Source organism: Vibrio sp. 10N.261.51.F11 (assembly GCF_041471665.1).
GTDB lineage: Bacteria > Pseudomonadota > Gammaproteobacteria > Enterobacterales > Vibrionaceae > Vibrio > Vibrio crassostreae_C.
This window is the reverse complement of sequence record NZ_JBFROW010000046.1, coordinates 1-57671: the sequence shown is the minus strand read 5'-3', so window position 1 is coordinate 57671 and position 57671 is coordinate 1. Positions and strand designations below refer to the sequence as shown.

The following is a 57671-nucleotide window of genomic DNA, read 5'->3' as shown; positions in this document are numbered from 1 at the left end:
GAAGATAACGAACGTGTTCACAACACCCTGCATTAGAGTCATTGTCACCATATCACCATTCGCAATGTGGCTAACTTCGTGAGCTAATACCGCTTCAGCTTCGTCACGCGTCATGTTGTGTAGCAGGCCCGTTGATACTGCGACCAATGAATCGTCACGCTTAGCACCTGTAGCAAATGCGTTGATATCTGGCGAGTCGTAGATCGCCACTGTTGGCATACCAATACCAACTTGTTGAGATTGACGGCTTACCGTCTCCATCAACCAATGTTCTGTTTCGTTACGTGGGCTTTCAATGACCATGCCGCCTACAGAGCGTAGCGCCATTTTCTTCGACATCATTAATGAAATGAATGAGCCGCCAAAACCAAATACCGCAGCCATCACCAATAAGCCTGATAGGCTACCGGGTTGCATACCTGTGACTGCGTATACAATATTAAGAACAACACTTAGTACCAATACAACCGCTAGGTTGGTTGCAAGGAACAACATTACTCGCTTCATTACTTATCTCCGCATGAAAGCTGTTTTTATAAAACTTATTGTTATAGACAAGGCAGACAGCAATAGATTCCAACCTTGAAGACTTATACTTACTTATACATATAGTCTTAGATTAAGAAAACAAGGTTAAGCATTAAATTGCAACATTTGATTACGAGATTATAGCTGAGTTAATCACGGTCTATTAGACCTAAGTCGTATGGTGTCGATATAACAATCCGTTTACAGTGACTTCAGATGATTTATTGGCTAGTCCATGTACAAAAAGGGAACGATCATGGTTGAAGGTACTAACACTCAAATGGCTATCGATTTACTGTGCTGTCACCTAGGGATTACTGAAGAAGAAGCGAAAAAGCAGATCGGTATTCTTACGCCAGAAGCAGCGCAAGCAAACATCACAGAAACTCAGCAAGCTTTAATGGGACTGACTAAAGAACATTAGTTCTAAGCTTGTTTATTAAAAGACCGGTTGTTTATCAACTCAAGGTCTAAAGGCTTAAAATAGCAAAAGGGCTGCAATCGCAGCCCTTTTCTTATTTAGTACATAACGTGGTAATTAAAGCGCAAGCAAAGGCTGCACATCAATGTACTTACCAATGTTTTTAGACTTCGCTTTTGGGACGTAAGGGATTTCACCTAACTTAGGTGCACCTAACTTATCTTCAAGCATCGCAATAATATCTGCGTAGTGCTCAGTACCTGGATTGATACGGTTTGCGACCCAACCTACTAGGTTTAGGCCATCAGCACGAATCGCTTCTGCCGTTAATAGAGCGTGGCTCAAACAACCAAGTTTAATACCCACAGTCAGTACCACTGGCAGTTGCTCTTTTTTAACCCAGCTAGAAAGATATTCATCGTCTGAAACCGGGACTCGCCAACCACCAGCACCTTCAACTAACACGATGTCAGAGTTTTTCTTATGCTCTTCTAGCTTCGCTGATAATACCGCCTCATCAATTACAACACCATCATGCTTAGCAGCGATGTGAGGCGATGATGGTAGCAACAACGCGTATGGATTGACGTCTTCGTAAGCAATGTCTTGCGTCGCCGCTTCTTGAAGATGCAGTGCATCACTATTACGTAGTCCTTCAGGGGATTTTTCACTCCCTGCAGCAACTGGCTTGTAACCAATTGTTGATAAATCTTGTGCGGCCAAAGCTTGAAGAATCGCTTTTGAAACCACAGTTTTTCCCACTTCGGTATCCGTACCTGCAATGAATAATGCATCAATCATAATTGAATAACCCCTAAACAAACTTGATATGTTGCTGGTAAGAAACCTTGATGGTTCTTAAACTCTCGATATTCCCGATCAACAAGCTGCAACATGCGACGACTTGTTAAACCTTGTGAGCGACCACTTACGTGATTAGCGCCGATACCTTTAAGGTCGCGCATCAGTTCAAACGCAGTGTCGTACCAAACGGTGATGGTGGGCAAGTCTAGTTGATGAACGGTACAGCTAGATTGCGCTAACGCAATTTTTACCTTATTGATTGTAATAAAATGGTTAACGTGTTGATGTGCGTCAATTTTGGACCACGACTTTTTCAGTTCAAACAGCGACCCATCAAGCAAAGTTGAGAAAATAACACGCCCACCAGCCGCTGTAACACGCTTCATCTCTCTCAAAGGCGACGACAAATCGTCACACCATTGCAACGCAAGGCTAGAGAAAACGATGTCAAAGCACCCATCTTCAAACGGCAATTGTTCGGCATCGGCTTGTTGATATAAAGATACAGATGCACCACACCGCTTCTCTGCTGTTGCTAGCATTCCAACAGAAAGATCAGCGCAAACCACTTCGGCGCCTCGTTTTACAAGTTGCTCGGAGAAATAGCCAGTACCACAACCTAGATCCAGCACCTTAAAGCCTGACAGATCGCTGGGTAATTTATCCAGTAATCGGTGGCCAACATCGCGTTGAAATTCAGCGTGTTTGTCATAGGTTGTTGCCGCTTTACCAAAGGCTTCGGCAATCGCACTCTTATCTTGGCCAACGTAATTATGCACTACTGCTTCTTGTGACATTTACTGAGCCTCATTGTTTATTTCGATGTGAGTTTCGCTATTCGATTCAAAGCTTGATTCACTTGATTGAACATTTCTTTCGACTGCTTGACGTAACGAACGGGTTAACTGAAGAATCTGCTTTTGAGTGTGATTGGCGGTTAATGTAATACGCAGACGAGCCGTCCCGGTCGGAACCGTGGGTGGCCTAATTGCAGTGACCCAAACTTGGTTGCGCTTTAATTCTTCTGCAACGGAGAGCGCAGCCTGAGCCTCACCGATCACAAATGGCTTAATCGGAGTCTGAGTATCCACAAAGCCTTTCAAGCCGCTCACCTGCTCTGCATAGAGAGACCCTAACTCAGTCAGCTTTTCTCGGCGCCACTCTTGAGTTTGAGTCATCTTACAGGCATGAGATAAAGCCACCGCTTGTGAAGGTGGCATCGCCGTCGAGTACACATGATGACGAGCAAACTGAGTTAAGTAATCACCCACTTCTGACGAACAAAGAATCGCAGCACCAGAAACGCCAAATGCTTTGCCAAAGGTCACCACCAAAATATCGGGGGAGATTTGTGCTGCACTGCAACTCCCAGCTCCTTTATCACCTAATACGCCGATACCGTGGGCATCATCAACCGCCAACCAACTGTCGTATTGATGAGTCAGGTTAGATATCTGGCTGAGAGGCGCTTGATCGCCGTCCATGCTGAATACGCCCTCAGTGACGACCAAGGATTGTAGAGATCGGCTTAATAGAGACTCTAGATGCTGCGTGTCGTTGTGTTTAAAGCGTTTCATGGTTGCATGAGAAAGCATCCCCGCTTCCATCAAAGAGGCGTGATTAAGCTTGTCTTGCAGCAGAGAGTCGTCTTTTTCGAGTAGAGAAAACAACAAGGCTTGGTTCGCACTGAAACCAGAACTAAAGAGAATCGCACGTTCAAAGCCCAACCATTCACACAGCTGAGCTTCTAAATTTCTATGAGCAGGACTAAAACCCGTGACCAATGGCGATGCCGCACTGCCAGCACCATAAAGGGAAAGCCCCGCTTGCCACGCCTCTACCAATTCAGGGTCGTTCGCCAAGCCTAGGTAATCATTACTCGAAAAATTAATAAAGCGAGAACCTTCGCAATTAAGCAAAGGACCATTACTGTTTTCGAGCACTTTAAGTTGACGAGTTAGCCCCTGCTCACGGCGTTGAACAAGGGCATCTTTGATACGGGATTTAAACAGTGGCATCGTAGAACATGTCATCTTTCGTTGGACGAGCAGCAACGCGCTCCACTACTTGATCTAACAGTTCGTTTTCTTGAATTTCATCAGGCTTCTGAGCCACTTGTTGGCTGTTGATGCCTAACTTCTTAAACAGCTGCATGTCCGTGTCTTCATCTGGGTTTGGCGTAGTCAGTAGCTTACAACCGTAGAAGATAGAGTTCGCGCCAGCCATGAAGCACATCGCCTGCATCTGTTCATTCATATTCTCGCGACCTGCAGATAGACGAACCGCTGACATTGGCATCATGATACGAGCAATCGCAATCAACTTAATGAAGTCAAAAGATTCAACATCATCGACGTTTTCCATCGGTGTGCCTTTCACTTTCACGAGCATGTTGATTGGCACACTCTCAGGGTGTACCGGAAGGTTCGCTAGCTCTACCAGCAGGCCTGCACGGTCATTGGTACTTTCGCCCATACCAATAATGCCACCAGAACAGATCTTCATACCGGCATCACGTACGTGAGATAGCGTATCTAAACGATCTTGGTAAGTACGAGTGGTGATGATGCTGCCGTAAAACTCGGGAGACGTATCAAGGTTATGGTTGTAGTAATCCAAGCCTGCATCCGCTAACTCGCCAGCTTGATCAGGGGTTAACATGCCTAGTGTCATACAGGTTTCTAGACCCATACCTTTCACACCTTTGATCATATCAGTCAAGTGAGGCATATCGCGTTCTTTCGGGTTTTTCCACGCCGCGCCCATACAGAAACGAGTCGAGCCCGCGTTCTTGGCTTTTTGCGCCGCATCCAAAACACGCTCTACTTCCATTAGGCGTTCTTTGTCGACATCCGTTCGGTAGTGAGCACTTTGAGGACAATACTTACAGTCTTCAGGACAAGCACCAGTCTTAATCGATAGAAGCGTACTCACCTGCACGTGGTTGTGCTCTTGGTACTGTCTATGAACCACTTGAGCTTCAAACATTAAATCCATAAACGGTTTTTCAAGCAGTGCTGTTACTTCAGCAACTGTCCAGTCATGACGAACTTCCACGTGTCGATCCTTTTTTATTATTTGATGTTTCATCTCTATCAATAGAGATTGCATTTATGCTTGGCTAGTCTACCGACAAGCTTTAGACTGTCAACACATTGATAATATCAAAAGTTTACATCTGGTTATTTTTTAATCACACCAAGAATGGAAGTTACTATGGATCTCGCCTTTGATCGCCAGCATATCTGGCATCCCTACACATCAACGTTAACACCTCTGACCTGCTACCCAGTCACCAACGCAGACGGTGTTTACCTAGAATTAGAAGGCGGAAAACGAATTATTGATGGTATGTCATCTTGGTGGTCAACCATCCACGGCTACAATCATCCAGAGCTAAACGCTGCAGCTCATAGTCAAATCGATAAGGTTTCACACGTTATGTTTGGTGGCATCACCCACCAGCCCGCTATCGATCTATGTAAGAAGCTTTTGAATCTCGCGCCAAGTAATCTTGAGCATGTATTTTTGGCCGATTCAGGTTCAGTTGCCGTAGAGGTTAGCCTCAAGATGGCATTGCAATATTGGCACGCTAAAGGACAACCTCGTTCAAAGTTCCTCACACTAAGAGATGGCTACCACGGTGATACCTTTGCGGCGATGTCAGTGACCGACCCTGACAATTCGATGCACAGCCTCTACAAAGGCTTTTTGCCGGAACATATTTTCGCTGATTCGCCAAAAACAGGCTTTTGGGATGAGTGGAACTCAAGTGACATCGATAGTTTTCGAGAAAAGCTGGCAGCACACCATCAAGAAGTCGCAGCGGTGATCTTAGAGCCAATCGTTCAAGGGGCTGGTGGCATGCGCATCTACCACCCTGAGTTCCTAAAACAAGTTCGCTTACTGTGTGATGAATTCAACGTATTGCTGATCTTGGATGAGATTGCGACCGGGTTTGGCCGTACAGGGAAACTATTCGCTTGTGAGCATGCCGATGTTCAACCGGACATCTTATGCGTAGGCAAGGCTTTAACTGGTGGTTATATGACATTGTCAGCGACGCTGGCGAGTAAAGAAGTTGCTGACACGGTATGTGGCGGTGAAGCGGGCTGCTTTATGCACGGGCCAACATTCATGGGTAACCCATTAGCTTGCGCAGTCGGTGCGGCAAGTTTATCCATCATCGAGCAAGGTCATTGGAAAAATCAAACTCAACAGATCGAACAGCTTTTCTCTGAGTTGCTACCACCGTTGCGAGAGCATGATCTTGTCAAAGACGTTCGCTGGTTGGGCGCGATTGGCGTCGTTGAAACCCACACACCTGTCGATATGGAAACCATCCAAGCTCACTTTGTAGAGCAAGGCGTTTGGGTCCGTCCGTTTGGTAAGCTAATTTATATGATGCCTCCGTTTATTATCAAACCACAACATATTGAGCAATTGGTCGCTGCTATCGACACTGCATTACAAAATACTCATTGCTTTAAATAAGGCGTTTATTGCTCTAAACAAGAGCGACGATTATTTCTATATATCTTCATTAATAAATCATTTAATTAAACTAAAAGGCCTTACATAAAAGTAAGGCCTTAACTGCTTGAAGGTAACCGTCAGTTTAACGTAATTGGCTATCTTTACTTGCTCGACGGTTAAACAATGAATGTCGATGTGCGTCATGCTCTAATATTGACTGACATTCTATACACAAACGAACGCCTTTGATCGCGCGTCGTCTTTGTTCCGGAATCTCATCACCACACTCATCACAATAACGCAAACCCTCACCACCTCGAAGGTTTCCTCTTACACGAGAGATCTCATCATCAATGGTATTTTGTATTTGCTGGCTGACACTATCGTCACCTGCCCATCCTACGGCCATAAGCCCTCCTCAGTATTTGAACGAGAAAATCTATACCTACCGCGGTAAGAGCATATTATAGCCACATTTAAGGATTGTAATAATTATCAAAATCAATAAAACACTATTACACATAGGTAACAAAAATTATTTATTTCTCGCCACTGCACTATTCTATAGGCAATAAAAAACCCAGCCTGTTGGCTGGGTTTTATAAGTAACCTAATGCTTAATCAATCTAATTAACCGATGTGCGTTACGCCGCCCATGTATGGTTGAAGTACTTCTGGGATAGCAATACGGCCATCTGCTTCTTGGTTGTTCTCAAGGATAGCAACCATAGTACGACCAACAGCAAGACCAGAACCGTTTAGTGTGTGTACAAGTTCAGGTTTTTTCTCGCCTTTACGACGGAAACGAGCTTGCATACGACGCGCTTGGAAATCCCACATGTTTGAACAAGAAGAAATCTCACGGTAAGTCTCTTGTGCTGGAACCCATACTTCTAAGTCGTAAGTTTTCGCAGAACCGAAGCCCATGTCACCTGTACATAGAATCACTTTACGGTAAGGAAGCTCTAGAAGTTGAAGTACTTTCTCAGCGTGGCCAGTTAGCTCTTCAAGCGCTGCCATTGAGTCTTCTGGCTTAGTGATTTGTACTAATTCAACTTTATCGAATTGGTGCATACGGATAAGACCACGAGTGTCACGACCATAAGAACCCGCTTCAGAACGGAAACACGGCGTGTGAGCTGTCATCTTAAGTGGCAGTTCAGCTTCATCAGTGATCGTGTCACGAACCATGTTCGTTACCGGTACTTCCGCAGTAGGGATAAGCGATAGAGTCTTAAGAGGTACGTCACTTACTTGCTCAGTTAGCGGGCTTGTGTGGAACAAGTCTTCGCCGAACTTAGGAAGTTGACCAGTACCGTAAAGGCTATCGTGGTTCACTAGATACGGTACGTACATTTCTGTGTAGCCGTGCTCATCAGTGTGAAGGTCCAGCATGAACTGAGCAATAGCACGGTGTAGACGTGCAAATTTGCCTTTCATCACGATGAAACGAGAACCCGAGATTTTAACTGCGCTAGCAAAATCAAGACCGCCAGACATTTCGCCAAGATCGACGTGATCTTTCACTTCAAAGTCGTAAGTCTTAGGTTGACCCCAACGAGAAACTTCTACGTTATCGTCTTCATCTTTACCATCTGGCACTTCTGCATCAGGTAGGTTAGGAATAGACATTGTGATCGTTTCTAGCTCAGATTGAAGATCAGCCAATGCTACTTTAGCTTGGTCTAGTTCTGCGCCTAAGTTGCCTACTTCTGCAAGGATACGCTCAGCTTCTTCATGGTCGCCTTTTGCTTTCGCTTGACCAATGGACTTCGATCGAGAGTTACGTAACGCTTGTAGCTCTTCAGTTTTCATCTGAAGGGACTTACGTTTTTCTTCAAGTTCACGAATTGTCTCTACATCAAGGGTGAAGCCTCGACGTGCTAATTTTGCCGCTGTTTCATCCAGCTCAGCTCGAAGTAATTTAGAATCCAGCATTGCTAATCCTATGCTTTAGTTATTTGAATATTCAGTAGCTTGCTACTGAATCACTGCTAAACCCCTAAAACTGGTGTTATTTCGACCAATTTATAACGATTTAATTGAAATTTTATGACTAGGTAACGATATCCAAAAAAGACTACTTTTCATAGCGTTTTTGTGGGCTTTTTGCGTCCAAATCCGCCAGATAATCTAGCTTCTCGCCAATTTTGGTCTCTAAGCCTCGTTTTGTTGGGAAATAGTATTGCTTCTCTTCCATTTCAGGAGGCAGATATTTTTCACCCGCCGCGTAGGCTCCTGGTTCGTCATGAGCATAACGGTATTCTTGCCCGTAGCCCATGTCCTTCATCAAAGTTGTCGGTGCATTTCGCAAATGATGCGGGACTTCATATTCAGGAAGATTGTGAGCATCTGTTAACGCTTGCTTCCAAGCGGTGTAAACGGCGTTACTCTTTGGTGCACATGCAAGATAAACAACCGCCTGCGCAATCGCACGCTCCCCTTCGGCTGGGCCAATGCGAGTGAAGCAATCCCACGCCGACATCGCAACCTGCATGGCACGAGGGTCAGCGTTGCCAATATCTTCAGAAGCAATCGCCAGCAAGCGTCTAACGATATACAAAGGATCACAACCCGCCGCAATCATTCGTGCTGACCAGTACAAGGCCGCATCAGGGTTTGAGCCACGAATTGACTTATGAACCGCGGAGATTAGGTCGTACCAAATATCACCCTTGTTATCGAAACGAGCGACTTTCTCACCAGCCACTTCAGCCAACAACTGCAAGGTTATCGCTTTCTCGCCTTTATCGTTGTCTTCTGCCATGTCATACAGCAGTTCAAGGTAGTTAAGCGACATACGCGCGTCGCCGTTAACCAGTTCTGCAAGGCGATCTAAAACATTATCAGCAAAATCAACAGGCACATCACCTAACCCACGTTGCTTATCTTCAATCGCTTGGCGAATGACAAGAGAAATATCATCTGTGTTCAGGGACGTCAGTTTGTAGACACGCGCACGTGACAACAAAGCGTTGTTCAGTTCAAAAGATGGGTTTTCTGTCGTCGCACCAATAAAGGTCACGGTGCCATCTTCGATATGAGGCAGAAAAGCATCTTGCTGACTTTTGTTAAAGCGATGGACTTCGTCCACAAACAGGATGGTTCTGCGCCCTGCTTGCTTGTTCTCGCGCGCTTTTTCAATTGCAATACGAATGTCTTTTACGCCCGAGGTTACCGCCGATACACGTTCCACTTCAGCATTCGCATAGTTTGCTGCAACTTCGGCTAACGTCGTTTTACCGGTGCCCGGAGGCCCCCACAAAATCATCGAGTGGATATGGCCCGCTTCCAACGCTCTGCGAAGTGGTTTACCTGGGCCTAATATATGCTGCTGACCGATGTACTGTTCGACAGTTTCCGGTCTCATACGAGCAGCAAGGGGACGAAAATCTTCGTCCCCCGCAAAATCTAAGCTGTAATTACTCAATTGCAATCTCTTGATTCGTTGATGGCATTAATGCCTATCGACGTACTACCAAACGATCTGCTTGTTTAGATCAGTTTCTTTGGTCGTCGACCTCGACACCTTCCGGTGCCACAAAAGTAAAGCGGTCTGCTGCAGGTTTACCCAAATCAACATTGCTAAAGGTAAACTCACCTTTTTGACCGTCTTGTTCAATCACATTAAAGCCCTGAACAATGCCCTTTTCGGTGATATTAATCTGGAAGTCACCCTGATTAGAATCGACAGCAGTTGGCGTTAGCGTGAATTGGTTACCCGTTTGCGCCACATTATAATTATCCCAATCACTTTCTTGGTTACGTGTAAGCAGGACAAAAGGTGTCTGTGATGTCGCTTGCTCTTGCCAATAAATGCTCACTTGCTCAATGAACGGGCTGTAGTACCACAAGCTTTGGCCATCAGATACCAACAAGTTTTCATCAGGGAACGTGGTCTCCCAGCGGAACAGGCTTGGGCGTGCAATCTCTACCGTGCCCTCACCTTCCATAACAACATCACCATCAGGGCTGGTCACGACTTGTTTAAAGTCAGCGCTGAAGCCTGCGTTTAATGCCAAGCGGCTACTCAACTCTTCTTTCGGAGAAGCAAACACTGAGAAGCTCATAAATAAAAGTGCGAATACTTTTTTCATCAATAATCCTGTTAGAACATAAGTCGGTCATATTTTCGATTTGACCGACTGAATAGTTATGAGTTCCTACCGGAACTAATCTTTTGGTGGCGCTGGTGCTAAGACTTCTCGGTTACCGTTATGACCTGGAGCACTTACGATACCTTGAGCTTCAAGTTGCTCGACAATACGTGCAGCACGGTTGTAGCCAATCTTGAATCGACGCTGTACACCTGAAACTGAGCCACGACGTGAATGAACAACGTGTTCTACCACCTGATCAAACAGAGGATCGACCTCTTCATCACCTTCCATCTTCTCACCCGGAAGCAAGGTTTCTGGAGTTTGTTCGCCGTTGGTGATTTCATCAATATAGTTTGGCTTACCACGCGCTTTCCAGTTATTCACGACTGCGTGTACATCGTCATCAGATGCAAAGGCACCGTGAACACGAGTTGTATGGCTAGAACCAGGAGGCAAGTAAAGCATATCACCCATACCCAATAGTGATTCCGCACCACCTTGATCAAGGATAGTTCGTGAATCCGTTTTGGTTGATACCGTAAAGGCAACACGGGTTGGAATGTTCGCTTTGATAAGACCAGTAATAACATCCACTGATGGACGTTGCGTCGCTAGGATCAAGTGAACACCCGCCGCACGTGCTTTTTGTGCCAAACGTGCAATCAGTTCTTCAACCTTCTTACCAACCACCATGATTAGGTCGGCAAATTCATCAACGATAACCACAATGTAAGGCAGCTTCTCAAGCAATGGCGCTTCTGGGTCCATGCTGTCGCCCGGCTTCCACAGTGGATCGTGAATTGGGTGACCCGCTTCCGCTGCCATCTTAAGCTTATCGTTGTAACCTTTAATGTTACGAACGCCTAATGCTGACATCAGCTTATAACGTCGTTCCATCTCGCCAACACACCAACGAAGGGCGTTCGACGCATCTTTCATGTCGGTTACCACTTCAGACAATAGATGAGGAATACCCTCATAAACCGATAGCTCAAGCATTTTCGGGTCGATCATGATGAATCGAACATCTTCCGGTGATGCTTTGTAAAGCATACTCAGAATCATTACGTTCACACCTACCGACTTACCAGAACCGGTTGTACCCGCAACCAGAACGTGAGGCATTTTCGATAGGTCAGCAATAACGGCTTCACCTGCGATATCTTGTCCTAGGACCACTGTTGTTGGCGATTTTGCTTCTTGGAACTGAGGGCTAGCAACCACATCTGAGAAGAATACCGTTTGGCGGCTCATGTTAGGCAGTTCTAAGCCAACATAAGGCTTACCCGGAATCACTTCTACGACACGTACTGCCAATGCAGAGAGTGAACGCGCTAAGTCCATAGAAAGACCAGAAATACGGCTTACTTTCACACCTGGAGCCAGATCAAGTTCGAATCGAGTGATTACTGGACCTGGGAAAATGTCGACAACGTCTGCTTTGATCTTGTAGTCCGCTAGCTTAGATTCAACAAGACGAGCAATTGCCTCTAGCGCATCACGGTCAATAAAGGTTTCACGCTTTTCAGGGTGGAATAACAATTCAAGCGTGGGTAATGGCTCAGCAGGCTTAGGTAAATTAACATCTTGTTGAACCAAGAACGGATTCTGCGCCGCTGCCATATTCGCTTGGGCTTCAGAAACAATGCTTTGGAATGCGGCGACATCTTGATCTTGATGCGCAGGTTCTTCTTCCGTTACTTCTTCCCAAGGAAGATCAACAGTTGGCTCTAGGTTTTGTGCTGTTGGCTGTTCTGATTCAAGCTCTGAGCCCTGTTGGTAGCTTTGCTCTTCCGTAACATCAAACGGTGAAGGTTGTGCAGAGAAATCGTCTTCCACGGTTGCTTCTGGCTCGCCCATAGGTGAAGCGTATAAAGATTCAGGTTGAACATCTTCAGAACCAAATTCGCCATTTACTTGTGGTGAGCTATCTAATTCTGGTTCAGCACTTCTAAGATCAGCATGAGCAGGGCCAACTTCTGGTTGTTCGTTCTGCATGTATTGTTGGTAAGCAACCTGAGAATCATGCGCGTCAACCTGATCTTGTTCTGCTAGGTCATCTTCATACATGGCCGCATTTTCTAGCTGCTCTATCGTTGCATTCAACTGTTTAGAGCGCTCAATACCTTCTTCTAGCGGTTCTTCTGGCGCTTGGTAAACAGCTGCTGCAGGGATCGTTTGCTCTGACTCAATTACCGCTTGAGGCTGAACCTGAGGTTCTTCATGAACAGGAGCTTCTTGTTTCGCAGGAGCATCGACAGGCATATGAATATTGTAATGACGCTTCGGCGATGCAGCATTGTCTCGCGCATTTGTCGCCACGTCTGCCGACTCATTGGTCGCAGAAAAACTCATCGCAGGATCTAGCGGATCATGCTCTGTTGATTCTTTGTTGCCTTCTATAGCAGGAACATCGCGGTAAGTTGGCGCTTGATACTGCTGATGACGTTCTTCGATTAAATCGCGGTCTGCTGATTCTCTTAATTGAGGCTCAAGCAGCTCTTGGTCTTGGCCACGAGCCTTATTAACAGTAGACGTGAAAAATTTGATGGCACATTCACCCAACCATTCCACAATGCTTAGCCAAGAGATACCGGTTAATAGAGTGAAACCAGCACCCCATAAGAAAAGAAGAACCAGCGTACTACCAAGAACATTCAACGTTGGAAGTGCAAGGCTTGTTAAAACGTCACCTACCACGCCACCGGATGAAAAGTACCAGATGTCGTCAAAGTTGATATCCGCTAAACCACAACTCGTAAGAATTAGGATAGTCAGGCCAAGTAAGCGAGTGCCCCACAGCATGAAGTCGATCTGCTCGTCTTCATTACGTTTGCGGAATAAAACCCACGCAGCAACCGTCACTAAGATAGGCAGAGGGTAAGCCAAAGAGCCAAATACGAAGAAAAGCGTATCCGCCAACCAAGCACCTAGGTAGCCACCCGCATTTTGAATGTCACCACCCCACGCCGTTTGCGACCATGATGGGTCTGCAGGACTAAAAGTTAATAACGCAACGGCAAGTAGAATAGAGAAGAGAACACCGAGAATCAGACTGCACTCTTTGAGACGTTGAGAACCACTCAAACGAGGAGACTGAGGCTCTTCACTCGTTTTAATGATTGTTTCTACTTTATTACTGCTCTGCTTGAACATAAACCAACTTAATAATTAAACGGGATAAAAACATCTCGAGCGGCCAAAGCCGCTCGTTTCAATGAAACTACTGTTGATTTAACCATATCAAACAGAAAAACCCAATTCCAGAAAGCAAGAAAGCGGAACAAATGTCCGCTTTCTTTCATTTCACCAATTGTGACTAACGAGTTTTAATCACAAGTTGATTGGTTTGTTTCACTTCTTCCATTACTACGTAAGTTCGAGTGTCGTTTACGCCCGGTAGACGAAGTAACGTATCACCCAGTAGCTTACGGTAAGCACCCATATCAGATACACGTGTTTTTAGAAGATAGTCAAAATCACCCGACACTAAATGACACTCTTGGATGTCATCCAGTTTCTGCACAGCTGTGTTGAATTGTTCGAACACATCTGGCGCACCACGGTTCAACGTAATTTCAACAAACACTAAAAGTGAAGCATCAAGGTACTGTGGGTTCAGCAACGCTGTGTACCCAGTAATGTAACCTTGACGTTCTAAACGACGAACACGTTCAAGACATGGAGTTGGAGAAAGTCCTACTCGTTTTGAGAGTTCAACGTTTGAGATACGACCGTCTTTTTGCAACTCATTAAGAATGTTGCGGTCAATACGATCTAGTTCCTTGGACGGCTTCTTATAATTGTCTGCCATTTTTTATTCCACCTTATTACTTCCTTGCAAAAAAATATACTACAACTTTTTAATATTCAGTATCAAATTTTATCTAAACCTATCTATACTAGATATTAATTCGACAGAATTACCCTACACATAGATAAAACAACCAAAATAAAATGAGGAGTCAGGATGATCATTGGCGTACCTAAGGAAATCAAGAACCACGAATACCGCGTTGGTATGACCCCAGCTAGCGTGAGAGAACTAATCTCACACGGCCACCAAGTTTTTGTAGAAACCAATGCCGGTACTGGTATCGGTTTTTCAGACGATGATTACATCGCTGTAGGCGCATCCATTCTTCCTACTGCTGCTGACGTTTTCGCGAAAGCAGAGATGATTGTAAAGGTTAAAGAACCTCAAGCTGTCGAGCGAGCTATGCTTCGCGAAGGGCAAATATTATTTACCTATTTACACCTTGCACCAGATTTTCCACAAACTGAAGAGCTTATCAAGAGCAAAGCTGTCTGCGTAGCCTATGAGACTGTAACAGATAATATGGGTCGCTTGCCACTATTAGCACCAATGTCTGAAGTAGCTGGTCGTATGTCTATTCAAGCAGGTGCACAAACATTAGAGAAATCTAACGGTGGTTGTGGTCTTCTTCTTGGTGGCGTTCCAGGTGTTGAACCAGCAAAAGTTGTTGTTGTTGGTGGCGGTGTTGTAGGTGCTAACGCAGCACGTATGGCTGTAGGCCTTCGCGCTGATGTTACAATTCTTGACCGTAACGTAGATACACTGCGTCGACTTGATGAAGAATTCCAAGGTCGCGCAAAAGTGGTTTATTCTACTGAAGACGCCATTGAGAAGCATGTTCTAGAAGCAGACCTAGTAATTGGTGCAGTACTAATTCCTGGCGCAGCAGCTCCAAAATTGGTTACAAAAGAGCACATCGCTAAGATGAAGCCAGGTTCAGCAGTTGTTGATGTTGCAATCGACCAAGGCGGTTGTTTCGAGACTTCTCACGCAACCACTCACGCAGACCCAACTTACATTGTTGATGACGTAGTTCACTACTGTGTTGCAAACATGCCTGGCGCTGTTGCTCGTACTTCAACTTACGCACTAAACAATGCAACACTTCCTTACATTGTTAAGCTAGCGAACAAAGGCTACCGCGAAGCACTTCTATCTGATGAAGGCTTCCTAGAAGGTCTAAACGTTATTCACGGTAAAGTAACTTGTAAAGAAGTTGCAGAAAGCTTTGACCTTGAATACGTAGACCCAGCAGAAGCAATCGCAATGTTTAACTAATGATGTAATGACTAACTGAACGCAATAATCTTCTCGTTGAAGCGTTCAGTTAACTCATACACATTAAACAAAAAGCCAGTACGACATTATGTCGCGCTGGCTTTTTTGCATTAATGGATTTAGTTCGTAAAAACACGTAACAGTACGGTTTACCACTAGCGCTCGATTTTAACCCCATGAATCAATAGATTTCTTGGCGTAATACTGCGTTCACAGAACTCTTCAATCGTAGCTTCATAACCTTGCTCTTGCAGATAGATAGCGCGATCTAAAGCCAGCCATATCTCTAATGGTCGTCTAAAGACTTGTTGAACCAAACTCAGCTTTTCCATTTCCCAGAAAAGCGCTTCGCCTTGAATCAAATAAGAGTCAAAATCAATATCTGAGCCCAGCGATAGCTCTTTCACTTCAGATGCCCAACGGCAGAAAGATTCAAAACCCTCAGCTAACTCTGATTTTTTGATGCTCGGTACAGGAATGTATTCGTCAATGTTAAGTTCAGCCTTAAGCAACTGGCTGAAGCCTAGACGATAGCTCATCTCTAGTTGACGATGTCTTTTTACTCTTTCACCACCAGTAACGGTTTCTTGAAGCGGGATTCTCAAGTCGCTCTTACTTAACGTTAATGCAGAGCTTTTCGCGATAGAAGACATCGCTTGATAGTTTTCGTCTCGAATAAGATGATAACAACAAGGAGAAATAGTGACCGCTGGTAGCCCATGTGACACTGACTTTTTAACTAGCTCAACATGAAGATCACCACAAGCATGAAGGGCCACGGCATGTTGGTACGAATTAAACACGTCATCGGCCTTGTCTGAAAACGCATCTCCTTGAACAAAATCCATCGCTAACTTCTGGTCATCCGCAATCTTTTGTCCGCTTTCGCATAACGATTGCTGCCATTCAAAGCTAGTGACTTTTTGATCCGATTGCTGAGATAGGATTCGACCAAGAAAGCCTTTACCAGAACACCACTCGAGCCACTCTTTGCCATGGTGATGGCATAATGCAGCCTCGCCCATTGCGACAATTTGATGTAGCTTTCGGCCAGGAATACCATCAGCAGTACCACGTGGGAGGTCTAAACCAACCAAAGCAGTGTTATCGAACTGGATGTTTTGGGTAGCAGTTTCTAATTCAGGTAGGAAACGAGTCAGTTCCTCAATCAAAAGCTGAGGCTGCTCTTTTAAGGTTTGAATGCTTTCATTATCTAAGCTTTCTAACCAATCAACGAGTGGACGATTGACCTCTTTCCACGGCTGCTGTTGAGTTTGGCATAGGTGAAAAGGCTCTGAACGCCAGTAAATCTGGTGCTCTAGCAAAAATGAATCGAGTATTTTAAATCGTGAATGCATGCTTCCCCCTATGATGCGTGGATTGTAGGGGTAAGAGGTCGAAATGGAAAGGCCCGATAAAGAAAACGAAAACTAAAAGCCCAAAAGAAAAACGGCCTGTAAATACAGGCCGAATAAGAATCAAAATTTACACGATGAGATTAACGAACTGGCAGTTCGATATCTTTAAACATCTCTTCGATCTCTTCGTTCGATTTCAAAGAAATAGCTTGCTCAACCACAGGGCGAGTTAAGTGCGGTGCAAAACGCTCCATGAAATCAAACATGTAAGAACGCAAGAAGGTGCCTTTTCTAAAACCAATGCTGGTTGTGCTCGCACCAAATAGATGGCTCGCATCAATCGCAACCAAATCAGTATCTTGCTCGTGGTCAATAGCCATACTTGCAATTACACCAACACCAATGCCCATACGAACGTAGGTTTTGATTACGTCTGCATCGGTCGCAGTAAACACAACACGCGGTGTTAAACCTACTTTGTTAAACGCGGTATCAAGCTCAGAACGGCCAGTGAAACCAAATACATAAGTCACGAGAGAGTAAGCCGCAAGATCTTCGATCGTGATATTACGCTTCTGTGCCAGGGGATGATCTTTGGTCACGACGATCGAACGATTCCAGTGGTAACAAGGCAGCATAATCGCATCTTGGTAAAGGTGTAGCGCTTCCGTTGCAATCGCAAAATTCGCTGTACCTTTAGCGACGGCTTCTGACATTTGGCTTGGCGTACCTTGGTGCATGTGAAGCGATACTTTAGGGTAACGCGCCGTGAAACCTTTAATCACATCAGGCAGTGCATAACGAGCTTGAGTATGAGTCGTTGAAATATTCAATGTACCCATCTCTGGATGAGTGTGCTCACCCGCTACCGCTTTAATACTTTCAACGCGTGCCAAAATCTCTTGAGAGATACGAATGATATCCTCACCCGCTTGGGTAACCTGCGTTAGATGCTTGCCGCTACGCTCAAAAATCTGAATACCTAGTTCGTCTTCAAGTAATCTAACTTGCTTACTAATGCCAGGCTGAGATGTGTACAAACTCTCTGCTGTAGCTGAAACATTTAGGTTATGGTTTACAACCTCAACAATGTACTTCAGTTGCTGTAACTTCATATCTAACCTCGTAATCCTTTACTCATTTCTGTGCTAACTTATTTGCAAAGAGAGCGTTATAGTCGCGTGTAATATAATTAATAGTTATAACGCTTCGAACACAAAAATGACAGAAAAATTGAGTTTTTCTAGCTTAACAAACAAAAATATCACTAACGCTTTGCAACCCAACCCTCATTCTCATACATTAGTTGGTAAGTTTTGATTGCCGATTTCGCTCAACAAGAGATAATCAGAAATTGCAATTTACGAGTGCCGATACACAATGGAATCGTGTATCCTCTCCAGTTAGCTATAGAAAATAATAAGCAGACTCAAATATATGAATATTGGTTTAATAATCGTCTTAGTAGCCGTTCTTTTGGTGTTAGTTTTAGGCTACAACATCATGCTTCAATATAAAGTTAAGGTAGAAACAGCGAAGAAACAGGAAGCTTCTCGTTATCTAACCATTATTGACGGTACAGAAGAACTGATTGGCAACGCTCATCACATGCCGTTTAGCCAAGATCTTCTTGTATGCTTAAACAATCGAATTCTTGATGCATTAGAAAACATGTATCAACTCGATCCAAAAAATAAGCAGCTTGCCCAACGCATTGAAAGCGTAAAACAACAAATCACTCAGCTAAAAGAGAACTACAAAGGTGGCGAGAGTACCGCTTTCCGCGTACCAAGTAGTGACAAGCAAGCGATCATGATGCTTAAGTTAGTTAAACGCCTGCGTGATACGGTGCGCAACGAGCACAATAAAGGCCGTTTCGAGACTCAAGCTTATGTGGTTGAAAATGCTCGCCTAGAAACAATTCAAATCCGTATTAACATTGAAAATGTTATCAAACGTGCAAACGATTCGATTTCTCGCGGACAACCGGGAACAGCGATTCAGCTATTACGCAAAGGTATTGATGCTTTGGCGACTAAGAACGACTCGTACTCTAATCAAGCCAAAGAAAAGCTTCAACAGATGCTTAACGAGCTTGACCAGAAACGCCAAGACAAAAACGCTCAAGATTTGCAGCAGATGGAATCTAAAGAACGAGAAGACGATATGGATGCCCTCTTCGGTCAGAAGAAGAAATGGTAACAGTCTAACTCAACACTTAAAGGCCGCCTTATTTACATTAAATAGGCGGCCTTTTTTGTAGCTGTTGAATTTCCTTTCTCTGTATAGGGAGATCTCTTGAGCTGTGATAAAATCCCCGCATTATCAACAAACTTTCCCTGACCATGTATCAAGAATTACTCGCTCCAATCCACTCTTTTCTTAAAGCCGAAACGCCAGATTCATGGATAGATGAAGCCAAAAAGCCAGAAAATCTTCACATCATTCTACGCGATCACATGCTGTGTGAACTTAAGGCGGCACAGAGTGCTTTATTCCTTATTCGCAAGTACGCCGTCGATAAAGAAAGCGCGAAGCAACTGAATGAATGGATTTTGCCATACGAGCAATTTGCTTACCGTCGTATCGGAGACTTAGAGTCTCTGCGTGGTAAAAGCAACGTATCCAAGCAAATCACAGCGAAAGAAGGCTGTAATTACGGTGCTGACCTAATCGATAAGATGGTTTTACTGATCAAAGAAGAGCTGCATCACTTCTACCAAGTCATGGAGTTGATGGAGAAGAAAGGCGTGACTTACCAGCCAATCGAGGCGGGTCGTTATGCTAAGGGCTTGATCAAACAAGTTAAGACTTACGAGCCTGATGCTCTGGTTGATAAGCTTATCATCGGTGCGTTTATTGAAGCTCGCTCTTGTGAGCGCTTCGCTAAATTGGCTCCTTTCTTGGAAGAAGACATGGAGAAGTTTTACGTGTCTCTACTTCGCTCAGAAGCTCGCCACTACCAAGACTACCTTGAGCTAGCAGAGCAGATCGCAGGGAAAGATATTTCAGAGCGTATTGCGCATTTTGCTCAAGTAGAAGCTGATCTTATCACTTCAGATGACAACGACTTCAAATTCCATAGTGGCGCTCCGGTTTAAGCTCCACACAGAACATTCAGTCCAGTTTAGACTAATCCAGACTAAAAAATTAAGGCCAGCAATTTGCTGGCCTTCTTTATTTATATCTCAATCCAAATATAGACTTAAGCAAGCGTACCGTTGATCTCTGCAAGTACAGCAGCAGGGTCTATCGCTTGCGTAATCGGACGACCAATAACAAGGTAGTCTGAACCTGATTCAATCGCTTTAGAAGGCGTCATGATGCGCTTCTGGTCACCCACATCTGCGCCGACAGGACGAATACCTGGAGTAACTAGCTTGAACTCTTGACCAAGTGCACCTTTAAGCAAAGAAGCCTCTTGTGCAGAACATACAACACCGTCTAAGCCAGAGTTTTTCGTTAGAGAAGCCAAGCGCATCACTTGTTGTTGTGGTTCAAGATCCAGACCGATACCCGCTAAGTCAGATTGCTCCATACTGGTGAGTACCGTTACACCGATTAACAGTGGACGATCTTTGCCATAAGGTTCTAAGATTTCGCGAGAAGCCGTCATCATACGCTCACCGCCACTTGCGTGTACGTTCACCATCCAAACACCCAGTTCAGCGGCAGCACGGACTGCTTTTGAACATGTGTTCGGGATGTCGTGAAATTTAAGGTCTAAAAATACTGAGAAACCACGCTTATGTAATTCACGAACAAATTCAGGGCCAAACAGGGTAAACATCTCTTTGCCCACTTTTAGGCGGCAAGATGCTGGGTCAATTCGATCGACAAAGGCTAACGCATCCGCTTGATTATCATAATCCAAGGCTACAATGATTTTTTGGTCGTTCATTTCATCTCCTAACGCAGTTAACTTTCTAAAAATTTCTAATCACCTAAGCAGGTGATAAATAACAGTCATAAAAATGCAGCCCGAAAGCTGCAATTAATAATTTGGTCTTAAAGTGACCACAAATCTATTCACCATCAAGTCCACGAATAGGCTTGATCGTCCCCCACCCTTTACATGAAGGGCAGTGCCAATACAAAGAGTGTGTCGAGAAACCACACTGACGACAACGGTAATGAGGCTTAACCTTAAGCTGTTCACCAACCATAGATTGAAGTGTGGTTAAGCTGTCTTTTGCTCGGCCTTCTTCTGCTTCCGCTAGGTGGTAATCGATTAATCGATAAAAACCTTTCATGGTTGGATTTTTAACAAGCTGCTTTGTCAGTAACTCTTGAGCAGAGCCTACATCTTCATGGTGAGCAACCAATTGCGCCAGCATCAGTTCGGCAGATACACCGGCTTTCTTCTGAATACACGCTTTGAGGAACTCGACCAATTGAGCTTCTTGTCCAAGCTTGTGGTAACACTCAGCAAGGGTTGGCAACACCTCACTGATAAAATCGATATCTTGTTCAAGTACCGATTCAAGACAATCAATTGTCTTTTGGTAATCTTCGTTCGCTAAGTGGAACTTCCCTAGTGCGATACTTGCGCGAACACATTTAGGGTCTTCAGAAAGCGCCTTCTTAAAATGCTGAAGCGCTTTAGAACGATTACCATCGGCTTGTTCTTGCATTGCAAGCTCACACCAGAAATGCGCGACTGTGGCACGCATCTTCATTTTTTTCTTGCCGAGCTTAACTAAGATATTTCCGTAATGGATAGCCTTGTTCCACTCACGGGTCTGCTGATAAATAGCCACCAACTGCTGTAAAGCGCCCTCTTTATGGTCAGGTTCTTCTACAAGTTGTTCAAAGATTTTTTCAGCGCGATCAAGGAAGCCAGAGACCATGTAGTCCTTAGCTAATTGTTGCAGTGCGAGATTTTTCTGATCGAGGGTAAGCCCCGAACGAGAGATGAGATTTTGGTGAATACGAATAGCGCGGTCGACTTCGCCTCTTGAGCGGAACAAGTTGCCCAAAGCCAAGTGAGTATCGATGGTTTCATTGTCTACTTGAAGCAGCTCAATGAAGTGATCAACCGCTTTGTCAGATTGGTCTGACAGTAATAGGTTCAAACCCGTCACGTATTGACGGGAGATCTGGTGTGATTGCTTTTGTTTTTCTTGCTGAGCATTACGATTACCCATATACCAGCCATAAGCGGCTGCGATGGGCAAAAGTAAGAACAGTAACTCTAACATCAAATATAGCCTTTAAGCTTTAGTATCAGCAGCGACCTGCTTTGATTGCTTATTGAGTTGCTTCTTCAAGCGATGAATTTTTAGCTGAGACCGCATGTGCATATTACCAAAGACTAACCAAGCAAGGGCGAAGCCTGAAACGAATACAACACCTAATAAACTTGATAGGTGGAAGTCACCTTGCGCTAGCAGATAGTTGAAATTCACAGTTGTTTGGTTTTGAGAGCCTAAAGCCAGTGCAATTAGGAAAAGTGCGATAACGGCGACTATTTTTATAATTTTCATAGTTCATCACTCATTGGTTGGTTAGCTGTACGATTATGCAGGAAAATTACTAATCAGACCACCATATTATGGTCATAAAAAAGCGGCATACATTATAGTATGCCGCTTTTCTTAATTCCGATAAGTAGGCTACATTCCTGAGTTTACTCGTTCACGCAGCTCTTTACCTGGTTTGAAGTGAGGAACGTATTTACCTTCTAACTCAACCTTGTCACCAGTCTTTGGGTTACGTCCAACACGAGGCTCACGATAATGCAGAGAAAAGCTGCCAAAACCGCGAATTTCGATTCGATCACCACTTTCTAGTGTTGAAGCCATATGCTCTAAAATGTCTTTTACAGCGTCTTCAATTTCTTTTGCAGAAAGATGCGTTTGCTCAGCGCACAGTCTCTCAATCAATTCAGACTTAGTCATAGTTACCCTCGTTGGTTTTCTTTTTAGAAATTATAGACCTATCGGAAAAATAAGCAAAAAAAAAGGAGCCTTACGGCTCCTTTCTTGGCTAGATAGCTATAATTCTCTTAATGAGAAGCTATTATTCGCCTTTAGCAGCTTTGAATGCGTCTGCCATTGCGTTACCGAACGCGCCTTCTTCAGACTTGTTCAGTGAAGCCATTGCTTCTTGCTCATCAGCTTCATCTTTAGCTTTGATAGATAGGTTGATTACGCGGTTCTTACGGTCTACACCAGTGAACTTCGCTTCAACGCTGTCGCCAACGCTTAGGATTAGAGATGCATCTTCGATACGGTCGCGAGAAACTTCAGAAGCGCGGATGTAACCTTCAACGCCTTCGATTAGCTCGATAGTAGCGCCTTTCGCGTCAACTGCAGTAACAGTACCGTTTACAAGAACACCTTTCTTGTTGTCAGCAACGTATGCGTTGAACGGGTCGTTTTCCATTTGCTTAACGCCAAGAGAAATACGCTCACGCTCTGCATCTACTGCTAGAACAACAGCAGAGATTTCGTCGCCTTTCTTGTATTCACGTACAGCTTCTTCGCCGGCAGCGTTCCAAGAAATGTCAGATAGGTGTACAAGACCGTCGATACCGCCTTCTAGACCGATGAAGATACCAAAGTCAGTGATAGACTTGATCTTACCAGTAACTTTGTCGCCCTTAGCTTGCATTTCTGCAAATGACTGCCATGGGTTAGCTTTACACTGTTTCAGACCTAGAGAGATACGACGACGTTCTTCGTCGATATCAAGAACCATAACCTCAACTTCGTCGCCAACATTAACAACTTTAGAAGGGTGGATGTTCTTGTTAGTCCAATCCATTTCAGAAACGTGTACTAGACCTTCAACGCCTTCTTCGATTTCAACGAAGCAGCCGTAGTCAGTTAGGTTTGTAACACGACCAGAAAGCTTGTGACCTTCTGGGTAACGCTTAGCGATTGCTACCCATGGATCTTCGCCTAGTTGCTTAAGACCTAGTGAAACACGAGTGCGCTCACGATCGAACTTAAGAACTTTAACTAGGATTTCGTCACCAACGTTAACGATCTCTGATGGGTGCTTAACGCGCTTCCAAGCCATATCTGTGATATGTAGAAGACCGTCAACACCGCCAAGGTCAACGAATGCACCGTAGTCAGTAAGGTTCTTAACGATACCTTTAACTTCAGTACCTTCTTGTAGAGTTTCAAGAAGTTCGTCACGCTCAACACTGTTTTCAGATTCGATAACAGCACGACGAGAAACAACAACGTTGTTACGCTTCTGGTCTAGCTTGATTACTTTGAACTCTAGCTCTTTGTTTTCTAGGTGAGCAGTGTCACGGATAGGACGTACGTCTACTAGAGAACCAGGAAGGAAAGCACGGATACCGTTAAGTTCAACAGTGAAACCGCCTTTAACTTTACCGTTGATGATACCAACAACAGTTTCAGCTTCTTCGCAAGCTTTCTCAAGTACGATCCAAGCTTCGTGACGCTTAGCTTTCTCACGAGAAAGTTGAGTTTCACCGAAACCATCTTCAACAGCGTCTAGAGCTACGTCTACTTCAGCACCAACTTCAACTTCAAGTTCGCCAGCAGCGTTCTTGAATTGTTCAGCAGGGATAGCAGATTCAGACTTAAGACCAGCGTCTACAAGAACGAAACCGTTCTCGATAGCTACTACAGTACCTTTAACGATGCTGCCTTGTTGGAATTCAGTTTCAGATAGAAACTCTTCAAAGAGTTGAGCAAAAGATTCAGTCATTATTTAATCTTCAATAATTAAACGTCCATGGGTATCCTACCGCATGGGGTTGATAAATTCGCCGGTCATCATCCTTGCGACCAACGTTCGTACTAGCTCGGCGAAATTACCCAGCCAGTTTCGATTCAATATAGTGTAGTGCTTTTTCTACTACCTGCTCAATATTCATTGAGGTGGAATCAAGCACTAGAGCATCCTCTGCAGGGCGAAGTGGCGCCACTGGGCGATTACGATCTCGGTCGTCTCGCTCTTGGATCTCGCTCAAAAGGTCGTCAAATTTAACATCTAACCCCTTCTGTTGCAACTGTTTAAGGCGGCGACTCGCACGCTCTTCAGCACTTGCATCTAAAAATATTTTCGCTTCAGCTTCAGGAAACACAACCGTTCCCATGTCACGGCCATCTGCTACCAAACCAGGTGCCGCGCTGAATGCGCGTTGACGACGAAGCAGTGCTTCGCGAACGCGAGGTAAAGCAGCAACTTTTGAAGCCGCCATGCCAGTCTCTTCTTTACGAAGTTCACCAGACACATCTTCACCTTCTAGGATAACCTTAACTAAGTCGCCTTCAGCAATAAACTGCACGTCTAAGTGTGTAGCAAGCGGTACTAAAGCATCCTCTGATTCAGTATCCACACCATGGTGAATTGCCGCTAAAGCCAATACGCGATAGATCGCGCCTGAGTCTAGAAGATGAAAGCCTAGCTTATCTGCTAGCAACATACACAGGGTACCTTTACCTGCACCACTTGGTCCATCAACCGTAATCACTGGGCTTTGAGAAGGCATCTTTTACTCCACGTTTTGTCGTAAGTTTTATTCTGTACTAGCGATTCGCCACTACTTTATAGGCGGCATATTATAGAGAAAAATTGGAACTCGAGCGAGGTAAATCTCAGATAATTCCGTGTTGATGATGCATAAACCAATGCAACTATCTCAATATCCGTTTGCTTAGGTTAATAAGACACGCACGCGCTTTTCGATAGCGCACTTTTCGATAGATAGAAAAAAACCTCGCAATAGGCAAGGCTCATGATTTTTCATTTTGTAGAGCAAACAAGAATTCGCTCAAAGAAGCTTAACCAATAATAGCTCGAACCGCTTCTAGGTCTTCAGGCGTATCAACACCAGCCGCAGGTGCTTCCGCCGCAACGTCTACGTGGATTTTTTCACCGTACCAAAGTACTCGTAATTGCTCTAGGCACTCAATACGTTCAAGAGTGCTTGGTTCCCAGTTAATGTAGGTATTGATAAAACCCGCTCGGTAAGCATAGATACCAATATGACGAAGCAAAGGAGATTCCGCTGCAGTACCGTTGTTCGCGTAAGCATCGCGATCCCAAGGGATGGTTGCTCGGCTAAAATACAAGGCATAACCGTCTTTATCGGTTACAACTTTAACGGCATTAGGGTTAAACACTTCATCAGCATGAGTGATTTCCACACCTAACGTTGCCATCGGAGCTGTACTGTTAGCAAGATTGTTGGCAACCTGATTAATGATCGAAGGTGGGATAAGTGGCTCATCACCTTGAACATTAACGATAATATGATCATCAGGAATATTCATAACTTCAATCACTTCAGCTAGGCGTTCAGTGCCCGATTCGTGATTCGGTGATGTCATACAAACGGTCGCGCCAAATGCTTTAGCCGCTTTTTCAACTCGAGCGTCGTCGGTAGCGATAATAACGTTATCGGCACCCGCTTTCATTGACTGTTCGTATACCCATTGAATCATCGGCTTTCCACCAATGTCAGCAAGTGGCTTCCCTGGTAAACGGCTCGATTGGTATCTTGCAGGTATAACAACCGTATAAGACATTACTTACCCTCATCCATAGAAACGGTGCGAGCTTCAGGTTCTAAAAGAACAGGAATACCCTCTTTAATTGGGTAAGCAAGGCGATCAATTTTACAAACAAGCTCTTGCTTATCCTTGTCAAAAGTTAGTTTACCTTTACATACAGGGCAAGCAACGATCTCAAGTAGACGGTGATCCATAGTATTCCATAACCTCTTTTATTCTTTTTAAAATTTGCTGTTGCGAATCTTCATCAAACTGCGCAGAAACTGGAAGATACCACCAGTTATCTTGCGCATATTCTTCGCATTTTACAGCGTCTTTTTCTGTCATAATCATATTCATACCTTTATTAGCTAAGGCATGAAGTTCATCTTTATCAAAATCTTGATGGTCGGAGAAGCCCTGTGTGAAAACCACATCACCATCAAGATCTTCCAATGTTTTAAAAAAGCGCGGTGGGTGGCCAATACCGGCAAAAGCCACCAGCTTGTGTAATTTTGCCACAGACCTTTTCTGACCAGTCTTTAGGTTAACTGCTTGGCTTGGAAGCAAAGACATCGAGAACTCTCGACCGTGCGCTTTACCGCCATTGTTTACCAAAAAGTCGACTTCATCTAAACGAGAAACCGGCTCTCGTAATGGACCTAAAGGAATCAAACTCTCACTACCAAAGCGTCTTGCGCCGTCGATAACTGCAAATTCAATGTCGCGTTCAAGCGCGTAATGCTGAAGGCCATCGTCAGTGATAATCACATCAACGCCTTTGCTCAGCAATGCTTTCACTGCGTTAGCTCGCACAGGGTCGACTGCGACTGGCGCACCAGTTCGCTTACGAATCAAGCGAGGTTCATCACCCGAATGCTCAGCTGGGGTATTTTCATCCAACACCAACGGATAGCTTGGTGCTTTTGCACCGTAGCCACGAGATACGACTCCGGGTTTAAAGCCGTGAGCCTGAAGCATCTCAACTAACCAAATCACAACCGGTGTTTTACCATTTCCACCAGCAGTAATATTGCCCACAACAATAACAGGTAAAGGCGGGCGGTAGGTCTCTTTATTCCCTGAGAGATAAGCGTCACGACGCCGACTACTGATCATTTTGAACAGCAGACTCAGTGGCCACAAAAGCGGCCAGAGAAGATATTTCAACGGGTGATTGTTAAACCAAATCTTTTCGATCACAACAAGACCTAATTTATCCGCTGAACTGAATTCGGTGTAATTGTGCATAAGCACCATCATGCGCGATTAGCTCAGCATGTGCGCCCCTTTCTACAATATGTCCATCATCAACCACTAGAATTTCATCAGCTTGCTCGATGGTAGAGAGTCTGTGTGCGATAACTAATACTGTTTTGTCTTTCTGCAGTTCTTCTAGTGCAGATTGAATAGCTCTCTCTGACTCTGTATCCAGTGCAGACGTTGCCTCATCAAGAATCAAAACCGGTGCATCTCTCAATAGCGCTCGTGCAATCGCAATACGCTGTCTTTGACCACCAGATAGACTCGCGCCATTCTCGCCCACAACCGTATCAATGCCATTTTCCATACCATCGATAAACTCACTTGCATGAGCAAGCTTAGCCGCGTATTCGATCTGTTCACGTGAATACTGTTCTTCTGCTGCGTAAGCGATGTTGTTAGCCACCGTATCGTTAAACAGATGTACATTTTGAGAAACGAGCGCAAAGTGCTCACGCAGATTTCTCAATTCGTAATCACGAATGTCGTGGCCATCAAGCTCAATTGAACCAGAGTCTACGTCATAAAAACGAGTAAATAGGTTGGCAATGGTACTCTTACCCGAACCCGATCGCCCAACAAGCGCAACCGTTTTACCTTTCGGTATATTAAAGCTGACCTTATCAAGTGCTGGTTTTTCTGCACCGTCATAAGTAAACGTGACATCTTTTACTGCAACTTCACCCGTTACAGTTTCAGGTTTCAACGTTCCTTTGTTTTGCTCGGTATCTAGATCCATCAAGCCAAATAGAGTCGTACTCGCAGCCATACCACGTTGGAATTCAGACGTTACGTTAGTTAACGCCTTTAGCGGACGTAATAGACCAAACATTGCAGAGAAGACAACGGTAAACGTACCAGGAGTAAGCTCGGCTTTAATAGAATCGACACTAGCAAGGAATAGAACAACAACAATCGCAACTGATGCGATCATTTGAATAATCGGGTTAGCGGCCGCTTGAGCAGTGATTAACTTCATGCTTTGTTGGCGCATTTGGTTACTAACTTTATCAAAGCGGTGTTTTTCTAGATCTTGACCACCGTAAGTTAGAACCACTTTATGCCCTTTCAGCATTTGTTCAGCTGAAGAAGCAACGTGACCCATGCTAGTTTGCATGTTCTTAGAGATCTTTCTGAATCGCTTCGATACGATACTGATCGCCCACGCAACCAAAGGCGCTACAGCAAATAACACCAAAGATAACTGCCAACTATTCCAGAACATCAGCGTCAACAAGCCAATAATACTTGCACCTTCACGGACAATACTGACTAACGCTTTACTGGTTGCTGCAGACACTTGCTCTGAATCGTAAGTAATTCGAGATAGCAATGCGCCTGTCTGTTCTTTATCGAAGAAAGAAACAGGCATGTGCATGAAATGGCTGAAAATCTTACGACGAATTTCCATCACCACATTGCCAGAGACCCAACTCAAGCAATAGGTTGAAACAAAGCCACTGACGCCACGAACGAACATCATGGCAAAGATAATAAGTGGAAGTGTACGTAAAAAGTCAGATTCAGCATTACCAAAGCCTTCATCAAGTAACGGCTTTAGTAAGGAAATCATATAGGTATCAGAAACGGCATTTATAATAAGCGCAATTACCGCAACACCTAGGCCGGCCTTATATAATCGAATATAAGTCCAAAGTCTTTTAAATGTGACCCAGGTAGTTTCATCTGTTTGTGTTGACATAGAATCGCTTAATTTTCTCACAATAATCTATCTATTCTACTCCCTTACGGAGCATCTGCCTATACCACTGCCCGCCTTGTTGTTCTCTAATCGCATGATATTGCCAACCTTCTTTGCTAAGAGTGATGGTTATTTGTCCGCTTTCTCCAGTATCTAGCCAAGTACTCCCCGCTTCCTGATAACGTTCAATAACAAACTCACTCGGCATTCCCCACTGGTTGCCTTTGGCAAGAGAAGCTATCGCCAGCTGAGGAGACACCGCCTCAATAAACGACTTAATCGATGACGAATCGCTGCCATGATGCGGAACCAACATAACATCACTCCTTAGCTGTTCTCCTTCACGAGCAAGTAACCACTCACTTACCAGTTCAATATCACCAGTGAGCAACATTGAGAAATCAGCACTATGATCTGAGATCTTGACCACACACGAATGTGGGTTATACGCCCTCTTTACTTGCTTAGGCGGCCACAACACCTCAAAAACAACATTTTGCCAGTTCCAAACCTCTCCAATAGTACATGTTTGAATATTAGACGGGGCTTGAGTGATAGATTGGCGTTCTTGAATAATGTTCTGACTGGTTCTTATCCACTTTGGCGTATAGTTCTCAAGTAATGCCGGATAACCACCAGCATGGTCAGAATCGAAATGACTCACAATCACGCCTTCTAATTCATAAATCCCCCGCTGATTCAAAGTAGGAATCAACAAAGACTCAACAACCGAGCCTCCTGGCCACGCATTGCCAAGATCATAAACAACAATCTGATTGTTCTTTTCCAAGACCAAAGACAACCCATGCCCAACATCCAAGATATCAATAGTTAGTTTGTCTTGCTGGGGTTTGCTGAACTCCCACCACAGCACAAACACTGCAGTTACCAATATCGATAATGTTCGCTTGAAATACCGACTAACAAAGCTCAAAAACAAGATAAGGAATACTGATAATGCAATCGTCTGATTATCGACTTGGATCCAAAATCGCTCAGAGAAAGGAAGACTAAATACGAGAGGCTCAAGCGATAAGTCGACTAACTTCCACAGCTGACTGACCAAATCATTGTCTAGCGCTGTTATACCAACCACGCCAGACACTGACTCCGATATTAAGCTTAGAAACATTGCCAGAAACAACAGCGGGATCGTCACCATCGATACCCAAGGCAAAAGGAACAAGTTGTAGAAAACAGAGACTAAACTGACTCCTTTGAAAAACAACATCGAGGAAGGCGCGATAAGGAATGTCAGCATCAGTTGAAGCTTAATAAGTTGGAGTGCGTAGTCGATAAATGTAAAGCTTGAAGCTGAGCGCTGAGTATTACAGGCGATATAGAAAACAGCGCCCAATGCACCAAAGGACAACCAAAAACTGCTCGACAAAGCTGAAAACGGCCAAATCAGCAGAACCACGCACACACTTAAAGTAACATACCGAAGCAAACTGATATTTTGCCCACGCCACAAGAAATAACTCGCGATAACGCACATCACCAAAGCTCTCAAAGTTGGCAGCGTGAATCCAGCAAACCAACTATAGAAATACGCCAAGCCGAGCCCGAATATTGTAGGTAACCAAAGAAATGAAGGGGAAAGTAACCTTAGTATCTTGCCAATCTGATAGCCGATACCAAAGGCAATCCCAATATGCAGCCCCGAAATAGCCATCAAGTGAATCAGGCCACTGCTTTTAAGCATATCCCACCGCTGAGGCGGAATAAGGTCTCGATATCCAAAACTCAAAGCGATAATGAGATCTTGATTTGCCAGCAGACTTAACCTTTCAAGGCTGGCTTCAAACCATTGGGCGCGTAAGTTGGTGCTAGAATGAATTCGGTACTTGGTATCTGCTCTGTAAGTTGCATTGGCAACCACGCCAGCACTAAACAAGTACTTTTCTCGGTCAAAGCCGGCTTCGTTGAGTTTGCCCCATATCGGCTTTATTGAGGCCGATAAATAGACATCATCTCCAAGCGTTAGCTTGAAAGGAGTAAACAAACGCAATTTTATCAATTGAGGAAAGATTAATTTTTCGCCGCCAATTGATCTGACTACTATTACGCTTTCAAAACCGTGGCTATTTTCACTAAAAAGGCTAACAACCGACGCATTTATGGTAGTATTCTGCCCTGATTGGAATAAGCGACTCGTTTGTATTTCAATCGCATTCCCTAGGCAGATAACTAGTATCAATGCTGTTACTGGACCTCTTGCACTCCGGAAAACGCTATACTTTGTTGGTGCTAGCTGTAACAACAGCATCAATGGTGCCCAAACCCAATGTGGCATCACAGGCCAGAAGCTGGCAGACACAACTGTCGCAGCAAATGAAATCAAGAACCAAGTGTTAAACAAGAGAGTAGCTTCCTCCTATGCCAAGAAAGTTTATCAAACGATTTATGCCTGACCATGATCTAATCAAGCGTCAGAAAGCATTGAAAGTTTTTGGCAATGTTTTGTACAACCCCAACTTATGGTGCCTTAATCGTCGCTCTGCGGCTGGCGCGTTTGCTGTTGGGTTATTCATGGCGTTTGTCCCTCTACCAAGTCAAATGATTATGTCTGCAGGCCTTGCTGTCGCATGTGGCGTTAACCTGCCTTTAGCTGTCGCACTTGTTTGGATCAGTAACCCGGTTACCATGCCTGTTCTCTTCTACTTTGCTTATAAAGTCGGGGCGTTTGTTATGCATGTGCCACCGCAAGCCTTCCATTTCGAATTGTCTTGGGACTTCATCTTGGCGCAAATGAGCACTATAGGGCCTCCGTTCTTATTGGGTTGTCTGATTTGTGGCGTGGTTTCAGCAATGATTGGCTACTTTGGTATTCGCGGTTTATGGCGCTACTCAGTAGTAAGAAGTTGGAAGAAGCGACAAGCAAGGCACTGAACGCCATTTCTTGTTATTCAATCTAACCTTGTATGCGCTTCACTTAAAACGTACACAAGTTAAAATCGGATGAGCTACTTACCTCTGCAAGATTGGCATGTAACGAAAGTCGTAAAGAACACGAATTGAATTCAATAAAAAAGGATCCCACTGGGATCCTTTTTTGTATCGACTGAAAACTGACGGCCTGTTATTTAGGCGAATGCTATTTAGAACTCAGCACTGAGGCTGGATTCAACTTCGCCGCGCGTGATGCTGGGTACCATGTCGCCAGTAAACTCAGCACAATCGCAGTGCCGGAAACCACAACAACATCCGTCATATCAAGTTGTGATGGCAAGAAGTCGACAAAATAGATATCACCGGACAAGAACTGGTGATCGACCAACTTTTCAAGTCCTTTGATTAGTGTCGTGAGATTAAGAGCGACTAGCACACCTATTGCACTGCCCACTAAACTGCCTAACACGCCTGAGAATACGCCCTGCCAAACAAAGATGCGCTTCACAAGGCCGTCTGATGCACCCATGGTTCTTAAAATCGCGATCTCTGATGCTCTGTCTTTTACTGCCATCATTAGCGTCGAGACAATATTGAAACAAGCCACACCAATAACCAGTACCATCACCAGATACATGATGGTACGAACGAGTTGGATATCTCGATACAAGAAACCAAACTTCTGCTGCCAGCTTCGTAGATACACATACACATCAAGCTGATTGCCCACTTCACGCACAATAGAGTTCGCGTTCAGCACATCGGTCACTTTCAAAGAAACCCCAGTTACCGCCTCACCTAAGTTTGCGTAGACCTGAGCATCACCAATCGGGATTAGCGCCAAACTGTGATCTATCTGACCATTAAGCGTCAGCAAGCCAACCACTTTCACTCGAACACGTTTTGGTGCCTGAACCTTCACAGAACCGTTTACCGTCGGAATCATCAAAGTCAGATAATCACCGACTTTCGCACCCAGCACATTCGCTACACCAGAACCCAAAATGATCTGTTGTTGCCCTGCCTTAAACTCGCTCCAAGCTTGCTTATCGATAAAACTCGATAGGCTTGATACCTGTTGTTCTAGCTGCGGATCAACGCCGCGAACTTCAATTGCTTTGAGTTCTTTGCCCTTTTCAGCAAGCGCAGTAATTTTCACATAAGGCGCAGCAGCAACGACTTTATCGTGCTTAACCGACTCCTCAATCACGTGCTCCCAACGAGTCACAGGCTCATTCACGCCTTCAAATTCACCATGAGGAATGACAGAAAGTACTCGTGATTGAAGCTCTCGCTCAAAGCCATTCATCGCAGATAAGCCGATAATGATCACCGCGACACCAACCGCAATACCAATCGTCGAAGACAATGAGATGAACGACACCATCTTGTCTCGTTGTTTCGCACGGCTAAATCGGCCGCCTATCAATAGAGATAAAGAGGAAAACACTTAGCTCTCCTCTTTTTCTACGTTGACCAGTAAACCATCTTGCATGTGAAGTTGGCGATCCATCTTACCGGCAAGTTCACCATCGTGAGTCACGACCAAAAAGGCAGTATCGTATTCACGGTTCAGTTCACGCATTAAGTCGTAAATAGACAGTGCGGTGTTATGGTCAAGGTTACCGGTTGGTTCATCCGCCAACACTAGCGCAGGCTTATTCACCAATGCACGAGCAATCGCCACACGTTGCCTCTCGCCACCAGAAAGCTCTGAAGGTCGGTGGTCCACGCGGTGACTCAATCCAACTTTGTCCAACAAACGTTGTGCTTCTTGCTTTGCTTTAGCGGGCTTTTCGCCGCCAATCAATAACGGCATCGCCACGTTTTCTAAAGCTGAAAAGTCAGATAGAAGATGATGGAACTGATACACAAAGCCAAGATGCTGGTTGCGAAGCTTCGCCTGCTTATTCGAACTCAAAGATGCTAAATCTTGACCAAGAAAACTCACACTGCCCGCAGAAGCATCGTCTAATGCGCCTAAGATATGCAGTAAGGTACTTTTACCCGACCCAGAGGTACCGATGATTGCTACTAGCTCACCCTTTTCGATTTCAAAGCTGACTCCCTTGAGCACCTCAGTATCTAACGAGCCTTCACGGTACGTTTTACGGATATCATTACATTGAAGAAAATTACTCATAACGAAGGGCCTCAGCAGGTTTCACAGACGATGCACGATAAGAAGGGAATACAGTGGCAATCAGGCTAAGTGCAATAGCCAAAACCACAACAACAGCGATTTGAATTGGGTTAATCAGAATTGGCAACTGTCCACCAAAGGAGAATAGAGCAACGCCCATCGCCTCTAAAATAGTATTAAGGTTCATCGCTAGAGCAACGCCTAACACACCACCAGAGAGCGCACCAATCACGCCACTACTTGCGCCTTGAACCATGAAGATCCCCATGACTTGACCATCAGTCATGCCTTGGGTCTTAAGAATCGCGACTTCAGACTGCTTCTCCATCACCACCATGATAAGTGCTGAGATAATATTGAAAGCAGCAACACCGATGATAAGCCCAAGCATTAAACCCATCATGTTTTTTTCCATACGAACGGCTTGGAATAGCTCACCTCGTTGGTCTCGCCAGTCGCTCCACAACCAACCTTCCGGTAATGGCTGAGTTGATAACTCTGCGACTTCAAACGGGTCTTCAAAAAACAGTCGCCAACCTGAAATGGTGTCTGACTTATAACGCATCAAACGCCCAGCATCTTGGATATCCGTCACCATAAGTTGGGCATCAATATCCGAGCCCGTATTAAAGATACCAGCTACGGTGAAATTACGTTGGCTAGGAATACGCCCCAATGGTGTGTATTGACTCGCGCTGGTCACCATTAGACGAACTTTGTCGCCCATCGATACTTTTAGGTTTCTCGCCAGAGTATGACCAAGAAACAGCTGATATTGCCCAGCTTGAAGTGAAGACAAGCGACCCGCGATTAAGTGGTCTTGAAGTGGATCATCAGAATTGGGTTGGATGCCAATCAAAAGGCCAGCAAAAAGCTGAGCAGGGCTCTGAATCACTGCCTCACTGCGAACAATCGGTTCAACATGACCATTAAGCGAAATTTGTTCTGCGAAGCTTGGGGCTTTTTCAGAAAGTGAGGTCGTGCCTCCTTGTTCATAAACCACAGCCTGAGGAAGAACGCCGAGAATTCGGTCTTTTAATTGCGCTTCGAATCCATTCATTACCGATAAAACAGTAATCAAAGACAGCACACCAATGGTGATACCTGCCGTCGACATGTAAGAAACAAAACGGCTAAAGCGATCACCTGAACGGCCTTTCAAATAACGCAGGCCAACAAACATTGAAATAGGATGAAACATACTTTGAACCATCAAAAAGGGATGCGGGTTAATGTAACGGGTATTGCTGTTACTGTGTAGGGGGTAATTGAAAATATAGAGTGAATTAACTCAATTAGTTAGGCCTGAAAAACAGAACCCTGTCAAAACACCAAATTTCAAACAACTATTTGATAGTTTCAATTAACTGACCTTGATTACTGCGGCCACATAGCGATAATCAATAGATCACTTCAAGGAACTAACGCATGACAGAACAAGAGTTTTTCACCGTTCACCATAGCCTTACCGCTAATATTGAACCAATGGACAGCGGCTTCACTTTACCTTCTCAAATTCAATTCGAATCTGAGATCCCAGCACCATTTGTGGTGGCAAGTGAATTTAGCCAATTGGATCTGTTAGCTGACAGCGCTCGAGCGGAACTGAAAAACAGCGACTTGAAGAATGTCACCAGTTTATTGGATGCACAAAACTCAAAATTAAACCTCTTGTTGAGCTTTATGTTATCGCAGCAAGATGATGAGAAATTTCGCACTCACACCTATTCATTTGGTGCGAGTCAGTTTTCCTGCTTTTCAAAAGCAGACATCGAACCGGGTCGCTTAGTAAAAGCCAAACTTTTTCTAGAGCACCCAGCTGCAGCCATTTATTGCTACGCAGAAGTATTTGCTAGCGAGGCGAAAGACTCAGGTTTCGAAATCAAATTTAAATACGCTCATCTTCGCGATACCGACCAAGACCTGCTAATTAAAGCGGCACTTTATCAACAACAGAAACTCTTGCGTCAACGCTCTCTAGACCGAGATAACAAGTAAATTAACATGACCAAAAAATCCATATTTACACTACCTAAACTTAAAGGTGCCGGTGACAAAAAGCACATCGGTAACCTAGTCGGTTCGTCTCTCGCTCTTGCCATTGCCAAACTCGCAGAGCAACACAACAGCCATACCGTCTTGGCTGTACCCGACCCACAAGTGGCGCTTAAGCTTCAATCTGAAATTGAACAGTTTACGGCACATGAAGTCGCATTATTCCCTGACTGGGAAACGCTGCCATACGATAGCTTCTCGCCGCACCAAGAGATCATCTCAGATCGTATCGCACGCCTTTACGCACTGCCAACACTAAAAGATGGCATCACGATCGTTCCGATCAGCACGTTATTGCAACGCCAGTCACCGCGTGACTTTTTGCTACAACACACGTTAATGGTGAAAACGAGCGATCTCTACTCTTTAGAGAAACTGCGTCTACAGCTTGAAAAGTCAGGCTATCGTTACGTTGACCAAGTGTTTGGCCCCGGTGAATACGCAAGCCGTGGCTCTATTCTCGATCTGTTCCCAATGGGCAGTAAAGACCCGTATCGAATCGATTTTTTCGATGACGAAATCGACACTATTCGTACTTTCGATCCTGAAAACCAGCGTTCTATCGAAGACATCTCTGAGATCCGCCTGCTGCCTGCTCACGAATTCCCGACCTCGGAAACAGCGATTGAAGATTTCCGTATTCGTTGGCGCCAACAGTTTGATGCGCGCCGCGAACCAGAATCGGTTTATATGCAGGTTTCTAAGGGTACTTGGCCTGCTGGTATCGAGTACTGGCAACCGCTGTTCTTCGATCACACAGAAACCTTGTTTGATTACGTTGCCGATGAAGCGCAACTGCTGATTCTAGGTGATGTCGAGACTGCAGTAGACTCATTCCTAACGGACGTTGCTCATCGATACGAACAGCGCGGTGTTGACCCGTTACGACCACTGCTGAAACCTGAACAACTTTGGCTACAAAAAGACGAACTGTTCGCACATTTCAAACAAAAACCACAGGTCAATCTGAGCTTAGATTCAATTGAAGAAAAAGCCGGACGTACCAATCTTCCGGTTGTGTCTCTGCCTGATCTCAGCGTTCAACATCAGAATAAAGAACCTTTGTCTAACCTAAGAAAGTTCACTGAAGCCTTCGATGGCAAAGTAGTCTTTTCGGTTGAATCTGAAGGCCGCCGTGAAGCACTGAGTGAATTGCTTCGAGGCATCAAAGTTCGTCCAAGCGAAGTTGAAAACCTCGACGCAGCGATTAAAGATAAAGATAAGTTCACCCTGGTCCTAGGTTCTGCTGAGCATGGCTTTATCCACGAAGAGCAAAACATCGCCCTTGTCTGTGAAAGCGACCTGTTAGGTGATCGCGTTGTACAACGTCGTAAGAAAGACAAGAAAAGCGTTAACAGCGACACTGTAATTCGTCACTTAGCCGAACTTAAACCGGGTCAACCTGTTGTTCATATTGACCACGGTATTGGTCGTTACATCGGCCTGCAAACACTTGAAGCGGGTGGTATGAAAACAGAATACGTAACGCTTGAGTATCAAAATGATGCCAAGCTCTACGTACCTGTTGCTTCTCTGAACTTAATCGGGCGCTACTCTGGCGGCGCTGAAGATTCTGCACCACTGCATAAACTCGGTGGCGAAGCATGGCAGAAAGCTCGTAAGCGCGCCGCAGAGAAAGTCCGTGACGTTGCAGCCGAACTGCTTGATGTTTACGCTAAACGTGAACTAAAACCTGGCTACAAGTTTGTACTCGACCGTGGCCAATACGCGACCTTCAAGTCTGGCTTCCCGTTTGAAGAAACGGATGACCAAGCAATGGCCATCAATGCTGTTATGTCGGATATGTGCCAAGCCAAAGCCATGGACCGTTTAGTGTGTGGTGATGTTGGCTTTGGTAAAACCGAAGTCGCGATGCGCGCAGCATTCGTTTGTACCGACAACAGCAAACAAGTAGCCGTGTTAGTTCCTACTACCCTACTTGCTCAGCAACACTTCGAGAACTTCCGTGACCGTTTCGCCAACTTGCCGATTCGTGTTGAGGTTCTATCCCGATTCAAATCAGCTAAAGAGCAGAAGTTGATCATGCAAGATGTCGCCGACGGTAAGGTCGATATCTTAGTGGGTACTCACAAGCTACTTTCGAGTGATATTAAGTTTAAAGACCTTGGCTTGCTGGTTGTCGATGAAGAACACCGATTTGGTGTGCGTCAGAAAGAGAAAGTGAAAGCGATGCGTGCGGATGTCGATATTCTAACGCTTACTGCGACACCGATCCCGCGAACGCTGAACATGGCAATGAGTGGCATGCGTGACCTTTCGATCATCGCTACACCACCCGCACGACGCTTGGCAATTAAAACCTTCGTTCGCGAGAGTGATGATGCCATCGTCAGAGAAGCGGTGCTGCGTGAAATCATGCGTGGTGGCCAGGTTTACTTCCTACACAACCAAGTCGACACGATTGAGAAAACAGCAGAGTCATTGCAAAAGCTGATTCCAGAGGCGCGCGTGACTGTAGCTCATGGCCAGATGCGAGAGCGCGAACTGGAACGCATCATGAATGACTTCTACCACCAGCGCTTCAACTTACTGGTGTGTACAACCATCATTGAAACCGGTATCGACGTACCAACGGCAAATACCATCTTGATGGACAGAGCCGATAACCTTGGTTTAGCACAGCTGCACCAATTACGTGGTCGTGTAGGTCGTTCGCACCACCAAGCTTATGCTTACTTGTTAACGCCACACCCTAAAGCAATGACCAAAGATGCGATCAAGCGATTGGATGCGATTGCTTCGCTCGAAGACTTGGGCGCAGGCTTTACCTTAGCAACTCACGATTTAGAGATTCGTGGTGCGGGTGAGCTGTTAGGTGATGAACAGAGTGGTCAAATCCAGTCAGTTGGTTTCACCTTGTACATGGAGATGCTTGAACAAGCGGTTGAAGCATTGAAGGAAGGTCGAGAGCCATCGCTTGATGACCTACTGCGTGAACAAACTGAAATTGAGATGCGTTTGCCAGCACTATTACCAGATGACTACATCCCAGACATCAATACACGTTTGTCTACCTATAAGCGTATTGCGAGTGTGAGTGACTCCGACGAATTGGCAGAGTTGAAAGTCGAGCTGATTGATCGCTTCGGCCTTCTGCCTGATGCAACCAAGAACTTGTTATCAGTTTCTGAGCTAAAATTAGCCGCAGCGTCTATCAAAGCGAAGAAAATTGAAGCCCACGATAAGGGTGGATTCTTAGAATTCTACCCGGATGCTGACATAAACCCGACCTACCTTGTTAAACTGTTGCAATCTCAACCGCAAAAGTTTTCAATGGAAGGACCAACAAAGTTCAAGTTTACGATACCATTGGTCGACAGACGGAAACGAATTCAATTTGTTAGTGATTTATTGGGCGAATTCAGACAAAACTTGCTGCCTTCAGCATAAGACCCAATCCACTTGCACATATAAATTATCCAGCCGGTAGTTCGGCTGGAAGACGGAGTAAAAATGAAAAGACTGATCCCACTGCTACTATTGTTCGTCTCACTGCCAAGTTTGGCGCAGAGACAATTTGATATAGAAGTGATCATTTTTAAGCGCGCTGTTGATGCAGAGAAGGTGAACGAATCTTGGCCAAATACACAGCCTAAGATTTCACTTGAGCGTGTTGGTTCATTTCAAGATACCCAATACCGAGCAAAGAAAGGCGTTCAAATGCTTCCTTACTCGGAATATAAGTTAACGCCTCAAAAAGACAAGCTACGTAAACACGCTGGCTTTGAAGTTCTGATGCATACCGCTTGGCGTCAAGGCGACCAAGGTAAGAGCTCTGCACCTGTTTTCCACATTCAAGCAGGTAAAGATTTCTCTAAACAATTTAATGCTGATGGCTCTGAAAAAGGCGCAATCACTGCAGGCAGCGCTGATGGGTTCCAAGAAGAGACCATTGATAAGCCACTCTACGAATTAGACGGCAAGCTGCAAATCTACGTTCAGCACTACCTATACGCTGAAACGACATTAGATTTAAAAGCGCCAAGCGTTCGTGAAGTGACTCTACAAGAGCAACAAATTGAGCTAGATTCACCAGTAAGTGGCGCAGAAAGCAACGTCCAGGTGGGCAATCTAACTGAAATTTCTCCGACGGTTGAAGTCCAAGAGTTCCTTAAGAGCTACCGCATGGACCAAAAACGTCGTATGCGCAGTACAGAAACTCATTACCTTGACCACCCACTTCTTGGAATGGTGATTCAAGTTAGACGTGTAGCGCAGTAAATTACTTGCCGATTCGGCTATAATTATATAAATAATTCAATCCGCCCTCCTAGTGAGGGCGTTTTATTAAGTGCTATCTATCTTTATTCTGTACTGACTCTCTTTGCTCAGTACTTACACGTTACTTGGTACGCTCTATGAGCCCTGAATTTCAGATCAACACACAAAATCTTAGCCTTAAAATCATTGAGGCCTCAGATGCTCAAGAATTTTCTCAGCTGGTTAAGTCCTCCCCTAGCTTGCTGCCATGGGTCGACTGGTGTCATAAAGAGTTTTCTATCGTCGAGGCCGAGAAATTTATTCTGGCAACTCGCCTGAACTGGGTGAAAGCCGATGCGTTTGGCTTTGGCATCTTTGAACGAAAAAGCGATAAGTTAGTCGGCATGGTTGCCATTAATGAGCTTTACCACACCTTTAATATGGCGAGTTTAGGTTATTGGGTCGGTGATGACTTTCAAAGGAGAGGGATCGCCAAAGAAGCGATGTTCGCCCTATTTGAATTTTGTTTCGCGCAACTCAAGTTAACGCGTTTGGAAATTGTCTGCGATACCGAGAACCTACCCAGCCAAAAGTTGATCGAGAAGTGTGGCGCTGAGCGAGAAACCATTGCCCAGAATCGATTTCTGTTTAACGGTAAGCCGAAAGATGGCGTGGTTTATTCTGTGCTACCTCCAACGTCTTAACAGCAGAAATGAGTTCAACACCTGCGATAATCCATAATCGACACGATCAAAAAAGAGCTCCGAAGAGCTCTTTTTTATTATCAGCGTAATGCTCTGAGAAGGCTTACCTGATTAGTGAAGCTTTAGGTTTGGACGAAGTACACGGTTAATACGACCAACCAGCATCATCAGTGATGTTTTGATTAAGCCGTGAAGCGCCATCTGGTGCATGCGGTACAAAGAGATGTAAACCACACGAGCAATACGACCTTCGACCATCATCGAGCCTTTCGTCAGGTTACCCATCAAACTACCTACCGTAGAGAAACGGCTAAGTGAAACTAGCGAGCCTTTGTCTTTGTAGATGTAGTCTTTCAGGTCACGACCGTTCAACTTAGCAATGATGTTGCTGAATGCACAGCTTGCCATTTGGTGAGCCGCTTGTGCACGTGGCGGAACGAATGAACCGTCTGCTTGTGTACATTGCGCCAAGTCACCGATTGCAAAGATGTTGTCATCCAGTGTTGTTTGCAGCGTGTTCTTCACAACCAACTGGTTGATACGGTTGGTTTCAAGACCACCGATATCTTTCATGAAATCTGGTGCTTTGATACCTGCTGCCCATACCATGATTTGAGCTGGGATCTTGTCACCATCTTTGGTTGTTAGGCCGTCAGAATCCGCCTGAGTCACCATCGTATTCGTACGAACGTTCACACCAAGCTTGGTTAGCTCAGAGTGTGCTGCACTTGAAATACGAGGAGGTAGAGCTGGAAGAATACGCTCACCCGCTTCAACTAGGTTTACGTTCAGCTTGCTTGAATCTAGGTCGCCGAAGCCGTAAGTACGAAGTTCTTTAACTGCGTTGTGTAGCTCTGCAGAAAGCTCTACACCAGTTGCACCAGCACCAACAATCGCGATGTCTACCGTGCCTTGACCGTTCTTAGCGTGAAGCTTTAAGAACTGATTGTTCATTTCTGTACGGAAACGGTGTGCTTGCTCTGGGCTATCAAGGAAAATACAGTTGTCACGAACGCCTGGAGTGTTGAAGTCGTTTGACGTTGAGCCTAGCGCCATCACTAGAATATCGTATTCAAGTTCACGGCTTGGCATCAGCAGTTCACCGTGCTCGTCTGTAAGCTCGCTTAGTGCAATCACTTTACGCTCACGATCGATGTCGTTCAGGCTGCCCATTTGGAAATCGAAGTAATGGTTTTTTGCGTGCGCACGGTAGCTTAATGCATCAACACCTTCATCCAGTGAGCCCGTTGCTACTTCATGAAGTAATGGTTTCCATAGGTGGCTTGCTTTACGGTCTACCAGAGTAATCTGGGCACGTTTCTTACGACCTAAAGTGCGGCCTAGCTTAGTGGCTAGTTCTAAACCACCAGCACCGCCGCCTACTACGATAATTTTTGTCACAATGACAATCCTCTACAAAATGAATAAATGGGGTTCGGCTCGATTACTCCAACCGATAAATTCTATGTATCTACTCGGCCTTGAATGCGAAGGCTGTTACAAATTGGGTTACCGCGAAAAAGAATAACGACAGCTCACCGAGTAGTTAGAGGGGTTACAAACAACAAATAATGGTTTGTTGCTTTGCTCACGTGGATATAAAAGGTGACTACCTGAGAGGCAGAACACAAATTATGGGCAAGTTTTTTCACTCGCTCTCAATTTTTTTTGATATTTGTCAAAATATTTTGCTTGGGAACATTATATATAGCAAAAAGATGACCGCAACAAAAAAATCCTTACCCTCAATGAGGATTCGCGACTAATTAGTTAACGTTTGAGCAAACTGATCTATAAATGCACAAACCGACCGATAAAACATATACAACTACTTTATCAATACCAATCTCTAAGATTCAGATGTGAAAAAGCAGCACTCATTGAGCACTGCTTTTATAAAACATCTGGATTGATTAAGCGTTTTTGAACGCTTTCATTGCTTGAAGATGTTGAGAGATCTTTTTGAATTTATGACTCTCTTTCTCATCCCAGATTACATCGTAGTAATCTTCTAGCGCGGCAGCTGTTTTGGTATTGTCGTGAATTTCATCTTCACGAGAAAGCACCACTAAACAGCGTCCTTTGTTTTTCATACGGTACTGAGCAACACATTTAGTTGCGATGTCTTCGTACTCTTCTGGACGGTCAATTCGACCTACCATGTTGTTCTCAGGGTGCAGATTAGGGTTGAACACCACCTGCTTAATCCCACATAAGAAACCAATACGCTCAGACCAAAAACCACCTAAACCTACACCACAAATAATGGGATGCGGATCATCGGATTGCTCTATCACCTTATGCACTTCTTTTAGCAGATGCTGCATATCGTGTTTTGGATGCAAAGTACTGTAGTTGATGAAACGAACGTCATCATCAATGAATTGCAACTGCAGTATTTTTTCGTGATTGCCCGGGCTTGTTGAGTCGAAGCCATGTAGATAGATAATCATTGTACCTCCCCCGTTGAATATTGGTACGTTTTGATCAATCTAACACGAAAAACAAGGTTTTAAAGGTAACAGCTGAGAAATTATATTTTTCACTTCCTAAACGTGATCCTAGCTACATAAAGTGTGACTCAGAGCCTCCGCTTCACGCAGATAACTTTCATCGCCCCAAAGCTGATGAGCAAGTAAATACCATAGCATCGCCATCATCTGGCTTCTTGGTAACCATGCTTCTACACCATCAAGCCAAGGCTGAACATCATGGATTCCTCGCAGCTGACAGTACTTCTCAACCGCTTCTGTGACTGGCGCGCCAGCAACCGCAATGGTTAATGTCAAATCGAGCCTAGGGTCTGCGAGCGCAGCGTATTCCCAATCAATAATCTTAATGCAGTCACTGTTTCTCACTAGGTTATAACCACCTAAGTCAAAATGGCACAAAGACAGGTCAACATTGGTAATACTCGGAGCCACGCGCCACTCTTGATAAATCTTAGTGCAGGCTTCGGTCTTATGAATCGCATCAAGCTGCAGCCAGTAATGGTCGACTCGCGCCGTGAAACTGAATGGTTGCAGTGGTAATCGCGCAGTATTAACCAGATGAACAGAGATCAGCGTTTTCAACAGGTCATCGAGTTCTAGATCTTCGTAAAGTGTCTCACCCGCAATCCACTCAACCAGTAACCCCTGCTCATTCACTACCATTGGGCTTGGCCCGATACCGAGTCGCTCAATGGCAGACAGCACTTGGTACTCTTCATGGCGAGAAATGAAGAACGCTTTGGTGATAGGTGTGGTTGGCCGCCAAACATACGCAGTACCATCGGCATCGACCAACTTCCAACATCGATTGGTCAAACCGCCTGTTAATGTCTGTGCTCTAACTGGAGGCTCAGAAAAGTAACCGTCAAGCGAACTCAAACTGGTATCAAGAAGCTTAGCCTCAGACCAAGAAAAAATTGCCATATTTACTCCCTATAAACGTCTTAACTGCCCTATAAACGTCTTTGTTTCCCTACAAAAAAGACACTGACCAAAAGCCAGTGTCTTTGCATTAACAGCACATTATGTACTGCATTGGCGTGTGACCAATCTATTCACTTTCAATAGTAAGTGTCATAGTTGGCAGTTAAGCGAAATTAAAGACCTAGTAGGCTCTTAGATTGCTGCTTACGGATTTCAGTCTCGTCAGCCCACTCGATCAAGCCAGACTCAAGGTCCATCAGACGCATCGTCATTTTGTAGTACACGTCTTCGTCGCTACCTGCTTTCTTAACGATGCTTGATAGGTTGCCGTACAACATGTACTGAGCACCAACCATTTTACCGAACTGGATTGCTGAGCTTTGGTTTACTAGCTCATCATTGTTTTGGAAGTTCAGTTGGTCACGAACAGACTCTACACGGTCCATATCAACGAAACGGAACTTACCAGAGTTCAGCATTTTAGTACTGATTGTGTCAGTGATTGACTCAGTATCGATGTGCTCACTTGTTTTGTTCTTGATTCGCTCAACGAACACGATTGGACGCTGTTCACGAGTAATGTAAGACACTGAACCAGAAGCCATCATGCTATCGACCATTTCACCCGCAATCGTTTGAAGGTCAGTTGAACCGAAATCGATTGTCGTGGTTTCTACTGCTTGTGCATCACCGTAGCTTACCTTGTTCGAACAACCGCCTAAAATAACCGCTAAACCTAGTAGCGCAATGACACTCTTTTTCATTTTGTTTCCTCAACTTATCACTGAGTGGGGTTACCCACACTCTTAAATTCTTGTCTGTGCGAATCAATGAATCCGCTTTCTGAAACTCTAGTCGATGTTAACTAAAGCCAGTTGTCACTAAATATATTCTAATCGAGCTTACTGCTCTCGGAACTGAACTCGGAACTGAGTTGCCTTCGGGTTTACCGACACTTCCGACAACGAAAGACTTTCAAAGCCACGAACAATTGCTTGTTTCCAAGGGCCTTGTTTTAGGTTGACCTCAAGCCCGGCATCGTCGTACCAGTAAAAACGATAAAGGATATGTTGGTCGCCTTTATAGTTACTGTTTAAACGAACGATTCCTCGCGTATGACCGTCGACTAGATCGGTGCGGATATCTTCAACCTGTAAACGGCTACCCAATACCTTGTCACCAAAGAAAACGTTCTGAGTCAGACTATCGACCCTTACGCCAGCTGTATTATCAGCACAACCAGCTAGAGCCATAACCGCTGCTAAGCTCACTAACCACTTTTTCATTACAGCCTCCCTAGCTGTTTATGCCACATTGTTGCGTTATTCCCTTGTCGAGAAATCCAAACCAAGGTGGTCTGCCCTTCTCGAATATCAAAGTCATACGTTTTAGCGCCCGCTTCTAACGTATATTGACCGTTATTTGCTACAAACGTACTGCTCTTAATCTCTGCAGGTAATGATTGCCAACTGCGAGTGTCTGGTTGCTCTGTCAGTGTGTTCCACACGTTGAACAGAATATTACCGACATCATCGCCTTTGGTTGCTTCTTTTCGAATGCGATCTTTCGCGACTACACGTAGCGCTTGGCGAATAACAATGCTTGTCATACGTTCCGATAGATCGTTCTGCGCCATCGCGTTTACATCAGTGATCAAATGTTCTTGTAGCGGCTGTCCGCTGATTCGCAAGGCAGAAAAACGCTCTACGTTTTGACTTGGGTAATATGGCAGCGCAAGAGAGTATATTGCCCCCTGATCGCGACTGTCATAAACAGGCAAATCCAGTCGCCAACTGTCCATAGCTTGCACAGCGCTCTGCTCTTGAAGAACAATCACTCGCCCTTCACCTGCACTAAGTTTAGAAGATTGCTTATAGCGTTTTTCTAATGTTGCTAAATCTTGTCGCATCCCTAAACGAGCGGCTGTTGCCATGGTTCTATCGATGATTTCTTGGTTATCTGGCATCACAGCCAAAGCACGACGATAGTCAACGTAGGCGCTGTTTAAATCATTTGACGCTTCATAAAGCAAACCAGACAAGAACATCAGATACGCATTCTGTACTGACTGCAGTTTCTTACCCGCATCAGGGTAATTGGCAAGGATGCTACCCACATTGGCAGACAAGCCTTGCTTCTTCGCATCGCTGGCTGCTTTGTCTAACTCAGCCTCGCGTTGCTTCTTCGCTTGTTCTTGAACTTGGTTGGCGCGACGCATTTCGATCACCGCACCTTCTAAATCGTTTTTCTTGAGGTAATTTAAACCGAGATACAGATGAAGAAAGCCCAACTCGTAATCGGCTGGCACATACTCGGTAATATTGTCATTCACAGCTAACGCACCCACACTGGTTGCACTGTCTGAGATTGAGATCACGGCTTTGCGTTGCTGCTCAGTAACCGCCTGATCAGCCACTTCAAACGAAGCCTTACTCTCAGGGTATTTTTGATCCAGCAGATTAATTCTGCCTCTTTCAAAGTTATCAAGGATGTCGCCTGCCGCGTAATCTGGTAGCTCTTGCTGAGCCTCTGAATAATCTCCAGATTTAACGGCTTGGTAGATCGCTTTGTTTTGTGCGCTGTAATGACTGAACAGGCTTCCTGCAGACATACTCGCACAACCTACGGTCAACGCCGATAACAGGGCAATGGAAGCGAATCTAAACTGTTGCTTCACTTATCGTCTCCGTGCATGTTTAAAATGCCTACTTTATTAGGGTCTGCTGACCTTTAATGGTCTCATTATCAAAACGAAACGCGTTGTAAAAAGGATCTCAAGCCAGTTGAAACCCTACTGATTTAGCCTCTGCCTAGGCGATGCCGATGTTCAGACAACAGATAGAACTTAAAGTTGGCATACAAACTACAAATTTTCCAACTAACTACTTGTGTTAACCCACTAATGAGCGCGTTTAAACTAGCTCATTAGCTTTCATTAACTCGTTAGCTTTTCATTAGCTCATTAACTTTTTATTAGCTCATTAATAGGGGGCCAAGTGGACGGCCGCCAACCAAGTGCATGTGAATATGATAAACCTCTTGGCCACCGTGAGAGTTACAGTTCACGATAAGACGATAGCCATCTTCTGCAATGCCCTCTTCTTTTGCTAACTTGCGAGCAACAGTAAACATGCGCCCCATCATCGCTTCATCTTGGACTTCAACATCGTTAGTTGTCGGAATCAGCTTGTTTGGGATGATTAGGATATGGCTTGGCGCGCGAGGGTTAATATCGCGAAATGCGGTTACTAAATCGTCTTGGTATAGTAGATCTGCTGGGATTTCTTTGTTGATGATCTTAGTAAAAATGGTTTCTTCAGCCATGTTTCTCTCCGATAAAACATTTATTTTTTAATGCTTTGAGTATGCGCTATGCCGCATCAAACCACAATAAATCTGCTTTAAAGCATAATAAAAAACACCGTTCAAATCAAAGAAAACGAGCCTTAGCTCTCAAGAATGGCATGTTGGTTATAACTGAGCGCTATTTTTGACGTGTGCGTCATAAAATGCGTAAGCCGAGCTCAATAGAATGCTGATAATTTTGTTAGTTTTACTTTGACCTGACATTAGGTCTGCATTTTTATTTAGGGAGAAAGCCATGAAGGGATCTGTGATCAAGCGTATGTACGCTGGTTTCGCACTGATCATCATCATGTTCGCAGTCACGATAACCATCATGATGAACAGCATGAATCAGATACACAGCAATTTTGAGAGTGTCTCAGAAACCTCATTACCACTTGTCGCGCTTTCAAATCAAACGAGTGTTCAATTGCTTTCTGCTGATAAGTCATTCAAAGATTTCTTAACCACACAAAACGCTGAACGCATGTCTGCAATGCGTACAGAATTTGCTGCATCACAAAACTCGTTTTCAGAAGTTCTCGGTAGTTTAGAAGCGGCAAGCCAAAACAATGCTTCACTTGTTGAACGTATCGCGCAATTAAGAGCAATGGAAGAACGCTACTTCGCCGAAGCTGACGAAGCGATGAACAACTACGTCGCGATGTTCGAAACACAAGAACAAGTACAAAAAGCGTCTCGTGACTTCCAACGCTTACATTCAGAATTAACCGTTGGTATGAAAGAGTACGTTGCCGACCAAAAAAGCATCTCTGTAAAAGTGATGGCAAAGAGCTACTTCATCAAACTGCAAGACGCAGAAGTTATTACCTCTGATGCACTTGCTAGCTCTGATGTTGCCTTCGTTCAAAAAGCCCTTAACCAAAACAAAAAGGCCGTTACTCATCTTAACTACGCTTATCGAGGTCTATCAACACAACTACCAGCACTTAAAAATGTCTTCGATGAGTCGGTTCAGAAGTTCACCAAAGACGTTGGTCAGAAAGGTGGCGTACTAGACAAACACAACAACTACCTACAAGCCAAACAAGCGTTGTACGTGAACATCGCTAACCTAGCTCTAGAAGTTGACCAAGCGATGGCTGTTTTGGACTCATTCAACGTGACCGCTGAAGAGCAACTTAACTCATCACTCGCTGACGCAAGCAGCATCTACGACAAAGGCCTATTCAACGCGATTGCCATTGGCATTGTTGTGACTGTGTTCGCTGCTGCGATTGGTTACCACATTGCACACAGCGTACGAGAGCCATTAACTCGCATCCTCGGTACATTAGAAGGTCTAACTGAAGGTGATATGACTCAGCGTATCGATATTCGCTACGACAACGAATTCAGCCGCGTGAGCCGTCACATCAACACCTTGGCTGACAACCTGCACAATATCCTTGTGAAGTTGAATGATGCTTCAGATGACTTAACTAAGACTGCAAGCGTCAACCAGAAGACGTCATCTGAAACGCAGGCTCAATTGAACAGCCAACGTGAGCAAACCGCGACTGTTGCGACCGCAATGACAGAGATGTCTCATTCTGTACAAGAAGTGGCGAACAGCGCGCAAAGCTCACTCACCATGGTTCAACAAGTAGAATCGGCTTCTGAGTCTGGTCGTCAGATCATGAACACCAACATCAGCACCATTAATCAGCTTGAAGTTCGCCTTACTGAATCAGTGGGCGCTGTAGGCGAGCTACAACAGATGAGTAGCCAGATTGGTTCAATCCTTGACGTTATTCGTGGTATTGCTGAACAGACCAACCTACTTGCACTTAATGCGGCAATCGAAGCAGCGCGTGCAGGTGAACAAGGTCGTGGTTTTGCAGTCGTTGCCGATGAAGTACGAGTGCTAGCACAGAAGACCACTCAATCAACCTCTGAAATCGAGACTATGATCAGCAATCTGCAATCAAGCTCGAAAACTGCAAGTAACGTAATTGAAAGCTGTATGAGCGATATGGACATGTCGGTTCAACAAGCTTCAAGTGCAAACAGTGCGATGGAAGAGATCCAAGCCTTGATTCTAGAGATCAGCCACATGAGTACACACATCTCTCAAGCAGCCGCTGAGCAGAGTGAAACGTCTGGTGATATTGCACGCAACATCGAAGACATCAACCACATCGCAGATAAGAGTTACCAAGCGATGTCTTCAATTGCGGAGGCAAGCCAAAACCTAACAATTTTGGCGAATCAGCAAGGTGATTTAGTACATCAATTCAAACTATAGATAAGTGAAGAATCGATAGATATTTAGTGAGATTGTTGAGACTTCTTACCCAATAGTGGTGACTAATTGAGCTAGGGCAACTTTTATCAAGGGTTGCCCTTGTTTTTTATGAGCTTTGTCATTATATGATTATTAAGGCTTGCTGCTTCCCGTTTTTTCTTTCACCTTTATGAGCGAGCCGCTATTAAGGAATTTATATGGCTGTTCATGTTGGCATTATCGATCAAGACCCCATTCGCTTGCTCACCCCATTACTTGATAACCGAACGGTCAGCACTCACATCGTGTTTATCGGTGACAAAAATCAAGTCAGTATGTACAAACGTTTAGACAGCGTTTTGCACAAGCGCGACATTACGAGTGAGTTTTTCGAAATTCCGACCATCGTAAATACATCTGTCATTAAAGAATCTATCCAAACCCTTGCCGAAGACCTCAAAGCACGCGGTCAAGAAGTGAAGCTCAACGCAAGTTGTGGCCTCCGTCACCGCCTACTTTCTGTGTACGAAGTATTCCGTACTTACCACTGGCCAATCTTCGTGGTTGAACCAAATAGCGACAAGCTTTGCTGGTTGTACCCTAATGGTAAAGAAGACGCACAAGTTCAAGACCGCATCACTATCGACGACTACCTAACTGTGTTCGGTGCTCGCGGTGAATTCAGCGATGTTCAGCTGTCTCCGCAACTGGATCAGAAACTTTATGAACTGGGTGAACGTTGGGCAAGTAACGCACTCGAACTAGGCCCTGGCCTTGCGACATTGAACTACCTAGCAACGACCTGCCGTAAAGAACAAAAACTTGATGTAGGCCTATCTGAGAAGCAACAAGGCTATCGCGAGCTCAACATGCTGCTGAGCGATTTGGTTGAAGCTAAAATTGCGACTTACGACAATGGTATTTTGACCTTTGCCAACGAAGACGCGCGCCGCTTCTCAAACGGTGAATGGCTTGAAACATTGGTTCACAGCACAGTTAAGCAGATCCAAGATGACATGCCGACCATTCAAGACCGTTCTTTGAATGTTCAGGTATACCGTCAACTGGGTGAACGTGAGGTTCGTAACGAGCTTGATGTTGCCTCTGTGGTGAACAATAAGCTGCACATCATCGAATGTAAGACCAAAGGCATGCGTGATGATGGTGATGACACCTTGTACAAACTGGAATCGCTTAGAGACCTGCTAGGTGGCCTACAAGCACGTGCAATGTTAGTGAGCTTCCGCCCTCTTCGCCATAACGACATCACACGAGCTGAAGATCTTGGCCTTGCATTGATTGGCCCTGACGAATTGAAAGATCTTAAAACACACCTAACGGCATGGTTTACAGCTGCGGGTGGCAGTGAAGATCTAGAGTACTAAAAACCAATAAGCTCATGAGAGCTCAATGCTCTTAAGCAGATTGTTAAAAAGGCGAATGACGATTAAGTCACTCGCCTTTTTTGTTGTCTGTTTTCTCTATTGATTACTTTCAGACGGCACAAAAAAATGGCCGCATCATACGATGCGGCCATTTTCAAAATTTAATGTCACTTGAAGACTTAATGCTCTCTAAAACTCAGAGCACTTTAAGACTTAAAGCATTTTACGAGCGGCTTCTACAACCACTTTGATTGAACGTGCTTCTGTTACTTTTAGAGTGTCGTGATCAGGCGTCTCTTTTTGAGTACGGTTGATGATTACACCAGCAACACAACCTGCTTTCAGACCAGAACTTGCACACATAGTTAGCAGTGTTGCAGATTCCATCTCGAAGTTTAGAACGCCCATGTCTTGCCATTCTTGCATAGAGCCTTGGAAGCGCTTAACAACGCGACCAGAGAACGTGTCGTAACGCTCTTGACCTGGGTAGAACGTATCGCTTGATGCCGTTACGCCCATGTGAACTGTTGCACCTGATTCATCAACTGCCGCTTTCATTGCTGTTGCAACTTCAAAGTCAGCCACTGCTGGGAACTCCATAGGAGCAAAGTGTAGGCTAGCGCCGTCTAGACGAACAGAACCTGTAGAAACAATCATGTCACCCACGTTTACGTGAGGTTGGATAGCACCAGTCGTACCAACACGTAGGAAAGTGCGAACACCAAGTTGAGCAAGCTCTTCAACTGCGATAGAAGTCGATGGACCACCAATACCTGTTGAACATACAACAACTGGTTTGCCGTCTAGCTCTGCGCGGTAAAGCGTGTATTCACGGTGACTAGCAAGGAATACTGGGTTCTCCATCTCTTCTGCAATTTTTTGCACACGAGCAGGATCACCAGGGATGATCGCAAGAGTAGCACCGTTAAGATCTGCTTCAGTAACACCTAAGTGGAAAACAGCTTGAGACATAGTTCGCTCCTTTTGGCTTATTGGGCTTTTTACCCTTATTTAAGCTCATAGTAAATTCGTGGGGTACGAACACACTCTAACCAAGCTCATTACAAAATGAAGTGACACATGTCACATGAATGATCGCAACAATAATTCAAGTTTCACAAAAAACCGATTGGCATCGCAAAAATAAGCAATCCGCACGCCTATGTTGCATATTAATGAGACAAAAAGCGCCTTTAACGTATTACCGCTAAAGGCGCTTTTATATTAAGAATGCTCTATGTCGGTGAGCTCGATTTAGTCCGCTTTAGATTTAAATCGAAGCAGACGCAATGCGTTCAATGTCACCAATGCAGTTGCACCACTATCCGCTAAAACTGCCACCCACAAACCGGTAATACCTAACAAGCTTGTCACCAAGAATACGACCTTCAAACCAAGCGCAAGGGCTACGTTTTGACGGATGTTGTTCATGGTCGCTTGCGACAGTTCAATCATCGCTGGCAGCTCAGTTAAACGGTTATGAGTCAGTGCTGAATCCGCCGTTTCCAAAGCGACATCCGTACCACCACCCATTGCGATGCCGACATTCGCCGTTTTCATTGCTGGTGCATCATTAATGCCATCACCGACCATCGCCACGTGCGACTGTTGAGATAACTCCTCAACGTAGGATACCTTGTCGCTTGGCAATAGGCTTGCCTTGTACTGCATACCAATCTTGCTACTGATCGCTGCTGCACTGCGCGGATTATCGCCGGTCAACATGATAGATTGAATACCTAATTCATTAAGTCGTTCAATCGCAAGCTTAGCGTCACTGCGTAACGTATCTTGCCAAGCAATCAGACCAATCACCGTCGTAGCTTGCTCTGTTGATTCTTCTTGATCTTTAACCTCAAGAGCAACCACAACCGTCTTGCCCTCACCTTCTAATGCTTCTACCTGAGAAACCACATCGGCACCAAGTTCGAACGTGACTTTAGACGGTGACAGAACCTGATACTTAACACCATCAACATCCCCTTCAACACCACTACCAATCAACGCTTTCTTGTTGTGTGATTCAGGAATCTCAATATTCAGGTCTTTTACTTTAGCGACAAGTGACTGCGCCAACGGGTGAGTAGAGCCAACTTCAATCGCCCCAACCACACGCAGCATCGCGTCTTGTTGCCACCCCGATAGAGGTTGAATATCCGTAACCTGAGGCTTACCTTCGGTCAGTGTGCCTGTCTTATCGAAGGCGATGGTTTGGATTTTACCAAGCTGCTCTAGCGCTGCGCCGCCTTTAATGAGCGCGCCACGTTTCGCTGCTGCTGCTAAGCCAGAGGTAATCGCTGCAGGAGTCGAGATAACCAAGGCACACGGACAAGCAATCAACAATAGCGCTAGGCCACGGTAAACCCATGTTTCCCATGGCTGCGCAAACAACAATGGTGGTGTGATGATGACCAACAGAGCCACTACCATCATTAACGGTGTGTACCAACGGCTGAACTTATCGAGGAATCGCTCTAGTGGTGCTTTACGAGACTCTGCTTCTTCAATCAGATGAAGAATGCGATCGATCGCGTTCTCACCCTGTTTTGAAGTGATGGTGATACGAACCACTTTATCGACCACCACAGCGCCAGCCATGATGCTATTGCCTTCGATGTGTTCAACAGGAACAGATTCACCGGTTAACGCACTTTCATCAAAGCTTGCCGCGTCTGTAATCAATTGGCCGTCAGCAGGTAAACGAGAGCCCGCGGCCACTTCAATCACATCACCTGGAACCAGTTCACTGACTGCTACTTCTACACGCTCGCCGTTGATGATCTTAGTCGCGTTTTCTGGTACCAATGCCATTAGCGCTTGAACGCCACTTCTTGCTCTTGATGAAGCAAACGCTTCTAAGCGCTCACCAATCAAGAACAACAATAGAACCATCGCTGCTTCCGCAGTTTCGCCAAGGTACAAAGCACCCAGCGCGGCAACACTCATTAAGGTTTCAATAGCAAACGGTGTACCTGAACGCGCCAGCTGAACCGCTTTCTTCGCCACCGGATATAAACCAAGCAGACAAGTTACCGTAAACAAGCCTTCGCTTAATTGAGGAGAGGTACTTTTCAGAAGCGCCGCAAACAGCATTGCCGCTGCAATCGCGATAATCTGTAAATTAGGTTGGATATAAGCTTGCCAAAAAGTCTCAGGTTGTTGTTTTTCTTTCTTTGAACCGACTTCCGTAAGAGGGAAACCCGTTTTGATAGAGACCTGTTCAATGGTGTCAGCAAGGCTTTGATTATCGAATTTCACAACCAGCTTTTCGGTAGCAAAGAGAACCTTCGCTTGAATAACACCGTCAATATTGCTGATCGCGCTTTCTATTTTTCTTGCACAAGCTGGGCAGTCCATTCCGGCAACCAGCCAACTTTTCGAAAATTTGGCGTCGAGAGATAAAGTTGAGGACTGACTGTCTTCTTCTCCACTGTCCGACGAACTACAACAATCATCTCCAGACGATGACGAAGTAGCAGAAGAGCTACAACAACCAGATGAAGTACCTGCTGCTGTGATGCTTGAAATTTTAGGGCTAGAGCAACTTGCTCCTGCCGCTTGAGGTTGAACGTCCACTTTTGCTGAGCGGCACGCTGCATGTTTTGCGCACATAATGTATCTCCTTAATACTCAAAAGCCTTGAGGTTGTTGCTAACTCACGAGCAACAGAACCTTAAGTTCATCAAAAGTATAAACCTTGGAGGCTACTCCAAGGTCAAGAAGAAGTTTTCAAGAAAACAAAAATATTATGCCAGCGCCGATGGCTTACTGAGATTTAAGCTCCGCACACTCTTCACGGTTCGCCGATACATCATCAATAAGCACCGCATCGTGTGAACAGAATGGCTGTGTGTTTAGGCTGACAATCGACACATCGTCTTCCACTGGATCAACTTGAGATCCTTGCATCAGTTCAGCGATATGATGTCGAAGCACCAAGATACCTAAAATCCCGAACAGAACATTACCCAAAGCTTGACCATAAAGAACACCCAAAGCGCCATACCACTCCGAACCTAGATAGACGAACGGCAGAGTACCTAACGTGGCTTTGCCCAAATTCAATGCTGTCGAATAAAGCGGTTTGCCTAAGTTATTAAAAGAGGTGTTGGCAACAAATAGCGCACCGTTAAAGGTGAAGGTTAACGCCACATAGGTACAGAAAGCTGCCACAATGATTGCTGCATCACCTTGTAGACTAAAACCTTGAATGACATAACCTTGAACGAAGTACAACAGAATACAAACAGCGATAGTGTATGCCGTAGTAACCAGCAATGAGTTATTGAGTGTTTCCTTCACTCGGTCCATGCGTTCAGCACCAAAGTTCTGACCAATGATTGGCCCCACAGCGCCAGACAAGGCAAAGATAACCGCAAAACAAACTGGCGTCAGACGACCTATCACGGCAAAGCCCGCGACAAAATCCTCACCATATTGTGCGATACCCGTTGTTACAATCGCATTACCGATAGGCGTTGCGGTATTGGTGATAATCGCAGGCAGCGCAATCGCCAATATTGGTCGAATATTAATGCGCCATTGCACAAAAGAAGGCGGAGCTACCAGCTGATGGCTGCGAATAAGAGGATAAAGCGAAAAGAATAGCACCGAGAAACGAGCGACAACCGAAGCGATAGCCGCCCCTTCGATGTTCCAACCAAAACCAAAAATAAACAGAGGATCGAGAATCGCGTTAACAATGCCGCCAGACAAAGTTGCCCACATCGAACGCTTAGCATCACCTGCCGCTCTTAAGCCCGCACCCGCTGCCATCGCTAACGCCAAAAATGGACCACTAGGTAGCAAAATCTGTAGGTAAGCTTGAGCGCGTTCGGCTGCAATGCCTTTGGCGCCTATCGCGGCTAGCAGCTCTGGAATATAAGCGAACATGATTGCAGTTATGGTTGAACTGATAACAAACGCAGTCAGCATGATACTGGTGCTTAGGTTTCGAGCGTGCTCTTGATTCTTGGAGCCGATGGCTTTGGACACTAATGCGCCCATGGCAATGGAAGTACCGATAGAAACGGAGGTAGAAAAGAAAGTCAGCGTACCTGCAAAGCCTACCGCAGCAGCCAATTCAACCTGTCCGAGCATACTGATAAACAGCATGTCGAGCAGATCGACCACAAATAACGCCATCAAACCGACAGAGCCAGCCCCCGACATCACCAATATGTGGCGCATCGTTGAACCTTCAACAAACTTTGCCGTTTGATTTGACATGAAACCTCCAAAAGTTGGAATACCCAAGAGCTAAAGCCTAATCAGCTGTTCAACTGTTCAACTGTTCAACTGGCTAGGGATCCAAAAAGAAAGGATCGACCAAGAAAAGCGCTATACAGAAAAAAGGCGCTAGTGCGCCTTTTTTCAATTGAGAGTATTGAGAAAAATAATCGTTCTTAACACGGTACTATACCTGATGTTTGAAGCATTCTTCCAAGTTCTTGCCAATTGCTCTCAAAACATCAGTTCTGGTGATAATACCCACCAGTTTTCGATTATCGATCACAGGGTATGCTTTAGGTTTTCCAACCTGCATCATGTCCGCCAATTCAATAATGGATAAGTCAGGTGACACCGACAGCACTTCTTGGTACATACAGTCACCCACAAGGTGTGTGTCTTGGCAGAAGTAACTGACCTTCACAAGTTTCTCGAGTAAATCCTGCTCTGAAAGGAAGCCAATCACTTGTTCGTTATCATCGATTACGGGCCCACCCATATGGTGGCTACGCATCACTTTGTCTAACGCTAGACTTAACGGCATATCAGGAGTAAATGTCACAACCTGCTGCGTCATGTAATCTTTCACTTTAATAGAATGCATTGCGTTCTCCCTAAATACTTTGCGTCATATATTTTCTATCTTGTTAAGTTAATTGTTGTCTAAAATCTTGATTTTACTAAATGGATTTCAACAATTTTATTGATAGGCAAAACCTAACAAGACAAAAAAGTGAGACAAACAAAGGGTTGAGCACGTTTTCGAACGCCAGAAAAAAGAAAAAAAAGAGCCCTTACAAAGCCTTAATGCCGTTCACTTAAGAG

General features: G+C 44.9%; 50 protein-coding genes (1 of these 50 running past the window's edge). 12 read left to right on the top strand and 38 right to left on the bottom strand.

Annotation, left to right across the window (positions count from 1 at the left end; genetic code table 11):
• A protein-coding gene (gene htpX, locus AB4351_RS15705; RefSeq protein WP_372126499.1) for a protease HtpX crosses the window boundary here: on the bottom strand, positions 1 to 507 show its 5' portion. 357 nt of this gene lie to the left of the window's left edge; the window shows 507 of its 864 coding nt (coding positions 1-507); it begins with the start codon at positions 505 to 507; the stop codon falls past the left edge of the window.
• 277 nt (positions 508 to 784) lie between these two features.
• Between htpX and AB4351_RS15700 the strand changes: the two genes are divergently transcribed.
• A complete protein-coding gene (locus AB4351_RS15700; protein ID WP_186728084.1) occupies positions 785 to 952 on the top strand; it encodes a hypothetical protein in 168 nt (55 codons plus the stop codon).
• 114 nt (positions 953 to 1066) lie between these two features.
• Here AB4351_RS15700 and bioD read toward each other — a convergent pair whose 3' ends face one another.
• Genes bioD through bioB form a run of 4 tightly spaced genes read right to left on the bottom strand, consistent with a single transcriptional unit; the run spans position 1067 to position 4810 of the window.
• Positions 1067 to 1750 carry a dethiobiotin synthase gene (bioD, locus tag AB4351_RS15695; protein WP_017060255.1) on the bottom strand — a complete coding sequence of 228 codons (684 nt, stop codon included), beginning with the start codon at positions 1748 to 1750 and terminating at the stop codon, positions 1067 to 1069.
• Positions 1747 to 2550 carry a malonyl-ACP O-methyltransferase BioC gene (gene bioC / locus AB4351_RS15690; RefSeq protein WP_017060254.1) on the bottom strand — a complete coding sequence of 268 codons (804 nt, stop codon included), beginning with the start codon at positions 2548 to 2550 and terminating at the stop codon, positions 1747 to 1749. The genes bioD and bioC overlap by 4 nt, the downstream gene beginning before the upstream one ends.
• Positions 2551 to 3771 carry an 8-amino-7-oxononanoate synthase gene (gene bioF / locus AB4351_RS15685; RefSeq protein ID WP_372126497.1) on the bottom strand — a complete coding sequence of 407 codons (1221 nt, stop codon included), beginning with the start codon at positions 3769 to 3771 and terminating at the stop codon, positions 2551 to 2553.
• Positions 3758 to 4810 (bottom strand): biotin synthase BioB, encoded by a 1053-nt coding sequence (gene bioB, locus AB4351_RS15680; RefSeq protein WP_016792500.1) that lies wholly within the window; start codon positions 4808 to 4810, stop codon positions 3758 to 3760. The genes bioF and bioB overlap by 14 nt, the downstream gene beginning before the upstream one ends.
• A 159-nt stretch (positions 4811 to 4969) precedes the next feature.
• Here bioB and bioA point away from each other — a divergent pair, with 159 nt between their 5' ends.
• On the top strand, positions 4970 to 6247 hold the full coding sequence (bioA, locus tag AB4351_RS15675; RefSeq protein ID WP_372126496.1) for an adenosylmethionine--8-amino-7-oxononanoate transaminase: 1278 nt from the start codon (positions 4970 to 4972) through the stop codon (positions 6245 to 6247).
• Between the two features lie 124 nt (positions 6248 to 6371).
• On the opposite strand, the gene AB4351_RS15670 is transcribed toward bioA, so the two are convergent.
• The 6 genes from AB4351_RS15670 to lrp all read right to left on the bottom strand — a co-directional run bounded on the left by AB4351_RS15670 (position 6372) and on the right by lrp (position 14143).
• A complete protein-coding gene (locus AB4351_RS15670; RefSeq protein ID WP_017060251.1) occupies positions 6372 to 6638 on the bottom strand; it encodes a DksA/TraR family C4-type zinc finger protein in 267 nt (88 codons plus the stop codon).
• Between the two features lie 221 nt (positions 6639 to 6859).
• Positions 6860 to 8167 (bottom strand): serine--tRNA ligase, encoded by a 1308-nt coding sequence (serS, locus tag AB4351_RS15665; protein WP_017060250.1) that lies wholly within the window; start codon positions 8165 to 8167, stop codon positions 6860 to 6862.
• Between the two features lie 142 nt (positions 8168 to 8309).
• Positions 8310 to 9665, bottom strand: coding sequence for a replication-associated recombination protein A (locus AB4351_RS15660; RefSeq protein ID WP_372126494.1), 1356 nt, complete (start codon positions 9663 to 9665; stop codon positions 8310 to 8312).
• Positions 9666 to 9729: 64 nt separating this feature from the next.
• Complete coding sequence (lolA, locus tag AB4351_RS15655) at positions 9730 to 10326, bottom strand: outer membrane lipoprotein chaperone LolA (RefSeq protein ID WP_017060248.1); 597 nt, start codon at positions 10324 to 10326, stop codon at positions 9730 to 9732.
• A gap of 75 nt (positions 10327 to 10401) precedes the next feature.
• Positions 10402 to 13485, bottom strand: coding sequence for a DNA translocase FtsK 4TM domain-containing protein (locus tag AB4351_RS15650; RefSeq protein WP_372126492.1), 3084 nt, complete (start codon positions 13483 to 13485; stop codon positions 10402 to 10404).
• A 163-nt stretch (positions 13486 to 13648) separates the two neighbouring features.
• Entirely contained in the window at positions 13649 to 14143 is a 495-nt protein-coding gene (gene lrp / locus AB4351_RS15645; protein WP_004734558.1) for a leucine-responsive transcriptional regulator Lrp, read from the bottom strand.
• Between the two features lie 156 nt (positions 14144 to 14299).
• Between lrp and ald the strand changes: the two genes are divergently transcribed.
• Positions 14300 to 15424, top strand: coding sequence for an alanine dehydrogenase (gene ald / locus AB4351_RS15640; RefSeq protein ID WP_017060246.1), 1125 nt, complete (start codon positions 14300 to 14302; stop codon positions 15422 to 15424).
• Between the two features lie 155 nt (positions 15425 to 15579).
• Here ald and AB4351_RS15635 read toward each other — a convergent pair whose 3' ends face one another.
• Both AB4351_RS15635 and cysB read right to left on the bottom strand, forming a co-directional pair.
• Positions 15580 to 16782 carry a methyltransferase gene (locus tag AB4351_RS15635; RefSeq protein WP_102393838.1) on the bottom strand — a complete coding sequence of 401 codons (1203 nt, stop codon included), beginning with the start codon at positions 16780 to 16782 and terminating at the stop codon, positions 15580 to 15582.
• A gap of 140 nt (positions 16783 to 16922) precedes the next feature.
• Complete coding sequence (gene cysB, locus AB4351_RS15630) at positions 16923 to 17897, bottom strand: HTH-type transcriptional regulator CysB (protein WP_017060244.1); 975 nt, start codon at positions 17895 to 17897, stop codon at positions 16923 to 16925.
• Between the two features lie 322 nt (positions 17898 to 18219).
• On the opposite strand from cysB, the gene AB4351_RS15625 reads away from it, so the two are divergent.
• Positions 18220 to 18984, top strand: coding sequence for a hypothetical protein (locus tag AB4351_RS15625; RefSeq protein WP_017060243.1), 765 nt, complete (start codon positions 18220 to 18222; stop codon positions 18982 to 18984).
• 143 nt (positions 18985 to 19127) lie between these two features.
• Positions 19128 to 19883 (top strand): tRNA isopentenyl-2-thiomethyl-A-37 hydroxylase MiaE, encoded by a 756-nt coding sequence (miaE, locus tag AB4351_RS15620; protein ID WP_050644556.1) that lies wholly within the window; start codon positions 19128 to 19130, stop codon positions 19881 to 19883.
• Positions 19884 to 19987: 104 nt separating this feature from the next.
• Here the strand turns inward: miaE and pyrF are convergent, their stop codons facing one another.
• The 11 genes from pyrF to AB4351_RS15565 all read right to left on the bottom strand — a co-directional run bounded on the left by pyrF (position 19988) and on the right by AB4351_RS15565 (position 31591).
• Positions 19988 to 20683 (bottom strand): orotidine-5'-phosphate decarboxylase, encoded by a 696-nt coding sequence (gene pyrF, locus AB4351_RS15615; RefSeq protein WP_017078954.1) that lies wholly within the window; start codon positions 20681 to 20683, stop codon positions 19988 to 19990.
• 124 nt (positions 20684 to 20807) lie between these two features.
• Positions 20808 to 21983: a lipopolysaccharide assembly protein LapB gene (lapB, locus tag AB4351_RS15610; RefSeq protein WP_017060240.1), complete on the bottom strand. Its 1176-nt coding sequence runs from the start codon at positions 21981 to 21983 to the stop codon at positions 20808 to 20810.
• A gap of 12 nt (positions 21984 to 21995) precedes the next feature.
• The gene (locus AB4351_RS15605) at positions 21996 to 22268 is read right to left on the bottom strand and encodes a LapA family protein (RefSeq protein ID WP_017066774.1); all 273 of its coding nucleotides are present in this window, start codon (positions 22266 to 22268) and stop codon (positions 21996 to 21998) included.
• A gap of 129 nt (positions 22269 to 22397) precedes the next feature.
• On the bottom strand, positions 22398 to 22682 hold the full coding sequence (ihfB, locus tag AB4351_RS15600) for an integration host factor subunit beta (RefSeq protein ID WP_017060238.1): 285 nt from the start codon (positions 22680 to 22682) through the stop codon (positions 22398 to 22400).
• A 121-nt stretch (positions 22683 to 22803) separates the two neighbouring features.
• A complete protein-coding gene (gene rpsA, locus AB4351_RS15595; protein WP_010439921.1) occupies positions 22804 to 24474 on the bottom strand; it encodes a 30S ribosomal protein S1 in 1671 nt (556 codons plus the stop codon).
• A 106-nt stretch (positions 24475 to 24580) separates the two neighbouring features.
• Positions 24581 to 25261 (bottom strand): (d)CMP kinase, encoded by a 681-nt coding sequence (gene cmk, locus AB4351_RS15590; protein WP_017060237.1) that lies wholly within the window; start codon positions 25259 to 25261, stop codon positions 24581 to 24583.
• Between the two features lie 292 nt (positions 25262 to 25553).
• Positions 25554 to 26300, bottom strand: coding sequence for a 3-deoxy-manno-octulosonate cytidylyltransferase (gene kdsB / locus AB4351_RS15585; protein ID WP_017060236.1), 747 nt, complete (start codon positions 26298 to 26300; stop codon positions 25554 to 25556).
• Positions 26300 to 26479: a Trm112 family protein gene (locus AB4351_RS15580; protein WP_004736429.1), complete on the bottom strand. Its 180-nt coding sequence runs from the start codon at positions 26477 to 26479 to the stop codon at positions 26300 to 26302. Before AB4351_RS15580 ends, kdsB begins: the two co-directional genes overlap by 1 nt.
• Positions 26460 to 27467, bottom strand: coding sequence for a tetraacyldisaccharide 4'-kinase (gene lpxK / locus AB4351_RS15575; RefSeq protein ID WP_372126503.1), 1008 nt, complete (start codon positions 27465 to 27467; stop codon positions 26460 to 26462). Before lpxK ends, AB4351_RS15580 begins: the two co-directional genes overlap by 20 nt.
• A gap of 13 nt (positions 27468 to 27480) precedes the next feature.
• Entirely contained in the window at positions 27481 to 29229 is a 1749-nt protein-coding gene (msbA, locus tag AB4351_RS15570) for a lipid A ABC transporter ATP-binding protein/permease MsbA (protein ID WP_102321278.1), read from the bottom strand.
• Between the two features lie 31 nt (positions 29230 to 29260).
• Complete coding sequence (locus AB4351_RS15565) at positions 29261 to 31591, bottom strand: DNA internalization-related competence protein ComEC/Rec2 (protein WP_372126490.1); 2331 nt, start codon at positions 31589 to 31591, stop codon at positions 29261 to 29263.
• A 17-nt stretch (positions 31592 to 31608) separates the two neighbouring features.
• Between AB4351_RS15565 and AB4351_RS15560 the strand changes: the two genes are divergently transcribed.
• On the top strand, positions 31609 to 32121 hold the full coding sequence (locus tag AB4351_RS15560) for a DUF2062 domain-containing protein (protein ID WP_017060232.1): 513 nt from the start codon (positions 31609 to 31611) through the stop codon (positions 32119 to 32121).
• 205 nt (positions 32122 to 32326) lie between these two features.
• Here the strand turns inward: AB4351_RS15560 and lolE are convergent, their stop codons facing one another.
• Genes lolE through lolC form a run of 3 tightly spaced genes read right to left on the bottom strand, consistent with a single transcriptional unit; the run spans position 32327 to position 35465 of the window.
• Positions 32327 to 33571 carry a lipoprotein-releasing ABC transporter permease subunit LolE gene (gene lolE, locus AB4351_RS15555; RefSeq protein ID WP_017072111.1) on the bottom strand — a complete coding sequence of 415 codons (1245 nt, stop codon included), beginning with the start codon at positions 33569 to 33571 and terminating at the stop codon, positions 32327 to 32329.
• The gene (gene lolD, locus AB4351_RS15550) at positions 33572 to 34264 is read right to left on the bottom strand and encodes a lipoprotein-releasing ABC transporter ATP-binding protein LolD (RefSeq protein ID WP_048614550.1); all 693 of its coding nucleotides are present in this window, start codon (positions 34262 to 34264) and stop codon (positions 33572 to 33574) included.
• Positions 34257 to 35465 carry a lipoprotein-releasing ABC transporter permease subunit LolC gene (gene lolC / locus AB4351_RS15545; RefSeq protein ID WP_372126488.1) on the bottom strand — a complete coding sequence of 403 codons (1209 nt, stop codon included), beginning with the start codon at positions 35463 to 35465 and terminating at the stop codon, positions 34257 to 34259. Before lolC ends, lolD begins: the two co-directional genes overlap by 8 nt.
• 227 nt (positions 35466 to 35692) lie before the next feature.
• Here lolC and AB4351_RS15540 point away from each other — a divergent pair, with 227 nt between their 5' ends.
• From AB4351_RS15540 to AB4351_RS15525, 4 genes are all read left to right on the top strand, one after another.
• Complete coding sequence (locus tag AB4351_RS15540; protein WP_017065300.1) at positions 35693 to 36262, top strand: hypothetical protein; 570 nt, start codon at positions 35693 to 35695, stop codon at positions 36260 to 36262.
• A 6-nt stretch (positions 36263 to 36268) separates the two neighbouring features.
• Positions 36269 to 39730, top strand: coding sequence for a transcription-repair coupling factor (gene mfd, locus AB4351_RS15535; RefSeq protein ID WP_372126486.1), 3462 nt, complete (start codon positions 36269 to 36271; stop codon positions 39728 to 39730).
• 63 nt (positions 39731 to 39793) lie between these two features.
• Complete coding sequence (locus tag AB4351_RS15530) at positions 39794 to 40561, top strand: peptidoglycan binding protein CsiV (protein ID WP_017065298.1); 768 nt, start codon at positions 39794 to 39796, stop codon at positions 40559 to 40561.
• Between the two features lie 137 nt (positions 40562 to 40698).
• Positions 40699 to 41244: a GNAT family N-acetyltransferase gene (locus AB4351_RS15525; protein WP_017060225.1), complete on the top strand. Its 546-nt coding sequence runs from the start codon at positions 40699 to 40701 to the stop codon at positions 41242 to 41244.
• 111 nt (positions 41245 to 41355) lie between these two features.
• Here AB4351_RS15525 and AB4351_RS15520 read toward each other — a convergent pair whose 3' ends face one another.
• From AB4351_RS15520 to hinT, 7 genes are all read right to left on the bottom strand, one after another.
• Entirely contained in the window at positions 41356 to 42645 is a 1290-nt protein-coding gene (locus tag AB4351_RS15520; RefSeq protein WP_009847154.1) for an NAD(P)/FAD-dependent oxidoreductase, read from the bottom strand.
• Positions 42646 to 43157: 512 nt separating this feature from the next.
• Complete coding sequence (gene ycfP, locus AB4351_RS15515; protein WP_009847155.1) at positions 43158 to 43697, bottom strand: alpha/beta hydrolase YcfP; 540 nt, start codon at positions 43695 to 43697, stop codon at positions 43158 to 43160.
• 108 nt (positions 43698 to 43805) lie between these two features.
• A complete protein-coding gene (locus AB4351_RS15510) occupies positions 43806 to 44660 on the bottom strand; it encodes a phosphotransferase (protein WP_017060224.1) in 855 nt (284 codons plus the stop codon).
• Positions 44661 to 44833: 173 nt separating this feature from the next.
• Positions 44834 to 45424, bottom strand: a complete 591-nt coding sequence (lpoB, locus tag AB4351_RS15505; RefSeq protein WP_017060223.1) for a penicillin-binding protein activator LpoB — start codon at positions 45422 to 45424, stop codon at positions 44834 to 44836.
• A gap of 138 nt (positions 45425 to 45562) precedes the next feature.
• On the bottom strand, positions 45563 to 45946 hold the full coding sequence (locus AB4351_RS15500; protein ID WP_017632173.1) for a YcfL family protein: 384 nt from the start codon (positions 45944 to 45946) through the stop codon (positions 45563 to 45565).
• Entirely contained in the window at positions 45946 to 47337 is a 1392-nt protein-coding gene (locus AB4351_RS15495) for a COG3014 family protein (protein WP_372126484.1), read from the bottom strand. The genes AB4351_RS15500 and AB4351_RS15495 overlap by 1 nt, the downstream gene beginning before the upstream one ends.
• Positions 47338 to 47633: 296 nt before the next feature.
• Complete coding sequence (gene hinT, locus AB4351_RS15490) at positions 47634 to 47984, bottom strand: purine nucleoside phosphoramidase (RefSeq protein ID WP_017060220.1); 351 nt, start codon at positions 47982 to 47984, stop codon at positions 47634 to 47636.
• 277 nt (positions 47985 to 48261) lie between these two features.
• Between hinT and AB4351_RS15485 the strand changes: the two genes are divergently transcribed.
• Entirely contained in the window at positions 48262 to 50253 is a 1992-nt protein-coding gene (locus AB4351_RS15485) for a methyl-accepting chemotaxis protein (protein WP_372126482.1), read from the top strand.
• Positions 50254 to 50450: 197 nt separating this feature from the next.
• Positions 50451 to 51617, top strand: coding sequence for a DUF1887 family protein (locus tag AB4351_RS15480; protein ID WP_017065293.1), 1167 nt, complete (start codon positions 50451 to 50453; stop codon positions 51615 to 51617).
• Between the two features lie 213 nt (positions 51618 to 51830).
• On the opposite strand, the gene udp is transcribed toward AB4351_RS15480, so the two are convergent.
• The 4 genes from udp to AB4351_RS15460 all read right to left on the bottom strand — a co-directional run bounded on the left by udp (position 51831) and on the right by AB4351_RS15460 (position 57450).
• Positions 51831 to 52589, bottom strand: a complete 759-nt coding sequence (gene udp / locus AB4351_RS15475) for a uridine phosphorylase (RefSeq protein ID WP_017065292.1) — start codon at positions 52587 to 52589, stop codon at positions 51831 to 51833.
• Between the two features lie 282 nt (positions 52590 to 52871).
• Positions 52872 to 55229: a zinc/cadmium/mercury/lead-transporting ATPase gene (locus AB4351_RS15470; RefSeq protein ID WP_372126480.1), complete on the bottom strand. Its 2358-nt coding sequence runs from the start codon at positions 55227 to 55229 to the stop codon at positions 52872 to 52874.
• Positions 55230 to 55382: 153 nt separating this feature from the next.
• Positions 55383 to 56846, bottom strand: coding sequence for an MATE family efflux transporter (locus AB4351_RS15465; protein ID WP_371724662.1), 1464 nt, complete (start codon positions 56844 to 56846; stop codon positions 55383 to 55385).
• A gap of 187 nt (positions 56847 to 57033) precedes the next feature.
• A complete protein-coding gene (locus tag AB4351_RS15460) occupies positions 57034 to 57450 on the bottom strand; it encodes a CBS domain-containing protein (RefSeq protein ID WP_017060213.1) in 417 nt (138 codons plus the stop codon).
• Positions 57451 to 57671 lie beyond the last annotated feature (221 nt).

Bases quoted from the DNA above. Each gene is read 5' to 3' on its own strand.
- AB4351_RS15700 (WP_186728084.1), top strand. From the start codon at position 785: ATGGTTGAAGGTACTAACACTCAAATGGCTATCGATTTACTGTGCTGT.
- bioD (WP_017060255.1), bottom strand. From the start codon at position 1,750: ATGATTGATGCATTATTCATTGCAGGTACGGATACCGAAGTGGGAAAA.
- bioC (WP_017060254.1), bottom strand. From the start codon at position 2,550: ATGTCACAAGAAGCAGTAGTGCATAATTACGTTGGCCAAGATAAGAGT.
- bioF (WP_372126497.1), bottom strand. From the start codon at position 3,771: ATGCCACTGTTTAAATCCCGTATCAAAGATGCCCTTGTTCAACGCCGT.
- bioA (WP_372126496.1), top strand. From the start codon at position 4,970: ATGGATCTCGCCTTTGATCGCCAGCATATCTGGCATCCCTACACATCA.
- AB4351_RS15670 (WP_017060251.1), bottom strand. From the start codon at position 6,638: ATGGCCGTAGGATGGGCAGGTGACGATAGTGTCAGCCAGCAAATACAA.
- serS (WP_017060250.1), bottom strand. From the start codon at position 8,167: ATGCTGGATTCTAAATTACTTCGAGCTGAGCTGGATGAAACAGCGGCA.
- lolA (WP_017060248.1), bottom strand. From the start codon at position 10,326: ATGAAAAAAGTATTCGCACTTTTATTTATGAGCTTCTCAGTGTTTGCT.
- AB4351_RS15650 (WP_372126492.1), bottom strand. From the start codon at position 13,485: ATGTTCAAGCAGAGCAGTAATAAAGTAGAAACAATCATTAAAACGAGT.
- lrp (WP_004734558.1), bottom strand. From the start codon at position 14,143: ATGGCAGACAATTATAAGAAGCCGTCCAAGGAACTAGATCGTATTGAC.
- ald (WP_017060246.1), top strand. From the start codon at position 14,300: ATGATCATTGGCGTACCTAAGGAAATCAAGAACCACGAATACCGCGTT.
- AB4351_RS15635 (WP_102393838.1), bottom strand. From the start codon at position 16,782: ATGCATTCACGATTTAAAATACTCGATTCATTTTTGCTAGAGCACCAG.
- cysB (WP_017060244.1), bottom strand. From the start codon at position 17,897: ATGAAGTTACAGCAACTGAAGTACATTGTTGAGGTTGTAAACCATAAC.
- AB4351_RS15625 (WP_017060243.1), top strand. From the start codon at position 18,220: ATGAATATTGGTTTAATAATCGTCTTAGTAGCCGTTCTTTTGGTGTTA.
- miaE (WP_050644556.1), top strand. From the start codon at position 19,128: ATGTATCAAGAATTACTCGCTCCAATCCACTCTTTTCTTAAAGCCGAA.
- pyrF (WP_017078954.1), bottom strand. From the start codon at position 20,683: ATGAACGACCAAAAAATCATTGTAGCCTTGGATTATGATAATCAAGCG.
- lapB (WP_017060240.1), bottom strand. From the start codon at position 21,983: ATGTTAGAGTTACTGTTCTTACTTTTGCCCATCGCAGCCGCTTATGGC.
- AB4351_RS15605 (WP_017066774.1), bottom strand. From the start codon at position 22,268: ATGAAAATTATAAAAATAGTCGCCGTTATCGCACTTTTCCTAATTGCA.
- ihfB (WP_017060238.1), bottom strand. From the start codon at position 22,682: ATGACTAAGTCTGAATTGATTGAGAGACTGTGCGCTGAGCAAACGCAT.
- rpsA (WP_010439921.1), bottom strand. From the start codon at position 24,474: ATGACTGAATCTTTTGCTCAACTCTTTGAAGAGTTTCTATCTGAAACT.
- cmk (WP_017060237.1), bottom strand. From the start codon at position 25,261: ATGCCTTCTCAAAGCCCAGTGATTACGGTTGATGGACCAAGTGGTGCA.
- kdsB (WP_017060236.1), bottom strand. From the start codon at position 26,300: ATGTCTTATACGGTTGTTATACCTGCAAGATACCAATCGAGCCGTTTA.
- AB4351_RS15580 (WP_004736429.1), bottom strand. From the start codon at position 26,479: ATGGATCACCGTCTACTTGAGATCGTTGCTTGCCCTGTATGTAAAGGT.
- msbA (WP_102321278.1), bottom strand. From the start codon at position 29,229: ATGTCAACACAAACAGATGAAACTACCTGGGTCACATTTAAAAGACTT.
- AB4351_RS15560 (WP_017060232.1), top strand. From the start codon at position 31,609: ATGCCAAGAAAGTTTATCAAACGATTTATGCCTGACCATGATCTAATC.
- lolD (WP_048614550.1), bottom strand. From the start codon at position 34,264: ATGAGTAATTTTCTTCAATGTAATGATATCCGTAAAACGTACCGTGAA.
- lolC (WP_372126488.1), bottom strand. From the start codon at position 35,465: ATGTTTCATCCTATTTCAATGTTTGTTGGCCTGCGTTATTTGAAAGGC.
- AB4351_RS15540 (WP_017065300.1), top strand. From the start codon at position 35,693: ATGACAGAACAAGAGTTTTTCACCGTTCACCATAGCCTTACCGCTAAT.
- mfd (WP_372126486.1), top strand. From the start codon at position 36,269: ATGACCAAAAAATCCATATTTACACTACCTAAACTTAAAGGTGCCGGT.
- AB4351_RS15530 (WP_017065298.1), top strand. From the start codon at position 39,794: ATGAAAAGACTGATCCCACTGCTACTATTGTTCGTCTCACTGCCAAGT.
- AB4351_RS15525 (WP_017060225.1), top strand. From the start codon at position 40,699: ATGAGCCCTGAATTTCAGATCAACACACAAAATCTTAGCCTTAAAATC.
- ycfP (WP_009847155.1), bottom strand. From the start codon at position 43,697: ATGATTATCTATCTACATGGCTTCGACTCAACAAGCCCGGGCAATCAC.
- AB4351_RS15510 (WP_017060224.1), bottom strand. From the start codon at position 44,660: ATGGCAATTTTTTCTTGGTCTGAGGCTAAGCTTCTTGATACCAGTTTG.
- lpoB (WP_017060223.1), bottom strand. From the start codon at position 45,424: ATGAAAAAGAGTGTCATTGCGCTACTAGGTTTAGCGGTTATTTTAGGC.
- AB4351_RS15500 (WP_017632173.1), bottom strand. From the start codon at position 45,946: ATGAAAAAGTGGTTAGTGAGCTTAGCAGCGGTTATGGCTCTAGCTGGT.
- hinT (WP_017060220.1), bottom strand. From the start codon at position 47,984: ATGGCTGAAGAAACCATTTTTACTAAGATCATCAACAAAGAAATCCCA.
- AB4351_RS15485 (WP_372126482.1), top strand. From the start codon at position 48,262: ATGAAGGGATCTGTGATCAAGCGTATGTACGCTGGTTTCGCACTGATC.
- AB4351_RS15480 (WP_017065293.1), top strand. From the start codon at position 50,451: ATGGCTGTTCATGTTGGCATTATCGATCAAGACCCCATTCGCTTGCTC.
- udp (WP_017065292.1), bottom strand. From the start codon at position 52,589: ATGTCTCAAGCTGTTTTCCACTTAGGTGTTACTGAAGCAGATCTTAAC.
- AB4351_RS15470 (WP_372126480.1), bottom strand. From the start codon at position 55,229: ATGTGCGCAAAACATGCAGCGTGCCGCTCAGCAAAAGTGGACGTTCAA.
- AB4351_RS15465 (WP_371724662.1), bottom strand. From the start codon at position 56,846: ATGTCAAATCAAACGGCAAAGTTTGTTGAAGGTTCAACGATGCGCCAC.
- AB4351_RS15460 (WP_017060213.1), bottom strand. From the start codon at position 57,450: ATGCATTCTATTAAAGTGAAAGATTACATGACGCAGCAGGTTGTGACA.